Annotated in this window: 56 protein-coding genes (2 of these 56 running past the window's edge); 20 read left to right on the forward strand and 36 right to left on the reverse strand. The window is 71.7% G+C overall.

The window, feature by feature from the left end:
• A protein-coding gene (locus ABD268_RS00485) for an NAD(P)H-quinone dehydrogenase (RefSeq protein ID WP_344145931.1) crosses the window boundary here: on the reverse strand, positions 1-253 show its 5' portion. It extends 1142 nt beyond the left edge of the window; 253 of the gene's 1395 nt are visible here — the first part of the coding sequence; its start codon is at positions 251-253; the stop codon falls past the left edge of the window.
• 124 nt (positions 254-377) lie between these two features.
• Positions 378-1769, reverse strand: a complete 1392-nt coding sequence (lpdA, locus tag ABD268_RS00490) for a dihydrolipoyl dehydrogenase (protein WP_344145934.1) — start codon at positions 1767-1769, stop codon at positions 378-380.
• 59 nt (positions 1770-1828) lie between these two features.
• Between lpdA and ABD268_RS00495 the strand changes: the two genes are divergently transcribed.
• Entirely contained in the window at positions 1829-2281 is a 453-nt protein-coding gene (locus ABD268_RS00495; RefSeq protein WP_344145937.1) for a gamma-glutamylcyclotransferase, read from the forward strand.
• A gap of 4 nt (positions 2282-2285) precedes the next feature.
• On the opposite strand, the gene ABD268_RS00500 is transcribed toward ABD268_RS00495, so the two are convergent.
• Positions 2286-2675, reverse strand: coding sequence for a VOC family protein (locus ABD268_RS00500; protein WP_344145940.1), 390 nt, complete (start codon positions 2673-2675; stop codon positions 2286-2288).
• A 68-nt stretch (positions 2676-2743) separates the two neighbouring features.
• Between ABD268_RS00500 and ABD268_RS00505 the strand changes: the two genes are divergently transcribed.
• Together ABD268_RS00505 and ABD268_RS00510 are read left to right on the forward strand one after the other, a co-directional pair.
• Positions 2744-3559 carry a purine-nucleoside phosphorylase gene (locus ABD268_RS00505; RefSeq protein WP_344145943.1) on the forward strand — a complete coding sequence of 272 codons (816 nt, stop codon included), beginning with the start codon at positions 2744-2746 and terminating at the stop codon, positions 3557-3559.
• Complete coding sequence (locus tag ABD268_RS00510; RefSeq protein WP_344145946.1) at positions 3559-4356, forward strand: NAD-dependent epimerase/dehydratase family protein; 798 nt, start codon at positions 3559-3561, stop codon at positions 4354-4356. The genes ABD268_RS00505 and ABD268_RS00510 overlap by 1 nt, the downstream gene beginning before the upstream one ends.
• Positions 4357-4360: 4 nt before the next feature.
• On the opposite strand, the gene ABD268_RS00515 is transcribed toward ABD268_RS00510, so the two are convergent.
• Together ABD268_RS00515 and ABD268_RS00520 are read right to left on the reverse strand one after the other, a co-directional pair.
• Complete coding sequence (locus ABD268_RS00515; RefSeq protein WP_344145949.1) at positions 4361-4966, reverse strand: hypothetical protein; 606 nt, start codon at positions 4964-4966, stop codon at positions 4361-4363.
• Positions 4967-4973: 7 nt separating this feature from the next.
• Complete coding sequence (locus ABD268_RS00520) at positions 4974-5453, reverse strand: DUF7144 family membrane protein (protein ID WP_344145952.1); 480 nt, start codon at positions 5451-5453, stop codon at positions 4974-4976.
• Positions 5454-5630: 177 nt separating this feature from the next.
• On the opposite strand from ABD268_RS00520, the gene ABD268_RS00525 reads away from it, so the two are divergent.
• The 4 genes from ABD268_RS00525 (at position 5631) to ABD268_RS00540 (ending at position 8356) form a co-directional block, all read left to right on the forward strand.
• Positions 5631-6050: a MerR family transcriptional regulator gene (locus tag ABD268_RS00525; protein WP_344145955.1), complete on the forward strand. Its 420-nt coding sequence runs from the start codon at positions 5631-5633 to the stop codon at positions 6048-6050.
• A 9-nt stretch (positions 6051-6059) separates the two neighbouring features.
• On the forward strand, positions 6060-7055 hold the full coding sequence (locus ABD268_RS00530) for an aldo/keto reductase (protein WP_344145958.1): 996 nt from the start codon (positions 6060-6062) through the stop codon (positions 7053-7055).
• An 89-nt stretch (positions 7056-7144) separates the two neighbouring features.
• The gene (locus ABD268_RS00535) at positions 7145-7519 is read left to right on the forward strand and encodes a hypothetical protein (RefSeq protein ID WP_344145960.1); all 375 of its coding nucleotides are present in this window, start codon (positions 7145-7147) and stop codon (positions 7517-7519) included.
• Positions 7520-7534: 15 nt separating this feature from the next.
• Entirely contained in the window at positions 7535-8356 is an 822-nt protein-coding gene (locus tag ABD268_RS00540) for an alpha/beta fold hydrolase (RefSeq protein ID WP_344145963.1), read from the forward strand.
• A gap of 6 nt (positions 8357-8362) precedes the next feature.
• Here ABD268_RS00540 and ABD268_RS00545 read toward each other — a convergent pair whose 3' ends face one another.
• The 4 genes from ABD268_RS00545 to ABD268_RS00560 form a co-directional block, all read right to left on the reverse strand.
• Positions 8363-9907, reverse strand: a complete 1545-nt coding sequence (locus tag ABD268_RS00545; RefSeq protein WP_344145966.1) for a hypothetical protein — start codon at positions 9905-9907, stop codon at positions 8363-8365.
• Positions 9908-10216: 309 nt separating this feature from the next.
• Positions 10217-10954, reverse strand: a complete 738-nt coding sequence (locus ABD268_RS00550) for a nucleotidyltransferase domain-containing protein (protein ID WP_344145969.1) — start codon at positions 10952-10954, stop codon at positions 10217-10219.
• Positions 10951-11391 carry an SRPBCC family protein gene (locus ABD268_RS00555; protein ID WP_344145972.1) on the reverse strand — a complete coding sequence of 147 codons (441 nt, stop codon included), beginning with the start codon at positions 11389-11391 and terminating at the stop codon, positions 10951-10953. The genes ABD268_RS00550 and ABD268_RS00555 overlap by 4 nt, the downstream gene beginning before the upstream one ends.
• Positions 11388-11969 carry a HEAT repeat domain-containing protein gene (locus ABD268_RS00560; RefSeq protein WP_344145975.1) on the reverse strand — a complete coding sequence of 194 codons (582 nt, stop codon included), beginning with the start codon at positions 11967-11969 and terminating at the stop codon, positions 11388-11390. The genes ABD268_RS00555 and ABD268_RS00560 overlap by 4 nt, the downstream gene beginning before the upstream one ends.
• A gap of 54 nt (positions 11970-12023) precedes the next feature.
• Here ABD268_RS00560 and ABD268_RS00565 point away from each other — a divergent pair, with 54 nt between their 5' ends.
• Positions 12024-13679, forward strand: a complete 1656-nt coding sequence (locus ABD268_RS00565; protein WP_344145978.1) for a phospho-sugar mutase — start codon at positions 12024-12026, stop codon at positions 13677-13679.
• Between the two features lie 4 nt (positions 13680-13683).
• Here ABD268_RS00565 and ABD268_RS00570 read toward each other — a convergent pair whose 3' ends face one another.
• Positions 13684-14262, reverse strand: a complete 579-nt coding sequence (locus ABD268_RS00570) for a hypothetical protein (RefSeq protein ID WP_344145981.1) — start codon at positions 14260-14262, stop codon at positions 13684-13686.
• Positions 14263-14340: 78 nt separating this feature from the next.
• Between ABD268_RS00570 and deoC the strand changes: the two genes are divergently transcribed.
• Genes deoC through ABD268_RS00585 form a run of 3 tightly spaced genes read left to right on the forward strand, consistent with a single transcriptional unit; the run spans position 14341 to position 17644 of the window.
• Positions 14341-15345 (forward strand): deoxyribose-phosphate aldolase, encoded by a 1005-nt coding sequence (deoC, locus tag ABD268_RS00575; RefSeq protein WP_425573652.1) that lies wholly within the window; start codon positions 14341-14343, stop codon positions 15343-15345.
• Between the two features lie 5 nt (positions 15346-15350).
• Positions 15351-16778 carry an aldehyde dehydrogenase family protein gene (locus tag ABD268_RS00580; protein WP_344145984.1) on the forward strand — a complete coding sequence of 476 codons (1428 nt, stop codon included), beginning with the start codon at positions 15351-15353 and terminating at the stop codon, positions 16776-16778.
• A complete protein-coding gene (locus tag ABD268_RS00585) occupies positions 16775-17644 on the forward strand; it encodes an aldehyde dehydrogenase family protein (RefSeq protein WP_344145987.1) in 870 nt (289 codons plus the stop codon). The genes ABD268_RS00580 and ABD268_RS00585 overlap by 4 nt, the downstream gene beginning before the upstream one ends.
• Positions 17645-17724: 80 nt before the next feature.
• On the opposite strand, the gene ABD268_RS00590 is transcribed toward ABD268_RS00585, so the two are convergent.
• Positions 17725-19350, reverse strand: a complete 1626-nt coding sequence (locus ABD268_RS00590) for a substrate-binding and VWA domain-containing protein (RefSeq protein ID WP_344145990.1) — start codon at positions 19348-19350, stop codon at positions 17725-17727.
• 116 nt (positions 19351-19466) lie between these two features.
• Between ABD268_RS00590 and ABD268_RS00595 the strand changes: the two genes are divergently transcribed.
• Entirely contained in the window at positions 19467-20075 is a 609-nt protein-coding gene (locus ABD268_RS00595) for a uridine kinase family protein (protein ID WP_344145993.1), read from the forward strand.
• Between the two features lie 4 nt (positions 20076-20079).
• Complete coding sequence (locus ABD268_RS00600) at positions 20080-20643, forward strand: hypothetical protein (protein WP_344145996.1); 564 nt, start codon at positions 20080-20082, stop codon at positions 20641-20643.
• On the opposite strand, the gene ABD268_RS00605 is transcribed toward ABD268_RS00600, so the two are convergent.
• Positions 20612-21709 carry an adenosine deaminase gene (locus ABD268_RS00605; RefSeq protein WP_344145999.1) on the reverse strand — a complete coding sequence of 366 codons (1098 nt, stop codon included), beginning with the start codon at positions 21707-21709 and terminating at the stop codon, positions 20612-20614. The genes ABD268_RS00600 and ABD268_RS00605 overlap by 32 nt on opposite strands.
• 61 nt (positions 21710-21770) lie before the next feature.
• Here ABD268_RS00605 and ABD268_RS00610 point away from each other — a divergent pair, with 61 nt between their 5' ends.
• Positions 21771-22223 (forward strand): MaoC family dehydratase, encoded by a 453-nt coding sequence (locus ABD268_RS00610; RefSeq protein WP_344146002.1) that lies wholly within the window; start codon positions 21771-21773, stop codon positions 22221-22223.
• Positions 22224-22238: 15 nt separating this feature from the next.
• Here the strand turns inward: ABD268_RS00610 and ABD268_RS00615 are convergent, their stop codons facing one another.
• The 15 genes from ABD268_RS00615 to ABD268_RS00685 all read right to left on the reverse strand — a co-directional run bounded on the left by ABD268_RS00615 (position 22239) and on the right by ABD268_RS00685 (position 41156).
• Positions 22239-23525 carry a thymidine phosphorylase gene (locus ABD268_RS00615; protein ID WP_344146005.1) on the reverse strand — a complete coding sequence of 429 codons (1287 nt, stop codon included), beginning with the start codon at positions 23523-23525 and terminating at the stop codon, positions 22239-22241.
• 62 nt (positions 23526-23587) lie between these two features.
• The gene (locus tag ABD268_RS00620) at positions 23588-23986 is read right to left on the reverse strand and encodes a cytidine deaminase (RefSeq protein WP_344146008.1); all 399 of its coding nucleotides are present in this window, start codon (positions 23984-23986) and stop codon (positions 23588-23590) included.
• 2 nt (positions 23987-23988) lie between these two features.
• Complete coding sequence (locus ABD268_RS00625; protein ID WP_344146010.1) at positions 23989-25290, reverse strand: ABC transporter permease; 1302 nt, start codon at positions 25288-25290, stop codon at positions 23989-23991.
• The gene (locus ABD268_RS00630) at positions 25287-26510 is read right to left on the reverse strand and encodes an ABC transporter permease (RefSeq protein ID WP_344146012.1); all 1224 of its coding nucleotides are present in this window, start codon (positions 26508-26510) and stop codon (positions 25287-25289) included. The genes ABD268_RS00625 and ABD268_RS00630 overlap by 4 nt, the downstream gene beginning before the upstream one ends.
• The gene (locus tag ABD268_RS00635) at positions 26507-28033 is read right to left on the reverse strand and encodes an ABC transporter ATP-binding protein (protein ID WP_344146015.1); all 1527 of its coding nucleotides are present in this window, start codon (positions 28031-28033) and stop codon (positions 26507-26509) included. The genes ABD268_RS00630 and ABD268_RS00635 overlap by 4 nt, the downstream gene beginning before the upstream one ends.
• A 125-nt stretch (positions 28034-28158) precedes the next feature.
• Positions 28159-29208: a BMP family lipoprotein gene (locus tag ABD268_RS00640; protein ID WP_425573672.1), complete on the reverse strand. Its 1050-nt coding sequence runs from the start codon at positions 29206-29208 to the stop codon at positions 28159-28161.
• A 148-nt stretch (positions 29209-29356) separates the two neighbouring features.
• On the reverse strand, positions 29357-30559 hold the full coding sequence (locus ABD268_RS00645) for an amidohydrolase (protein WP_344146021.1): 1203 nt from the start codon (positions 30557-30559) through the stop codon (positions 29357-29359).
• Between the two features lie 59 nt (positions 30560-30618).
• Complete coding sequence (locus ABD268_RS00650; protein ID WP_344146024.1) at positions 30619-31686, reverse strand: ScyD/ScyE family protein; 1068 nt, start codon at positions 31684-31686, stop codon at positions 30619-30621.
• 134 nt (positions 31687-31820) lie between these two features.
• Positions 31821-32831, reverse strand: a complete 1011-nt coding sequence (meaB, locus tag ABD268_RS00655) for a methylmalonyl Co-A mutase-associated GTPase MeaB (protein WP_344146027.1) — start codon at positions 32829-32831, stop codon at positions 31821-31823.
• Positions 32831-35008: a methylmalonyl-CoA mutase gene (gene scpA / locus ABD268_RS00660; RefSeq protein ID WP_344146030.1), complete on the reverse strand. Its 2178-nt coding sequence runs from the start codon at positions 35006-35008 to the stop codon at positions 32831-32833. Before scpA ends, meaB begins: the two co-directional genes overlap by 1 nt.
• On the reverse strand, positions 35005-36729 hold the full coding sequence (locus ABD268_RS00665; RefSeq protein ID WP_344146033.1) for a methylmalonyl-CoA mutase family protein: 1725 nt from the start codon (positions 36727-36729) through the stop codon (positions 35005-35007). Before ABD268_RS00665 ends, scpA begins: the two co-directional genes overlap by 4 nt.
• 52 nt (positions 36730-36781) lie before the next feature.
• Positions 36782-37546: a ribbon-helix-helix domain-containing protein gene (locus ABD268_RS00670; protein ID WP_344146036.1), complete on the reverse strand. Its 765-nt coding sequence runs from the start codon at positions 37544-37546 to the stop codon at positions 36782-36784.
• Between the two features lie 78 nt (positions 37547-37624).
• The gene (locus tag ABD268_RS00675) at positions 37625-38401 is read right to left on the reverse strand and encodes a succinate dehydrogenase/fumarate reductase iron-sulfur subunit (RefSeq protein ID WP_344146039.1); all 777 of its coding nucleotides are present in this window, start codon (positions 38399-38401) and stop codon (positions 37625-37627) included.
• 2 nt (positions 38402-38403) lie between these two features.
• A complete protein-coding gene (locus ABD268_RS00680; protein WP_344146042.1) occupies positions 38404-40308 on the reverse strand; it encodes a fumarate reductase/succinate dehydrogenase flavoprotein subunit in 1905 nt (634 codons plus the stop codon).
• A 41-nt stretch (positions 40309-40349) separates the two neighbouring features.
• Complete coding sequence (locus tag ABD268_RS00685) at positions 40350-41156, reverse strand: hypothetical protein (RefSeq protein ID WP_344146045.1); 807 nt, start codon at positions 41154-41156, stop codon at positions 40350-40352.
• A gap of 196 nt (positions 41157-41352) precedes the next feature.
• Between ABD268_RS00685 and ABD268_RS00690 the strand changes: the two genes are divergently transcribed.
• The 4 genes from ABD268_RS00690 to ABD268_RS00705 all read left to right on the forward strand — a co-directional run bounded on the left by ABD268_RS00690 (position 41353) and on the right by ABD268_RS00705 (position 45996).
• Positions 41353-42423: a glycosyltransferase gene (locus tag ABD268_RS00690; RefSeq protein ID WP_344146048.1), complete on the forward strand. Its 1071-nt coding sequence runs from the start codon at positions 41353-41355 to the stop codon at positions 42421-42423.
• 79 nt (positions 42424-42502) lie between these two features.
• Positions 42503-43204, forward strand: a complete 702-nt coding sequence (locus tag ABD268_RS00695; protein WP_344146051.1) for a succinate dehydrogenase cytochrome b subunit — start codon at positions 42503-42505, stop codon at positions 43202-43204.
• Positions 43205-43213: 9 nt separating this feature from the next.
• Positions 43214-45256, forward strand: a complete 2043-nt coding sequence (locus ABD268_RS00700) for a fumarate reductase/succinate dehydrogenase flavoprotein subunit (RefSeq protein ID WP_344146054.1) — start codon at positions 43214-43216, stop codon at positions 45254-45256.
• Positions 45253-45996 carry a succinate dehydrogenase/fumarate reductase iron-sulfur subunit gene (locus ABD268_RS00705; RefSeq protein WP_344146057.1) on the forward strand — a complete coding sequence of 248 codons (744 nt, stop codon included), beginning with the start codon at positions 45253-45255 and terminating at the stop codon, positions 45994-45996. Before ABD268_RS00700 ends, ABD268_RS00705 begins: the two co-directional genes overlap by 4 nt.
• A gap of 59 nt (positions 45997-46055) precedes the next feature.
• Here the strand turns inward: ABD268_RS00705 and ABD268_RS00710 are convergent, their stop codons facing one another.
• The 6 genes from ABD268_RS00710 to ABD268_RS00735 form a co-directional block, all read right to left on the reverse strand.
• Entirely contained in the window at positions 46056-46289 is a 234-nt protein-coding gene (locus tag ABD268_RS00710) for an SCO4848 family membrane protein (RefSeq protein WP_344146060.1), read from the reverse strand.
• Complete coding sequence (locus ABD268_RS00715; RefSeq protein ID WP_344146063.1) at positions 46286-47299, reverse strand: YihY/virulence factor BrkB family protein; 1014 nt, start codon at positions 47297-47299, stop codon at positions 46286-46288. The genes ABD268_RS00710 and ABD268_RS00715 overlap by 4 nt, the downstream gene beginning before the upstream one ends.
• A gap of 33 nt (positions 47300-47332) precedes the next feature.
• Positions 47333-47848 carry a 2'-5' RNA ligase family protein gene (locus ABD268_RS00720; protein ID WP_344146066.1) on the reverse strand — a complete coding sequence of 172 codons (516 nt, stop codon included), beginning with the start codon at positions 47846-47848 and terminating at the stop codon, positions 47333-47335.
• Positions 47849-47888: 40 nt separating this feature from the next.
• A complete protein-coding gene (trpS, locus tag ABD268_RS00725; protein ID WP_344146069.1) occupies positions 47889-48947 on the reverse strand; it encodes a tryptophan--tRNA ligase in 1059 nt (352 codons plus the stop codon).
• 64 nt (positions 48948-49011) lie between these two features.
• Positions 49012-50418: an FAD-binding oxidoreductase gene (locus tag ABD268_RS00730; protein WP_344146072.1), complete on the reverse strand. Its 1407-nt coding sequence runs from the start codon at positions 50416-50418 to the stop codon at positions 49012-49014.
• Between the two features lie 98 nt (positions 50419-50516).
• The gene (locus tag ABD268_RS00735; RefSeq protein ID WP_344146075.1) at positions 50517-52037 is read right to left on the reverse strand and encodes a cellulase family glycosylhydrolase; all 1521 of its coding nucleotides are present in this window, start codon (positions 52035-52037) and stop codon (positions 50517-50519) included.
• Positions 52038-52110: 73 nt separating this feature from the next.
• On the opposite strand from ABD268_RS00735, the gene ABD268_RS00740 reads away from it, so the two are divergent.
• Positions 52111-53211 carry a GNAT family N-acetyltransferase gene (locus ABD268_RS00740; RefSeq protein WP_344146078.1) on the forward strand — a complete coding sequence of 367 codons (1101 nt, stop codon included), beginning with the start codon at positions 52111-52113 and terminating at the stop codon, positions 53209-53211.
• On the opposite strand, the gene ABD268_RS00745 is transcribed toward ABD268_RS00740, so the two are convergent.
• A complete protein-coding gene (locus ABD268_RS00745; protein ID WP_344146081.1) occupies positions 53172-54395 on the reverse strand; it encodes an MFS transporter in 1224 nt (407 codons plus the stop codon). The genes ABD268_RS00740 and ABD268_RS00745 overlap by 40 nt on opposite strands.
• 209 nt (positions 54396-54604) lie before the next feature.
• On the opposite strand from ABD268_RS00745, the gene ABD268_RS00750 reads away from it, so the two are divergent.
• Positions 54605-55096 (forward strand): hypothetical protein, encoded by a 492-nt coding sequence (locus ABD268_RS00750; RefSeq protein ID WP_344146084.1) that lies wholly within the window; start codon positions 54605-54607, stop codon positions 55094-55096.
• A 23-nt stretch (positions 55097-55119) separates the two neighbouring features.
• Here the strand turns inward: ABD268_RS00750 and ABD268_RS00755 are convergent, their stop codons facing one another.
• Positions 55120-55701: a hypothetical protein gene (locus ABD268_RS00755; RefSeq protein WP_344146087.1), complete on the reverse strand. Its 582-nt coding sequence runs from the start codon at positions 55699-55701 to the stop codon at positions 55120-55122.
• Positions 55698-55908: the 3' portion of a SigE family RNA polymerase sigma factor gene (locus ABD268_RS00760; RefSeq protein ID WP_344146090.1), read on the reverse strand. 290 nt of this gene lie beyond the right edge of the window; only the last 211 of its 501 coding nucleotides appear in the window; the start codon falls outside the window, past its right edge; it ends in the stop codon at positions 55698-55700. Before ABD268_RS00760 ends, ABD268_RS00755 begins: the two co-directional genes overlap by 4 nt.

A 55908-nucleotide genomic window follows, 5' to 3' on the forward strand; every position in this document is an offset into this window, starting at 1 on the left:
CCACGCGGAGCGTGGTGGCGGCGTCACCCTCCTGGTCCTGGAAGTTGACGCCGAGCTCGGCCGCACCGGCCACGTCGGTCATCAGCTCGGCGGTGGCGATCAGGGTCTTGCTCGGCACGCAGTCGGTGAGCACCGCCGAGCCACCCAGGCCGTCGGTGTCGACGACCGTGACGTCCGCGCCCAGCTGCGCGGCGACGAGGGCCGACTCGTAGCCGCCGGGCCCGCCGCCGATGATGACAACGCGCTCGCTCACAAGGAGATCCTCTCGTCTTGCCGGGTCTCGACACGTCGGACCGCAGCTTCGTTCCTCAGCCGCGCCGACTGCTCGACCTGGCCGAGCCCACGCCGCGCGCTCGTTCCTCGCGCCCGGCTGCTCGTCACAGGTTGATCATGTGGCCGGCGAGGCCCTCGACGGCCTCCTTCATCGCCTCCGACAGGGTCGGATGGGCGAAGATGTTGCGGGCCACCTCGTCCGCGGTGAGGTCCCACTGCTGGGCCAGCGTGAGCGCCGGCAGCAGCTCGGTGACCTCGGGGCCGATCAGGTGGGCGCCGACGATCTCGTTGTGCTCAGCGTCGGCCACGATCTTCACGAACCCGACGCCCTCGGCCATGCCGCGCGCCTTGCCGTTGGCCGAGAAGGGGAACATCGCGGTCTTGACGTCGTACCCCTTCTCCTTGGCCTGGGCCTCGGAGTAGCCGAACGACGCGATCTGCGGCTGGCAGAAGGTCGCGCGCGGGATCATGTCGAAGTTGATCTCGAGGGTCTCGGCGTCGGCGATCGTCTCGGCGGCGACGACCCCCATCGCCTCGGCCGTGTGGGCCAGCATCAGCTTGCCGGTCACGTCGCCGATCGCGTAGACGCCCTGGACGTTGGTGCGGCCGCGGGCGTCGATCGCGATGGCACCGCGCTCGGTCAGCTCGACACCGGCGGCGTCGAGGCCGTAGCCCTCGACGCGCGGCGCGAAGCCGATCGCCTGCAGCACCTTGTCGGCCTCGAGGGTCTCCTCCTTGCCGTCCTTGCTGACGGTGACCTTGACCTTGTCGCCGCTGTCGTCGATGCCCTCGACCTTGGTGGAGAGCAGCACCTTCACGCCGAGCTTCTTGTACTGCTTGAGCAGCTCCTTGGAGACGTCCGCGTCCTCCGTGGGGACCATCCGGTCGAGGAACTCCACGATCGTGACGTCCACGCCGAAGTTCTTCATCACGTAGGCGAACTCGACGCCGATCGCACCGGAGCCGGCGATGATGATCGATCCCGGGAGCTGGTCGGTGAGGATCTGCTCCTCGTAGGTCACGACGCGCTCGCTGAGCTTGGTGCCCGGGATCAGTCGGGTCTTGGCGCCGGTGGCGATGATCAGGTTGTCGCAGGTGTAGGACGTCGTACGACCGTCCTTGTCCTGGACGTCGACGGCCTTGGGGCCGGTGATGGTGCCCCAGCCGTCGATCTCGGTGATCTTGTTCTTCTTCATCAGGTAGTGCACGCCCTTGGCGCTCGCCTCGGCGACACCACGGCTGCGCTTGTGCGTCACGCCGAAGTCCATGGTGGCGTCCCCGGAGATGCCGAAGACGTCCTTCTCCTTGGTGATGATGTGCGCGATCTCCGCGTTGCGCAGCAGTGCCTTGGAGGGGATGCAACCCACGTTGAGGCAGACGCCGCCCCAGTACTTCTCCTCGATCACTGCCACGGACTGGCCGAGCTGGGCTGCGCGGATGGCCGCCACGTAACCACCGGGGCCGGCACCAAGGACGAGAACGTTGAAGTGGGTCACGGCGGTCAGCCTATGAGTTGCGCCCGCGCGTGACCAAGGCAGGGACTAATCTGCAGCCCGTGACGCTCTACGCCGCCTACGGGACCAACCTCGATCCCGCCCGGATGAGTGAGCGCTGTCCGCACTCCCCGCTGCGGACCACCGGCTGGCTCGAGGGCTGGCGGCTGACCTTCGGCGGCGAGGAGCACGGCTGGGACGGCGCGCTGTCCACGATCGTGCAGGACCCCTTCGACCAGGTCTTCGTGGCGGTCTACGACATCACCCGCGACGACGAGCAGTCGCTCGACGGCTGGGAGGCCGCGGACCTCGGGCTCTACCGCAAGACCAAGGTGCGGGTCTCGACGATGACCGGCGAGATCGTCGTGTGGACCTACGTGCTCGATGCCTACGAGGGCGGCCTGCCCTCGGCGTCGTACCTCGGGGTCCTGGCCGACGCGGCCGAGGCCGCCGACGCCCCGGCCGACTACGTGGCCGGGCTGCGCGGGCGGCCCTGCCGCTCGACGGGGCTGTAGCCGGTCAGTCCCCCGGCTGGGCGGTGTGGCAGACCGCCTCGACGTTGTTGCCGTCGGGATCGCGCACGAACGCGCCGAAGTAGTGCTCGTGGTACTCCGGCCACAGCCGGGGCTCGTGCAGCACCTCCGCGCCCAGGCCGGTGGCGGCGTCGAAGAACGCCCGCACCGTCGCGGCGTCGGGCGCCGTGAAGGCGATGTGCACCTCCCGGTTGGGGCCGGAGGCGGGCCCCTCCGAGGGCTGCTCGCTGATCCAGAAGGCGGGCCCGTCGGTGCCGTAGCCGATGGCCACCCCGAAGTCCATCAGCCGGGAGTGGCCGAGGACGCCGAGGACCTTGTCGTAGAACGCTGCCGACGCCTGCAGGTCGGCGCAGTTGATGCCGAAGTGATCGATCATGGGTCGATCCTGCACCCGTCCCCCGACATTTCGGTGCGATCCGGAACCCGCCACTAGAGTCGCCGCTTGTGACCGACCAGCAGACCATCTCGCAGACCCCCCAGCAGCAGGCGCAGGAGGCGGCCGACCGCCTCGCCGAGCTGACCGGCGTGCCCCGGCACGACGTCGCCCTGGTCCTGGGCTCCGGCTGGCTGCCGGCCGTCGACGCGCTCGGCGAGGCCACCGCCGAGATCTCCACCACCGACCTGCCCGGCTTCTCCGCGGCCGCGGTCGCCGGCCACTCCGGCAAGATCCGCTCGGTCCGCGCCGGGGACCGGAACCTCCTGGTCTTCCTCAGCCGCACCCACTACTACGAGGGCAAGGGCGTCCGCGCCGTCGTCCACGGTGTGCGTACGGCGGCCGCGGCGGGCTGCCGCACGATCGTGCTGACCAACGGCTGCGGCGGGCTCAAGGAGACCTGGACGCCCGGCACGCCGGTGCTCATCAGCGACCACATCAACCTCACCGGCAAGTCGCCGATCGAGGGTGCCCACTTCGTCGACCTGACCGACCTCTACTCGAGCCGGCTGCGCGGTCTGTGCCGCGAGGTCGACCCGTCGCTGGACGAGGGTGTCTACGTCCAGTTCCCCGGCCCCCACTACGAGACCCCCGCCGAGATCGGCATGGTCCGCGCGATCGGCGGGCAGCTGGTGGGCATGAGCACCACGCTCGAGGCCATCGCGGCCCGCGAGGCCGGCATGGAGGTCCTCGGCATCTCCCTGGTCACCAACCTGGCCGCCGGGATCAGCGGCGAGCCGTTGAACCACGAGGAGGTCCTCGAGGCCGGCCGCGCCGCCGCCTCCCGCATGGGAGACCTGCTCGGCCGGATCGTGCCGAGGATCTGATGCGCGTCCTGGTCACGGGCGCGGCCGGGAGCATCGGGCGGGTCCTCACCGTGGGCCTGGCCGACCGGGGCCACGAGGTGGTGGGGCTCGACCTCGTGCCCGCCACCGAGGGCTTCGAGGGTCGCTGGCACCTCATCGACTGCGCGGACCCGGACGCGGTCGCGGCGGTCTTCGCCGAGGAGCGCCTCGACGGGGTCGTCCACCTGGCCGGCCACCCCGACGAGGCCGGCCTGCGCGACTCGATGACCTCCCACGTCGTCACCACGGCCGCACTGCTGGACGCCATGGTCGAGCACGACGTGACCCGCCTGGTCTACGCCTCGTCCAACCACGCGGTCGGCCGGACCCCGCGGACCGACCTGCTGTCCACCGACGTCCGGCCACGTCCGGACACGTTCTACGGCGTCGGCAAGGTCGCCGCCGAGGCCGTGATGAGCCTGTACGCCGACCGGTACGGCCTCGACACCGTCGCCTGCCGGATCGGCTCCTTCCTCCCCGAGCCGGAGACGACCCGCCACCTCGCCACCTGGCTGTCCCACGACGACTGCGTGCGCATGGTCGAGGCGTCGCTGACGGCCCCCGCCCCCGGCTTCGCGGTGCTCTACGGCATCTCCGCCAACACGCGGGCCTGGTGGGACCTCGCACCCGGGCACGCCCTCGGGTACGACCCGCAGGACGACGCGGAGGAGTTCGCGGACCGGGTCCGCGCGCGCGTCGAGGACGAGTCCGACGCCACCCACGTCGGCGGACCGATGGTGACCGAGGAGCTCTACCGGCTGGCGCTCGACCGCGCCTGACCCCTCACCGCGAGGCGGCGGGACGTCGGCTCTGCCTGATCAGCAGCAACGCCCCGATCAGGAAGGCCAGGGCCCCGAGGGCTGTCGTCGCGTTGGCCACGCCCGCGTCCAGCGCCTCGGCCGTCGAGGGCACGACGTACGCCGCCGCGGCCGACACCCCGAAGGCGACGCACCCGGCGAGGTTCACCGACGCCATCCGGCCGTCCGCCGTTCGCGGCGGCAGCCGCCGCCAGGAGCCGCCCACCCCGACGTAGGCGAGGGCTCCGGAGACGAGGAAGCACACCGAGCCGAACGCGTCCGGTCGCCAGACGACCTGGTTGTAGTCGGCGGCGCCGACCGCCGTGTCGAGGGCCCGGAACGTGGTGACGTTGAAGAACAGGGTGCCCACCAGCTGCCACGCGCTGCTCCACCAGTCGGTGCCGCCGGGTGGCCGAGCCGGCAGCCACTGCAGCGTGGCCGCCGAGGTGAAGAACAGTGAGCCCACGAAGAACACGGCGGCGTCGGCACGAGCCCCGACCAGCTCGGCGAAGCCCGGGAAGGGGCCGACCAGGAAGCACGTCGATCCGACGACGAACAGCGACCCCGTCCACGTGTCCTTCGCGGAGGTCACGCGCCCGTCAGGTCCGGTTGGCCCGCATCTCCCGGCCGTGCACGGTGATCGCCCAGATCACCAGGATGTCGAGGGCGATCATGATCGTGGACCAGACGGGGTAGGCCGCCAGGAAGGCGACGTTGACGACAGCACTGGCCAGGGCCACCAGGACGCCCACGATCCGCGCCCACATCTGCGCCACGAGCAGCCCGGCTCCCGCGGCGGCCACGAGCACGCCCAGGACCAGGTGGACCCATCCCCAGGTCGTGTAGTCGACGTGCAGGGTGAGTCCGTTCTTGCCGACCAGGAAGTACTCGTCGCGGAACAGCGCGACGAGTCCCTGGATGGCATGGAAGATGCCCAGCATCAGCATCATCGTGGCCGCGAACAGGATCCAGCCCATCCAGCCGGTCTGCTCCGGCTGTCCCGGGACCCCGTTGGGGCTCGGCGTACCGGACGGAGTGGTCGCCCGGTGCGTGGCGGTGCCGGTGTTCGTCTCGGCCATGGCTGGCTCCTCGTCGTCGGTGATGGATCCAGCCTCATCCGCGCGCCCTCCGGCGTCCTCATCCGCAGCGGGCGATAACCTCCCTCGTCCCTCGCGCAGACCGTCCGGCGCGAAGCGCGTCCGCGCCCCGCTCCGCCGTCTTGACCTGGAGCGCACTCCAACCCTGACACTGGTGCCATGAACCCCACTGCCGGCCTGTCCATCGCCGACGCGTCCGAGCGCACCGGGCTGACGCCCGACACGCTGCGCTACTACGAGCGCGACGGGCTGATGCTGCACGCGGTAGGCCGCTCCAGCACGGGGCACCGGCGCTACACCGAGACGGACCTGCGCTGGATCCGGCTGATCACCCGGCTCCGGGCCACGGGCATGCCGATCCGCGCCGTCCGCCGGTACGCCGACCTGGTCCGGCAGGGCGACGGCAACGAGCAGGAGCGGCTGGACCTGCTGCGTGCGCACCGCCAGCAGGTGCTCGCCCAGCTGGCCGAGGTGCAGGACCACCTCGGTGCCATCGACGCCAAGATCGGGATCTACGTCGAGAAGCTCGAGAACACGTTGCAGCCCACACTTGACCTGGAGCGCACTCCAACCGTTTGAGTGGGGCGCATGACTGTTCAGCAGCGCACCCTCGGAACCACGTCCCCGCTCACCGTCTCGGCCCTCGGCCTCGGCTGCATGGGCATGTCGGAGTTCTACGGCACCGGCGACGAGCGGCAGGGCATCGAGACCATCAACCGGGCCCTCGACCTCGGCGTGACCTTCCTCGACACCGCCGACATGTACGGCCCCTTCACCAACGAGCAGCTCGTCGGCAAGGCGATCGCCGGCCGCCGCGGCGAGGTCCAGCTCGCCACGAAGTTCGGCAACGAGCGCGAGCCCGACGGGACCCGGGTCGGCATCAACGGCCGCCCGGAGTACGTCCGCTCCGCCTGCGACGCCTCCCTGCGGCGACTCGGCGTCGACCACATCGACCTGTACTACCAGCACCGCGTCGACCGCAGCGTGCCGATCGAGGAGACGGTGGGCGCGATGGCCGAGCTCGTCGACGCAGGCAAGGTGCGGCACCTCGGGCTCTCCGAGGCCTCGGCCGCCAACATCCGCAAGGCGCACGCCACGCACCCGATCACCGCGCTCCAGACGGAGTACTCGCTCTTCACCCGCGACCTCGAGGACGAGATCCTGCCGACGATCCGCGAGCTCGGGATCGGCCTGGTGCCCTACTCCCCGCTGGGTCGCGGCATCCTCACCGGCGCGATCACCGACAGCGCGTCGCTCGACGACAACGACTCGCGGCGCACTGCGTACTTCCCCCGGTTCGCCGGCGAGAACCTGGACACCAACCTCGCGCTCGTGGCCAAGGTCCGCGAGATCGCCGAGCAGAAGGGGTGCACGCCGGGCCAGCTCGCCCTCGCCTGGGTGCTCGCCCAGGGCGACGACGTGGCGCCCATCCCCGGCACCAAGCGCGTGAAGTACCTCGAGGAGAACGTCGCCGCAGCCGACGTCGAGCTCAGCGACGTCGATCTCAAGGCACTCGAGGACGCGGTCCCGCGTGGCGCCGTCGCCGGCGACCGGTACGGCGACATGAGCCACATCGACTCCTGACCCGCGCCGCCGCCCCGCTCACCCCTCGGGGGGTCGACGGGGCGGCCGCCTCTTGACAGGGTGGGCGCGACCCTACGAGGGAGGTCACGGTGGGCGAGACACGCCACGAGGACGAATCCGACCAGAGGCTCCAGGCGCCTTCTCAGTCCGAGATCGAGGAGATCGAGGCCGAGCGCGAGCGCCGGCTCGACCCCGAGAACCGCCCGGAGAACGCCGAGATCGACAACTCCGACAAGGAGCTGCCCACGGTCAAGGAGTTCGAGGAGCTCAACTCCGGCGGCGAGCAGGAGGGCAGCGCCGGCAGCGCCGACCCGAGCGAGATCTTCCGCGAGATGAAGCCGTCGGAGGAGGAGGTCGCCGAGATCGAGGAGGAGCGGGCGCGTCGCCTCGCCCCCGAGAACCGCCCCGAGAACGCCGAGATCGACAACACCGGCGACAACATGCCGGACGTGGCCAAGGACTGAGGGCTCGCGGCCGCCGTGCTGACCGAAGGGTTCTCGTGGCGGGGCCGCGACGTCCGCTGGGGACGTGTCGGCTCCGGCCCCGATGTCGTGTTCTGCCACGGCACGCCGTGGTCGTCGGAGCTGTGGCGGCCGTGCGCGGAGGCACTTGCCCCGTACTTCACGGTGCACCTCTGGGACATGCCCGGATACGGCCGGTCGTCGAAGCACCCCCAGCACCGGGTCTCGTTGGATGTCCAGGGTGAGCTGTTCGCCGATCTGCTCGACCACTGGGGCGTGCGGTCGCCCCACGTGGTTGCCCACGACTACGGCGGGGCCGTCGCTCTGAGAGCGCACCTGCTGCACGGGGCGTCCTACACGTCGATGGCCCTGGTGGACGTCGTCGCGCTGGCGCCGTGGGGATCGGACTTCTTCCGCCTGGTGCGGGAGCACCCTGACGTCTTCGGCGCCCTTCCGAGTGCCGTCCACGAGGGCGCCCTCCGCGCCTACATCGCCGGCGCCAGCCATGCCGGCATCGCGTCGGCCGCGATGGACACGCTGGTTTCGCCGTGGCTCGGCGGGCCGGGACAGGCTGCCTTCTACCGGCAGATCGCTCAGGCCGACGAGGCGTACACGGACGAGATCGAGCACCTGTACCCCGAGATCGACCTGCCGGTCCTGATCGCCTGGGGGCGCGAGGACACCTGGATCCCCGTGGACCGGGCTCACCGGCTGAGCGAGCTCATCCCCGGGGCGCAGCTCCGGCTGGTGGACGGCGCAGGCCACCTGATCCAGCTCGACCAGCCGACGGCGCTGGCGACGACACTCACCCGGTGGCTCGATTCCCGTCGAACAGCGTGAACCCGCTCAGCCGGCCTTGCTGGCGCAGTGTTCCCACCAGATGCGGGCGAGGCTGCGTTCGAGGGGGTCGTCGCTGGTGACGGCGGCGACGACTTTCTGGTCGACCAGGTGGGTGCCGTTGGCGTCCACGATGCGCAGCCGCCCGTGCGGGGTGCGCCAGGCCCAGGCGGTGGTGCCGACCTGGGCGACGGTGTAGCCGAGGTGGGTCTTGGCCCGGTGGCTGGTCCGGGTGATGGGGGCGGCGTTGTGGTCGCCGGTCTGTTTCGGGGGTCCGGTGGGGTCGTAGGGGGTGGGGTGGTCCAGGTCGATGCGTTGTCGCATCCCGGTGACCCGGCCCGAGTGCGGGATCGCTTCGGCGGGCATCCGCAACCGCGTGCGGTGCCGGACCGCCTGGGGGAACTCGTAGCCGTCCACGGCGTGCCGGTCGGCCAGGTCGATCACCGGCGTGACGGTGACCCGGGTGTGAGCCACCAGACCCACGACTTGTTCGAGCAGGTGCGGGCCGATCCCCTCCACGCGGGCGACGCCGGGGGTGCCGTCCAGCACCTCCTGGTGCAGGTGCACGAACAGCTGCACGGCCGGGGCGAGCTTGGTCAGGTCGGCGGTGCGGAACAGCTCCAGGGCCCGCTGCGACAGCGCCGTGGAGCGGGACTCCGCCAGCGGGTCACCAGTCTGGACCTCCGGCTCGGGCTCCAGTTCCGGGGCCTGATCGATGTCGGCCTCGGGCTTTTCGACTTCGACGGACTCGGCGACCTCGAGGAGTAGCTGGAGGAGCTCGGCGGGGCGGGCCAGCCACCCGAACGCGAGCGCGCGGAGCTCGTCGCGGGTCAGGTCGGCCCCGGGCGCCTCGGGGCGCAGGTCCGGGCGGGCGGCGAGGATGTCGGCGACCCGGTCCACGGTGGCGTCGATCCAGACCGCGTCCCCGGCGGCGACCCGGGCGATCACCGTGCGCAGCCCGTGCTCGTCGGTCCGGGACAGCCCCACGTACCGGCGCCGCCGCTCCGCCGCCAGCTTCTCGGCGTGCCCGGCGACGTCGGCCTCGATGATCGCGGCCTCCGCGATCGCCAGCACCCGGCCCGCGGACAGCCGGCCGAGGACCGTCGCGACCGCGACGTCGACCAGCCCCACCAGCCCCAGCGGCAGGTCCCGGGTCTTGGCGGCGACCTTGCGGGCCACGAACGCGTCCCCGGCCAGCGCCTCCAGCCGGGCCCAGGTCAACGGCAGCCGGTGCCGCAGGTCCAGCACGTCGGCCACCAGCGCCCGCGCGGCCTGGGCGTGCACCTGCCGCGCGATCCCCAGCTCGTGGAAGCACAGCTCCCGCACCTTCGGGGTGCCCTCCCCGGCCACCGCGACCAGCCGGTCCGCGCCCGGCCGGCCCCGCACGAACCCCGGATCCTCCCGCGGGTCACTCCCGTGCAGCGCGGCCCAGTGCGCCGCGACCCGCAGGTCCTCCAGCTCCACCTCGCGGCGCCGGACCACCAGCCGCTCGGCCAACGCCAACGTCTCCACGGCGTCCGCCGGCAGCGCGTCGAGTTCCGGAGCCGGGTCCATACCTGATTTTATCGAACATACGTTCGAGCTGACAAGACCTCCGTCAGCATCTGTGGATGTCATGTCTCAAGACATCGGTGACAGTTCCGCGTCAGGACAGCGGTGACACATCCCGGGTGCTTCGTGGTGACACTCCTGGCGCTCTTCGAGCGGTGCCGACTGCCAATGCACCCGTTGCCCGGAGCCCTGAGCCCGGACCGAGCCGGAGACTCATCCACCGCGATGGGCAAGCCCCGCGTCATGCGCCGCGCGCCCCCACGCCCGGGTGAGCGGCGTGTCACCTACCGAGCCGAACCCGCAGGCCCGCACCTAGCCGAGGACCGGCGGGTGTCCGCCCAGGGCGCCGATGGTTCGGCGCGCGTCCCTCCAGGCGATCCAGCCCGTCCGAAGCCGTGGGGAGGCGACCCGATCCCCCCGGCGGCGGGCGCGGAGCTGGTCGACCAGCCAGTCGGGTGCGTGCGCCTGCTCGATCGCCTCGGTCTTGGTGAGGAGCCGCCCAGTTCGCATCGTGTACCGACCCCGGGCCATGGCTGTCAGCCCGAGATCAGCGATGACTGGGTCCAGCCACATCCATGGACGACGCGAGGCCCACGCCCAGTAGCCCGCCAGCTCTGCGCGGGCAGCGGCGCGCACCTGGTCGTCGGTCATGGGTGGCAACACCGCGCCCGGTGGGCGTCCGCAGACGGCGAAACCATGGTGCACGAGCTCGGCCCGGGCGATGCCCGAGAGACGGCGATGAACGAACTGGGCGTGCGTCCAGGTGGGGTGCACAGCATCCAGCAGTGGAATCGTGCTCTCGGCGACGTAGGCGCAGCCGAGCTGCGCCCCGGCCGCCGGCCCGCTGTCCAAGCCTTGGTGCAGGTCGACCAGAGCCGCTTCACGCACAGCGTCCACGGGCCCGTCGACAATGGCGACGAGGTCGAGGTCGCTGACACCCGGCACGTAGTCGCCGGTGGCCAGGGAGCCGGCCACCAGCAGGTCCTTCACCCAGCCCAGCTCGTCGAGCCGGGACCGCAGCGACGTGACAGCCGGCGGCAACGCAGTCACGCCCCGACCACCCCCAGCTGCCCACGCAGCCCGGAGAGGCAGCCGGCCATCATCCGGTCGTGGTTCCAGGTCAGCAGCGGCCGGGCGACGTACGAGGCCAGGCCGAGCAACCGCCCCTGGGCCGTGACGTCCTGCTCGAAGTCCAGGCGCGTGCCGGCGAGGGTCGGCGACAGGCGCCAGCGGACCGAGCCCGACAGGTGGCCGGCGACCGACACCTCGAGCAGCGGCGCCTCCCGCGACACCGAGTGCAGGACCAGGTCGAGCGTGTAGGGCAGCTCCGAGCGGCACAGCACCCGCGCGTCGTCCGGGCCGAGGGAAGCGACGGCGACGACCTGCGGCCACCACTGCGGGTAGTACTCGAGGTCGACGAGCACGTCCCTGACCGCCGCGACCGGCGCCGGGACCTCCCAGGAGTCGCGGAACCTGTAGGACCTCACCACGGCGTCTCCAGGTCGAGCCGGGCGGACATCCGCTCGAGGGCGCGCGCGGCGTGGCGGCGTACGTCGGGGTGCGCGTCGTCGAGCGCCCGCCGCACGGCGGCGACGTGCTCGGTGTCGCCGGCCGCGCCGAGCGTGCGCAAGGCCTGGCCGCGCACCCGCGGCAACGGATGGTCGAGCAGCGCGCACGCACCGGGCCCGGCTGGCCCCAGCTCGCGGCGCGTGGAGACCTTGAGGCACATCTCGGCCGGACGCCAGTGCTCGTCGGCGAGTCCGGCGACCACCGGACCCGCCGCGTCCTCGGACCAGACGTAGAGCAGGCCGCGGGCACCCCAGGTCCGGACCCAGTGGTCCAGCCAGCGCTGCGGGTCCAGCCGCGGCGAGCCGGGCTCGAACCTCAGGCCCGTGAGGTACGGCAGCTCGGCGAGGTGGTCGCGCCGGTCGGCGCCGGCGAGCAGGTCGAGGCACAGCCCGATGGTGGCGTCCACCCCCCGCACGGCGGACAGCTCCCCGACCAGCACCCCCACCGGGAGGTCGAGGTCGCGGGGCGGCGGGAGGTCGCGGTCGGTCCTGCTCATCCCGTCATGATGCCGAATCGCACCGACGTCGCGTGCCGCAGTAGCGTGCCGCCCATGACGACTTCCGACGTGGCCGCCCTGCTCGACCGCGCTCGCGCGTGGGCCGCGGAGGACCCCGACGAGCAGACCCGCGCCGAGCTGGAGCAGCTCGTCGAGGCCGTGGCCGGCGGCGCCGACGCCACCGACCTCGCCGACCGCTTCGACGGCACCCTGGAGTTCGGCACCGCCGGCCTGCGCGGCGCGCTGGGCGCGGGCTCGAACCGGATGAACCGCGTCGTCGTCACCCGCGCCGCCGCCGGCCTCGCGGCGTACCTGAAGGACCACGGCGCCGCCCGCGGCGGCAGCGTCGTGATCGGGTACGACGCCCGCCACAACTCCGACGTCTTCGCGCGCGACACGGCCGAGGTCATGACCGGCGCCGGGCTGAAGGCCTACGTCCTGCCGCGCCCCCTGCCCACGCCCCTGCTGGCCTTCGCGATCCGCGAGCTCGGCTGCGCGGCCGGCGTGATGGTGACCGCCAGCCACAACCCGCCGCAGGACAACGGCTACAAGGTCTACCTCGGCGACGGCAGCCAGATCGTGCCCCCGGCCGACGCCGAGATCGCCGAACGGATCGCCGCCGTCGGCGCGCTGGCCGACGTGCCCCGCGGCGACGCCGGCACCACGCTGCGCGAGGACATCATCGACCGCTATCTCGACACTGTGGCGGGCCTGGCGGCCGACGGACCCCGCGACCTCGACATCGTCTACACGCCGCTGCACGGCGTCGGCGGTACGTCGGTCGCGCAGGTCCTGGAGACCGCGGGCTTCGCGGCGCCGCGCATCGTCGCCGAGCAGGAGCAGCCGGACCCCGACTTCCCGACCGTGTCGTTCCCGAACCCCGAGGAGCCGGGCGCGATGGACCTCGCGATGGCCCTCGCCGAGAAGGTCGGCGCCGACCTCGTCGTGGCCAACGACCCCGACGCCGACCGGTGCGCCGCCGCGGTCCCCGGCCCGCACGGGTGGCAGATGCTGCGCGGTGACGAGGTCGGTGCGCTGCTGGCCTCCCGCCTGCTCGCGTCGGGCAAGGAGGGCACCTACGCGACGTCGATCGTGTCGTCGTCGCTGCTCGGCCGGATGGCCGCGGCCGCCGGCCGGCCGTACGCCGAGACCCTCACCGGCTTCAAGTGGATCGGCCGGGTCGACGGCCTGGCGTTCGGCTACGAGGAGGCCCTCGGCTACTGCGTGGACCCCGAGCACGTGAAGGACAAGGACGGCGTCTCGGCGCTGCTGCTGCTGTGCGAGCTCGCCGCCTCCGCCAAGGCCGACGGCCGGTCCCTCACCGACCTGCTCGACGACATCGCCGCGCAGCACGGGTTGCACGCCACCGACCAGCTCTCCGTCCGGGTCACCGACCTCGCGGAGATCGCGGCCGCGATGGACCGGCTCCGGCAGACGCCGCCCACCAGCCTGGGCGGGCTCGCCGTGGTCCGGGTCGACGACCTCGCCGAGGGCTCGGCCGACCTGCCGCCCACCGAGGGGCTGCGCTACCACCTCGCCGAGGGGGGCCGGGTGATCGTCCGTCCCAGCGGCACCGAGCCCAAGCTCAAGTGCTACCTCGAGGTGGTCGTCCCGGTGAACATCGAGGACGGGGTCGAGGCCGCGCGCATCTCCGCCGCCGGACGTCTCGACGCGCTGCGCAACGACATCAAGGCCGCCGCGGGCATCTGAGCCGTCAGAAGAACAGCGACACCACGAACGCGACCCCGAAGAACGCCAGGCCCGCGATCTCGGGCCAGGCCCAGGTCTTGTGCACGTCGGCGGCCAGGGCGACCTGCTCGTCGGAGAAGCGGCGTACGCCGCGCTGGGCACGGGCGTCCTCGGCGAGCCGGCTGATCCGCTCCTCCACGAAGACGGGGTAGGACTCCGTCGCCGACTGCTCGGTCTTCCGGTTGCTCTTCACCGTCTGGCGGAAGCTCCGGCCGATCGCCGGCGAGACGAACCGCTGCTCGCCCGCGCTCACGGCCAGCACCTGGCGCACCGCGACCTGCTCGATGGCGGCGAGCGGGATGCGGGCGGTGTGCAGCATGTTGCGCATGACCAGGTGCTCCGGGGTCGCCCAGACCCGGGGGCGGAGCATGGCCGCCCACACCAGGATCCCGAAGACGACGGCGCCGAGCACGACCGACAAGGGGTAGCCGTGGTCGCGGTCGACGATGCCGATGACCACCACCGCGACCGCGATGACCAGGGCGATCGTGCCCATCACCCGGCCACTGGTCGGCTGGAACCGCTCGACCTTCGGGTCGGTCACGTCGTGCTCCTGTCCGGGGGCGCTGTCGTCCCACTCCTCGATTGCCGCTCACCGGCTCGACAACTCTATGCTGGGCCGGTGACAAGCTCCCCCACCACTGCCATGCCCACGGGCCAGGGGTCGAGTGCAGCCGGCGCCCCGGTGGTGTCCGCGGACTTCTCCGACATCACGAGAACGGACGCGTCGCTGCGAGGGTTCCTGCACGGACTCCCCGGCGTCGACCAGGTCGGCGCGGAGGCCCGCGCCGCCGCCCTCGGCACCCGCTCGATCAAGACCACCGCCAAGGAGTTCGCGATCGACCTCGCGATCCGGATGGTCGACCTCACCACGCTCGAGGGCCAGGACACCCCCGGCAAGGTCCGCGCGCTCGCCGCCAAGGCGATGCACCCCGACCCGGCCGACCCGTCCTGCCCGATGACCGCCGCCGTCTGCGTCTACCCCGACATGGTGGCCACGGCCAAGGAGGTCCTCGGCGACAGCGGCGTCAACGTCGCGGCGGTCGCCACGGCTTTCCCGAGCGGCCGCGCGGCCCTCGACATCAAGCTGGCCGACACGCGTGACGCCGTCGAGGCAGGTGCCGACGAGATCGACATGGTCATCGACCGTGGCGCGTTCCTCGCCGGCCACTACAAGCAGGTCTTCGACGAGATCGTCGCCGTCCGCGAGGCCTGCGGGAGCGCCCACCTCAAGGTCATCTTCGAGACCGGCGAGCTGCAGACCTACGACAACGTACGCCGGGCCAGCTGGCTGGCGATGATGGCCGGCGGCCACTTCATCAAGACGTCCACCGGCAAGGTCCAGCCGGCCGCGACGCTCCCGGTCACCATGATCATGCTCGAGGCCGTCCGCGACTTCCGCGAGCAGACCGGTCAGATGGTCGGCGTTAAGCCCGCCGGCGGCATCCGCACCACCAAGGACGCCATCAAGTACCTCGTGATGGTCAACGAGGTGGCGGGCCAGGACTGGCTCGACCCCGACTGGTTCCGGTTCGGCGCCTCCACGCTGCTCAACGACCTGCTGATGCAGCGCACCAAGATGACGACCGGCCGCTACTCCGGTCCCGACTACTTCACGTTGGACTGATCGCGATGACGAGCCCTTTCCAGTACGCCCCTGCCCCCGAGTCGCGCAGCATCGTCGACATCAAGCCGTCGTACGGCCTGTTCATCAACGGTGAGTTCGTCGACGGCCACGGCAAGGCCTTCAAGACCATCAGCCCCGCGACCGAGGAGGTGCTGGCCGAGGTCGCCGAGGCCAGCGACGCCGACGTCGAGACGGCGGTGAAGGCCGCCCGCAAGGCCTACGACAAGGTCTGGGGCCGGATGCCCGGCCGCGAGCGCGCCAAGTACCTCTACCGCATCGCGCGGATCATCCAGGAGCGCGGCCGCGAGCTCGCCGTGCTGGAGTCCCTCGACAACGGCAAGCCGATCAAGGAGTCGCGCGACGTCGACATCCCGACGGTCGCCGCGCACTTCTTCTACTACGCCGGCTGGGCCGACAAGCTGGAGTACTCCGGCTTCGGCAGCACCCCGCTCGGCGTGGCCGGCCAGGTCATCCCGTGGAACTTCCCGCTGCTGATGCTGGCGTGGAAGATCGCGCCCGCCCTGGCCTGCGGCAACACCGTGGTGCTGAAGCCGGCGGAGACCACGCCGCTGACCGCGCTGCTGTTCGCCGAGATCTGCCAGCAGGCCGACCTGCCGCCGGGTGTCGTCAACATCGTCACCGGCGCCGGCGACACCGGCCGCGCGCTCGTGTCGCACCCGGACGTCGACAAGGTCGCCTTCACCGGCTCGACCGACGTCGGCCGCGCGATCGCCAAGGCCGTCGCCGGCACCGACAAGAAGGTCACTCTCGAGCTGGGCGGCAAGGCGGCCAACATCGTCTTCGACGACGCCCCGATCGACCAGGCCGTCGAGGGCATCGTCAACGGCATCTTCTTCAACCAGGGCCACGTCTGCTGCGCGGGCTCCCGGCTGCTGGTCCAGGAGTCGGTGGCCGAGGAGGTCCTCGACCGCCTCAAGCGCCGCATGGCGACCCTGCGCGTGGGTGACCCGCTGGACAAGAACACCGACATCGGCGCGATCAACTCCGCCGAGCAGCTGGCCCGGATCAAGGAGCTCAGCGACATCGGCGAGGCCGAGGGCGCCGGGCGCTGGTCGCCGGCCTGCGACCTGCCGAGCACCGGCTTCTGGTTCCCGCCGACGATCTTCACCGGCGTCTCCCAGGCGCACCGGATCGCGCGCGAGGAGATCTTCGGCCCGGTCCTGTCGGTGCTCACCTTCCGCACGCCCTCCGAGGCGGTCGAGAAGGCCAACAACACGCCGTACGGCCTGTCCGCCGGCGTGTGGACCGACAAGGGCTCCCGCATCCTGCACATGGCCAACCAGCTGCGCGCGGGCGTGGTCTGGGCCAACACGTTCAACAAGTTCGACCCGACCAGCCCCTTCGGTGGCTACAAGGAGTCGGGCTACGGCCGCGAGGGCGGCCGCCACGGTCTGGAGGCCTACCTGCGATGAGCCGCATCGACGTGCGCAAGACCTACAAGCTCTACATCGGTGGCGCCTTCCCCCGCTCGGAGTCGGGCCACTCCTACGTCGTCAACGACACGAAGGGGACGTTCGTGGCCAACGCCGCCCTCGCCTCGCGCAAGGACGCCCGCGACGCCGTGACCGCCGCCCGCAAGGCCTTCCCGGGCTGGTCCGGGAGGACGGCGTACAACCGCGCGCAGATCCTCTACCGCGTCGCGGAGATCATGGAGGACCGCCGCCCGCAGTTCGTGCAGGCCACTCAGCAGTCCGAGGGGCTCTCGGCATCGAAGGCGGAGCGGGTCCTCGACGAGGCGATCGACCGCCTGGTCTGGTACGCCGGCTGGGCCGACAAGATCACCCAGGTCGTCGGCGGCGCCAACCCGGTGGCCGGGCCGTTCTTCAACATCTCCACCCCCGAGCCCACCGGCGTCGTCGCGGTCCTCGCGCCGCAGGAGTCGTCGCTGCTCGGGCTGGTGAGCGTGGTCGCCCCCGCGATCGTCACCGGCAACACGGTGGTCGTGGTGTCGTCCTACGACCGCCCGCTGCCCGCCGTGACGTTCTCCGAGGTCCTCGCGACCTCCGACGTCCCCGGCGGCGTGGTCAACATCCTGACCGGCTCCGCGGCGGCCATCGGCCCCTGGCTGGCCTCGCACATGGACGTCAACGCCATCGACCTCACCGGCGTCGCCGGCGAGACGACGCTGGCCACCGACCTCGAGGTCGCCGCCGCGGACAACCTCAAGCGGGTACGCCGGGCCCCGGCCGCCGAGCCGGACTGGACCCAGGACCCGGGCACCGGTGCGATGACCGCGTTCCTGGAGACCAAGACCGTCTGGCACCCCATCGGGGTCTGACCCCGCCTCCACGATGACCCGGCACAACCTGTGCCGGGTCATCGTGATTTCGGGGCGCATTTCGGGGCGCACCCCCGGCGTCAGCGGCCGAGGAGGGCCTTGCTCATCACCTCGAGGATGTCGCGGGGGTCCTCGGCGGCGTACGCCGCGCCCTGGGTGGCGGCGGCGATCTTCCTCAGCGCGGCCATGTCCGCGTCCTCGCTGACACCGATCGCGATGATCCGCACCGGACGTCCGGGGCCCCGCTCCTTCTCCAGCGCCTCGAGCAGCCCGTTGAGCTTCAGCGAGCCCGGGTCGTCGTTGGCGCCGTCGGAGATGATCACGACCGAGTTGAAGTAGCCGTCGTCGAAGCGCTTCACCGCCTCGCGGTACGCCGCGAGGGTGGTGTCGTAGAGCCCGGTGCCGCCCTCGGTCTCGTCGACCGCGCCGCTGATCGCGGCGTCCAGCGCCTGGCGCTGGGTGCCGCCTCCGACCGTCGCGCCGAGGGGCCGCAGCGGCTCCAGCTCCCGGTAGTCCTGCCCGGGACCGCCCTGGTCGATCGAGAACAGCCAGGCGCCGACCCTGGCCTGGTCCGGGAGGACACCCAGCGCCGTCCGGGCAGCGTTCACCGCGACCTCCATCCGTGTGCCCGCGCCGGTCTCGAAGTCCATCGAGCCGGACGCGTCGAGGACGGCCAGGATGCTGGACGGCACGGTCAGCACCTGCCAGAGGCGTTCGCCGTCCACGACCTGCTGGTCCTGCGGCCGCGCCATCGTGGGTACGTCGCCCACGCCCACGCCGTCGAGCGGGGTGCCGGCCGCGTCCCGGAAGCCCTCGTCGGCAGCCAGCTCCCGGCCGGGGCCGGCGAGATACGCCACCAGCCGTTTCGCGACCGTTCGCGCGGCCGGCGACGCCTCGCGCGTCGCGAGCACCGGAACCTCCTCGACCAGGCCGCCGGTGACCGGGACCACCGAGGTCAGGCGAGGATGGTCGACGATGACCCCGACCAGCTGCTGCTCGGTCACCGGGACCAGCCCCCGACCGACGGCCGCCCGGCGCAGTCGGGCCTCGAAGGCCGCCTCCGGATCCCCTGGGACGTCGTCGGAGAGCTCGCTGTAGGCCTGGGCGACCGTGGTCATCTGCGCGCGCACGTCAGCGACGCCGACCTTGCCGGCGGCGGCCTCGGCGCTCGGGGTGAGCAGCGCCAGCGCCGAGGCGACGTCCTGACGGGGATCGCCGAGCAGCACGTCACCCGAGCCCAGTGCCTCGAGCCAGGTGGCCGGCGCGTCGCTCGACGCCGAACCGGCGAGCACCACCGGCGACGAGACCACGGAGCCGGCCAGCTCCTCGGTGACCACACCGGCTGCCGTGGCCCGCGCCGCCCAGACGTCCGAGTCCGGCACCCACAGGTCCGGGGGCGCGACGTCGGCGGAGAGCAGCCCGGAGAGCACCTGGCCCGGCTCGGTCGCCGCGACCTCGACCCGGCCGCACCAGCCCCCGGCACGCAGGTCCGCCGCGGCCCTGGTGAGCAGCGGGGCGACGGACGGGGCCGCGGCGACGGTCGCGGTCGGGTGGGCGGGGCAGGGGTCGGAGACCGCCGGGACGGAGAAGCGCAGGACCCAGGTCGCGGCTCCGGCGCCGGCCAGCGCGAGCACGCAGAACCCGACCAGCAGCCTCCGCCCGGTGCGCCTACGCCTCCGGTTCAGGGCATGCGAACCTCGACTCACCGACGCCTCCCAACGTCCGTCCTGCTACTCCCTCGACGGGCGCCCCCTCGCCTGCGTCGGTGGCAGGGTAGGCCACCCGCTGTCGGAACGGGGAAACCGCGCGGCAGAATGTGCGAGTGCAGAGCCGCGTGATCGTCCTGGCCGGCCCCTCGGGGGCCGGCAAGTCCCGGCTCGCCGAGCGCCTCGGCCTACCGGTGCTGCGGCTGGACGACTTCTACAAGAGCGGCGACGACCCCTCGCTCCCCCGGATCACCTCCGGGGCGAACGCGGGGCTCGTCGACTGGGACCACCCGGACTCCTGGCTCCTCGACGACGCCATGGCCGCCCTCGACCGGCTCTGCCGGGACGGCCGGGCCGAGGTCCCCGTCTACGAGATCGCCCGTGACGGCCGCAGCGGGTGGAGCACCCTCGACCTCGAGGGCCACGACTTGTTCGTGGCCGAGGGGATCTTCGCCCAGCACGTCGTGCCGTCCTGCCGGGAGGCCGACCTCCTCGCCGCGGCGTACTGCGTGCGCCAGCACCCGCTGGTGACCTTCTGGCGCCGGCTGACCCGTGACCTGCGCGAGCGCCGCAAGCCGCCGCTGGTGCTGGTCCGCCGCGGGCTGGCGCTGATGCGCGACCAGCAGCGGGTCGTGGCCCGCGCGGTCGCCCACGGCTGCCTGCCGGTCACCCCGGAGCAGGCGCGCATGGCCATCGAACGGATCCGGGCGCTCGACGCCCGCTGAGACCGTGGAGCTGCGCCAGCCGGACCCCACCACGTGCGGCTCCTGCTGCGCGGTGCGGACGCGGATGCTGCTCGACCAGGGGTACGACGCGTGGGTGCGCGCCGACCCGAGCGGCGCCCGGTTCCGCTCCGAGGCCCTCGCGGCTCATCGGCGCACCAACCGGGCGGTGGCGGCCGGCGGGGCACTGCTGCCCTGGCCGGCTGCGCTGGGGACGCAGCCGTGGGCCCTGGCCCGCGAGCTGGCCGGGGTCTCCGGGACTCGCCACGAGGTGCGGTGGGTGCTGCCGTGGCGCCGCGACACGGCGTACGACCTGGTCCGCGGCGTCGTCGGAGCCGGCCAACCGGTCCCGGTCTACGTGGGCAGCGCCCTGCTCCCCCGGCACGTGGTGCTCGCGCTGCGAGCCGACGCCTACGCCGACGCGCTGACCGTCTACGACCCCGCCGCCGGCTCGGACGTCCGTGCTGCCCGGGCGGACTGGCTGGGCGGACGGCTCGGGCTCTCCGGCTGGCAGCTGCCGTGGGCCGTGGTGGTCCCGGTCAGCCCCGCAGCGCGGCGTACCCCGGCTTGACCACCTCGTCGATGAGCGCGAGCCGCTCGTCGAAGGGCAGGAACGCCGACTTCATCGCGTTGATCGTGAACCAGCGCAGGTCCTCGAGGGTGTAGCCGAAGGCCTGCACCAGCGACCACATCTCGTCGGTCATCGACGTCTGGCTCATCAGCCGGTTGTCGGTGTTGACGGTGACCCGGAAGCGCAGCCTCGTGAGCAGCCCGATCGGGTGCTCGGCGATCGACGCCGCGGCGCCGGTCTGCACGTTGGACGCCGGGCACATCTCCAGCGGGATCCGCTTGTCGCGGACGTACGCCGCCAGCCGGCCGAGCTCCACGCTGCCGTCGTCGGCGACCTTGATGTCGTCGATGATGCGGACGCCGTGCCCGAGCCGGTCGGCCCCGCACCACTGGATCGCCTGCCAGATCGACGGCAGCCCGAAGGCCTCACCGGCGTGGATGGTGAAGTGGGAGTTCTCGCGTTGGAGGTACTCGAACGCGTCGAGGTGCCGGGTGGGCGGGTAGCCCGCCTCGGCGCCGGCGATGTCGAAGCCGGCCACCCCGCGGTCGCGCCAGGCGACGGCCAGCTCGGCGATCTCCATGGACCGAGCCTGGTGCCGCATGGCCGTCAGCAGCTGGCGCACCACGATCCGGCCCCCGGCGGCCGCGGTCGCCTCGTCGAAGCCCTCCTGGACGGCGGCGACGACCTCGTCGAGGGTGAGGCCCTGGGACACGTGCTGCTCGGGGGCGTAGCGGATCTCGGCGTAGACCACGCCGTCGGCGGCGAGGTCCTCCACGCACTCCCGGGCCACACGGGTGATCGCCGGGCCGTTCTGCATCACCGCGACCGTGTGGTCGAACGTCTCCAGGTAGCGCTCCAGCGAGCCCGAGTCGGCCGCATCGGCGAACCAGGCGCCCAGCGCCCCGGCGTCGTCGGCCGGCAGCTCGTGGCCGATCTCGCGCGCCAGCTCCAGCACCGTCGCCGGACGCAGGCCGCCGTCGAGGTGGTCGTGGAGCAGGACCTTGGGCGCCCGCAGCACGTGGTCGCGGGACAGGGCGGTAGGTTCCGTGGCAGCGGCGGCGGTCATGCGCCAATCCAACCATCCGAGCAGCCCTCCCCCAGGGCGACCCGACGACGGAGGCACCCACATGCGCGTGTTCACCACCCTGGACGAGGTCGAGGCCGCGGCCGGCGAGGAGATCGGCACCAGCGACTGGCTGACGATCGACCAGGAGCGGGTGGACAAGTTCGCCGAGGCCACCGACGACTTCCAGTGGATCCACATCGACGTCGAGCGCGCCAAGGACGGCCCGTTCGGCGGCACCATCGCGCACGGCTACCTGACGCTGTCGCTGCTCCCGTTCCTGGGCAGCAAGATCTACGACCTGCAGACCCCCGGCGCGAAGCTCAACTACGGCCTGAACAAGGTGCGCTTCCCCAACCCGGTCAAGGTGGGCGCGCGCATCCGCGCGACCTGCACCTTCACCCAGGTCACCGACGTGCCCGCCGGCAAGCAGCTCACGATGAGCTACGTCATCGAGATCGAGGGCGAGTCGAAGCCGGCCTGCATCGCAGAGTTCCTGGTGCTGCTGCTCCCTTAGACGGAGCCGGCCGGATCAGGAGATCCGGTCGATGACCAGTGGCGAGGGCTCGTACGCCGTGCCGGGGTCGGCGATGTCGTAGCCACCCGCGAGCGAGCCCAGGGCGCGCTCGAAGCGCTCCGGCTCGTCGGTGAGCAGGGTGAACAGGGGCTCGCCCGAGGCGATCTCGTCGCCCGGGCGGGCGTGCCACACGACGCCGGCACCGTCCTGCACGGCGTCCCCAGCCTTGGCGCGTCCGGCCCCGAGCCGCCACGCCGCCATCCCGACGGCCATCGCGTCGAGGCGGGTGAGCACGCCCGACGACGGGGCCGCGACGACGTGCTTCTCGCGGGCCTCGCGCATCGGCGCGTCCGGGTCGCCGTCCTGGGCCCGGACCATCCGCTTCCACACGTCCATCGCGGAGCCGTCCGCGAGCTTGTCGGCCGGGTCCACGTCGGTGACCCCCGCCCCGGCGAGCATCTCCCGGGCCAGCGCCAGGGTCAGCTCGACCACGTCGGCGGGGCCGCCGCCGGCCAGCACCTCCACCGACTCGGCGACCTCGATCGCGTTGCCCGCGGTGTTGCCCAGTGGTGTCGACATGTCGGTGAGCAGCGCCACCGTGCGCACCCCGGCGTCGGTGCCGAGCCCGACCATCGTGGTGGCCAGCTCGCGCGCCCGCTCGACGTCCTTCATGAACGCCCCGGTGCCGACCTTGACGTCGAGGACCAGCGAGCCGGTGCCCTCGGCGATCTTCTTCGACATGATCGAGGAGGCGATCAGCGGGATCGCCTCGACGGTGCCGGTGACGTCGCGCAGGGCGTAGAGCTTCTTGTCCGCCGGCGCGAGCCCGTCCCCGGCGGCGCAGATGACGGCACCGACCGACTCGAGCTGGGCGAACATCTCCTCGTTCGACAGCGCCGCCCGCCAGCCCGGGATCGACTCCAGCTTGTCGAGGGTGCCGCCGGTGTGCCCGAGGCCGCGGCCGGACAGCTGCGGCACCGCGACACCGCACGCCGCCACCAGCGGCGCCAGCGGCAGCGTGATCTTGTCGCCCACCCCGCCGGTGGAGTGCTTGTCGGCGGTCGGCCGGGACAGCGTCGAGAAGTCCATCCGCTCCCCCGACGCGATCATCGCGGCGGTCCAGCGCGAGATCTCGCGACGGTCCATGCCGTTGAGCAGGATCGCCATCGCCAGCGCCGACATCTGGGCGTCGTCCACGGCGCCCCGCGTGTAGGCGTCGATCACCCAGTCGATCTGGCTGTCGGTCAGCTCGGCCCGGTCCCGCTTGGCCGAGATCACCTCGACGGCGTCGTGCTGCGGCATGTCTCCCTCTCGTTCGCCCGTGCAGGGCAGGTCAGCCCGTGCAGGGCAGGTTCAAGGCAGGTTCAGCTCAGGTCGTCGGGCCCGAAGGCGTCCGGCAGGACCTCGTCCATCCGGCGCACGCCGGACACGGTCAGCAGCAGCAGGTCGCGCCCACCCTGCTCGAACAGCAGCTGGCGGCACCGGCCGCAGGGCATGATCACCTCGCCGTCGCCGTTCACGCACACGAAGTGCGTCAGCCGGCCACCGCCGGTGGCGTGCAGCTGCGACACCACGCCGCACTCGGCGCACAGCACCACGCCGTACGCCGCGTTCTCGACGTTGCAGCCGACCAGCATCCGGCCGTCGTCGGCAAGCGCCGCGGCACCCACCTGGAAGCGGCTGTAGGGCGCGTAGGCGTGCGCGGCCACCTCGACGGCGGCGTCCCGCAGCGCCTGCCAGTCGACGTCGTACCCCGTGGCCACGATCAGGCCTTCGTGTACGGCTCGCCGTCGGCGGCCGGCGGGCGGACCCGACCGACGAAGCCGGCGACCGCGATGATCGTGGCGAGGTACGGCGAGGCGCGCAGCAGCTCCGGCGGGATCTTGCCGAGGAACGCGAGCTGGCTCTGCAGCGTCCACATGAAGCCGAAGAACAGCGCCGACAGCGAGGCCCACACGGGGTGCCAGCGGCCCATGATGACCGCCGCCAGCGCGATGAAGCCGTTGCCGGCCGAGGCGCCCTGGTCGAAGGAGCCGGTCGAGCCGACGGTGAAGTACGCACCACCGAGGCCGGCGAACACGCCGCCGAGCAGGACGGCCTGCCAGCGCACCCGGTTCACCTTGATGCCGACCGTGTCGGCGGCCTTGGGGTGCTCGCCCACCGAGCGGACCCGCAGGCCCCACCGGGTCTGGAAGAGCAGCACGGTGACCAGCGCGACCGAGAGGTACATCAGGTAGACCAGCAGCGTCTGGTCGAACAGCGTGGGGCCGAGGACCGGGATGTCGGACAGGCCCGGGATGGCGATCGGCGCCAGGATCAGCGGCTCGTTCAGGTAGCCCTTGATCGAGGGGTCGTCGGGGATCTGGCTGAGCAGGAAGCTCGTCAGGCCGGTCGCCAGCGCGATCAGCACGACGCCGAGGACGACCTGGTTGACCTGGTAGCGCAGCGCGAAGACCGCCAGCAGCGAGGCGATCGCGACGCCGGCGAGGATGCCGCCGACCAGGCCCATCTCGGCGCTGTAGAAGGCGCTCGAGGCGACGGAGGCGAAGAAGGCGCCGGTGAGGAACTGGCCCTCGATCGCGATGTTGATGACGCCCGCGCGCTCGCACAGGCAGCCGGCCAGGGCACCGAACACCAGCGGGGTGGCCAGCTTGACCGTGCCCGGGAGCGGGTTGGCGATGACCAGGGACGTCGTCGCCTGGTCGGCGTAGGACCAGACGATGAAGCCGGTGAAGAAGGCGACCCCGACCAGGATCGAGGCGACCGTCCCGGCGAGCCCGCGCGGGATCCGGTTCACGGCGGCGAGCACGAGACCCACCATGGCGACCGCGAAGCAGCCCCAGACGAGGTTGAGCCCGTTGATCTCGGTGCCACGGTCTTCGCGGGTGACCCGCGCGCCGGTGATGTACTTGACCGTCGGGCTGTCGATGTCCAGCGCGAACCACAGCAGCAGCAGCGCCACCAGCGCGAAGACGACGACGAGCTTGACCTGCCGGCGTACGTCGGCCCGGTCCCGGACCTCGACCAGGTCGGCCTGGTCGGCCTCGGTCACGACTGCGGCGCTCATCCGCCCCATCCCTTCGCCATCACGGTCTTGTTCTCGTCGGTCGACTTCATCCGCAACATCCCCTGGATCAGCGCGGGCGCGGCCACGAAGAGCACGATCAGCGCCTGGAGCACCTCGGTCAGCTCCTTGGGGGTCGAGGCGGCGCTCGCCTGCATGGCCACGCCGCCCACGCTCAGCGCGCCGAACAGCAGGCCGGCCAGGACGGTGCCCAGCGGGGTGGCCCGGCCCAGCAGCGCCACGGTGATGGCGTCGAAGCCGATGCTGCCGGCCATGGTCGGGCTCAGGGAGTCGTGGTGGCCCAGGATGCCCATGGTCGCGGCCAGGCCGGCCAGGCCACCCGCGACCACCATCGCGGTCGTGTAGACGGCCGGAACGTTCATGCCGGCGGTGCGGGACGCGTCGGGGTTGGCGCCCACCGCGCGCAGCTCGAAGCCCAGCGTCGACCGGTTGAGGATCCACCAGACCAGGCCCGCCGCGAGGAAGGCCACGACCACACCGAGGTGCAGGTTGCCGATGGTCGGGAAGGTCGCGGAGTCGAAGACCGGCGGGGACTGGGTGTTGTCGCTGCCGGGGCGCTGGAAGGCGTTCTTGCCCAGCGCGTAGATGAGCACCGCCGCGGCGAGGTAGTTGAGCATGATCGTCGTGATCACCTCGTGGGCGCCGGTGCGGGCCTTCAGCACGCCCGCGATGCCGCCCCACAGCGCGCCACCGAGGATGCCGGCCACGAGGGCCACCAGCAGGTGCAGGCCCGGGGGCAGGTCCCAGGTGAAGCCGACGTAGCCGGCCGCCAGCGCGCCGAGGACCAGCTGGCCCTGGGCGCCGATGTTGAACAGGCCGGCGCGGAAGGCGAGCGTGACGCCCAGGCCGGCGCAGATCAGCGGTGCGGACCGCACCAGCGTCGTGCCGACCGCGTGGGCGGAGCCCACCGAGCCGGTGATCAGCGCCCAGTACGACGTGCCGATCGCGTCGCCGGCCCGGGAGAAGAAGTCCCACGGGTAGGAGAAGAAGTAGGGCAGCGACTCGATCACGTCGCGGCTGGAGAGCGCGATCAGCACGGCGCCGATCAGCAGGGCCAGGACGATCGCGGCCAGGGTGGTCTTGACGGTGGGCAGCCAGTCCGCCGCAGCCATCGGGCGCCGCGCCGGCTGCGCCTTCCCGGTCGGCGCCGGCTGCTCCTGCTCCGGCTCGGGCGTGACCTGGGTCTTGGGTTCGGTGCTCATGCGGTTGCCTCTGCTGCCTCGGCCGGCCCGTGGGCGCCGGCCATCATCAGTCCGATGTCCTCGCGGGCGATGTCGGGGGTCACGGTGCCCACGATCCGGCCGTCGTACATGACGGCGATCCGGTCGGACAGCGCGAAGATCTCGTCGAGCTCGGTCGACACGATCACGACCGCCGTGCCCTTGTCGCGCTCGGCGATGATCCGCTTGTGGATGAACTCGATCGACCCCACGTCGACGCCCCGCGTCGGCTGGGAGGCGATCAGGACCTTGAGCTGCCGCGAGAACTCCCGGGCCACCACGACCTTCTGCTGGTTGCCACCGGACAGCGCGCTGACCGCGCTCTCCATCGACTCGGTGCGGATGTCGAACTCCTCGATCCGCTGGGCGGCGTTCTGCTCCAGCGCGTCCAGCCTCAGGGCCAGGCCGCGGGAGAACTCCTCGTTGCGGTAGAGGTCCAGGACGAGGTTCTCGCGGACGGAGAACGCGCCGACGTACCCGTCGTGGGAGCGGTCCTCGGGGATGTAGCCGATGCCCTCGGCGAGGCTCTCGCGCGGGCCGTGCTTGCGGATGTCCTTGCCCTCGATCGTGATCTCTCCGGCGTCGGGCTTCACCAGGCCGAGCAGGGACTTGATCAGCTCGGTCTGGCCGTTGCCCTGCACGCCCGCGATGCCGAGGACCTCCCCGGCACGCGCCTCGAACGAGACGTCCTTGACGACCTGCACGCCGCGCGGGTCGACGACGGTGACGTTCTTGACCTCCAGCACGGGGGCACCCACCGTCGGGGCCTGCTTGTCGACGGTCAGCTTCACCGAGCGGCCCACCATCATCTCGGCGAGCTCGGCCTCGGAGGCACTGGGGTCGGCGGTGCCGACGACCTTGCCACGCCGGATCACGCTGATCCGGTCACCGATCGCCTTCACCTCGCGGAGCTTGTGGGTGATGAAGATGATCGAGGTGCCCTGCTTCTTCAGCTCCCGCATGATCCCCATGAGCTCGTCGATCTCCTGCGGGGTCAGCACCGCGGTCGGCTCGTCGAGGATCAGCACCTTCGCGTGGTTGGCCAGCGCCTTGATGATCTCCACGCGCTGCTGCACGCCGACGGGGATCTCCTCGACCAGGGCGTTCGGGTCGACGGCGAGGCGGTAGGTGGTCGACAGCTCCCGGACCAGCTTCGCCGCGGCTGCGCGGTTGAGGAAGCCCAGGCCACGGGTCTGCTCGCGGCCGAGCATCACGTTCTCCGCGACGGTGAAGACCGGGATCAGCATGAAGTGCTGGTGGACCATGCCGATGCCGGCGGCGATGGCGTCGCCCGGGGACTCGAACGTCACCGGCTCGCCGTCGATCAGCAGCTCGCCCTCGGTGGGCTCGAGCAGCCCGTAGAGCATGTTCATCAGCGTGGACTTGCCGGCACCGTTCTCCCCGAGGAGGCAGTGGATCTCGCCCGGCTCGATCGTGAGGTCGATCTGGTCGTTCGCGGTGAAGGACCCGAACCTCTTCGTCAGCCCCCGGATCTCCAGCTTCATCGTTCTCCCTTGAACGTGTGACTTGCGGCCTCCCGCCGCACGGGAACCTGTTGAGCGTAAGACGCGGGGAAGCCGGGTCGGTAACTTACCGACCCGGCTCCCCGTGTGTTCGATCGGGTTGGCGGTCAGCCGACCTTCAGCGACCCGTCGATGATCTGCTGCTTGAGCTCCTCGACCTTGTCCTTGACGTCCTGGTCGATGGCGGAGTCGGCGTCGTGGTACGGCGCGAGACCGACACCACCGTTGGCGAGCGTGCCGACGAAGACGTCGTTGGAGAACTTGTCGTCCACCGAGTCCTTGATGGCGGACTCCACGGCGACGTCCATGCCCTTCATGACCGAGGTCAGCAGCACGTCGCAGTACTCGGCGGCCGAGACGCAGCCGTCGGTGTCGACCCAGATCGCGTGGATGTCCGCGTCCTTGGCGGCCTGCAGGCCACCGAGGCCGGCGGGGCCGGCGACCGGGAAGATGATGTCGGCGCCCTGCTGGATCATGCCCTCGGCGACCGACTGGCCCTTGGACTTGTCGTCGAAGGTGTTGAGGAACGAGCCGTCCTTGCCGTCCCAGCCCAGGAGCTTGACGTCGGCGCCGTTGTCCTTGTTGTACTGGTCGATGCCCTGGCGGAAGCCCTCCATGAAGATGGAGACCGTCGGGATGTTGAGGCCACCGAAGGTGCCCACGATGCCGGACTCCGACTCGGCGGCGGCGAGGTAGCCGGCGAGGAAGGAGGGCTCGGCGGTGTTGAAGGTGAGGCCCTTGAGGTTCTTGGTGGGCTTCGCGTAGCCGAAGTCGACGATGGAGAAGTCGACCTTCGGGTTCGCCTTGGCGGCAGCCTCGGTGGCGTCACCGAGCAGGAAGCCGACCGTGGTGATCGAGTTGCAGCCCTGCTTGACCAGCGCGTCGATGTTGTCGGCGTACTCCGCGTCGGAGTTCGACTCGACCTGCGCGGTCTGGATGCCGAGGTCGGCCTTCGCGTCGGTGAGGCCCTTGAGCGAGGTCTGGTTGAACGACTTGTCGTCGAAGCCGCCGGAGTCCGACACCTCGCACGCCTTGAAGTCCGGGTGGCTCTCCGCCGGGGCCGAGCTGGTCGGCGTCTCGCTCGGCGAGTCGCTGGCGGTCTCGTCCGACGGGCGGCTGCCACAACCGGCAAGAACAAGTGCGGCGATGCCAACCATCGTCGCGGTGCGTGCCGTCTTCTTCACGGCGCCCTCCTGGGAATGTGTGGGGTGGTTCGGTGCGCCAACCGTTCGCGGCGCACGTCGGGTCACCCTAGACCGCCGCGAGCCGCTCTCGGGGACAAGCGCCGCAGAATTTCTTACGTTGTTATCGGTCGGTGACCAAAGAACCCACGGCGGCGTTGGCCATGACCCGCGCACCGATGCCTGTGGCCCGCTCGTCCACCCGCAGGTTGCCCTGGTGGAGGTCGTACGTCGGCCCGCCGGGCGTGCGGGTACCGAGCCGCGCCATCGCCCCGGGCACCTGGTCGAGCATCCACCCGAAGTCCTCGCCCCCGAGGCTCTGGTGCGCGGTGACCCGACCGTGCTCACCGAGCGCGCGGTGCACCGCGCCGGACATCACCCGGTGGGCGACCAGCTCGTTGACGACCGGCGGCACGCCCTGCTGGTAGACGACGTGGGCGTTCACGCCGTACGGGCGGACGATGTCGTGGACCAGCTCGCGGACCAGCTGCTCGCAGTCGGCCCAGGCCACGGCGTCGAGGATGCGCACCGTGCCCGCGGCCAGGCCGCGGTCCGGGATCACGTTGGCGGCGGCCCCGGCGTTCACGATCCCCCACACCAGGCTGACGCCCGAGCGCGGGTCGAGCCGCCGGGAGAGCATCGCCGGCAGCTCGGTGGTGACCTTGGCGAGCGCGAAGGTCAGGTCGCCGGTCAGGTGCGGGCGCGAGGTGTGGCCGCCGGTGCCCTCGAGCCGCACCTCGAGCCGGTCCGCGGCGCTGGTCAGCGGGCCCAGCCGGAGCCCGACCTGGCCCAGGTCGACGCCGGGGTCGCAGTGCAGCGCGAAGACCCGCTCCACGTCGTCGAGCGCACCCAGGCTGACCAGGTGCAGCGCGCCGCCGGGCATGACCTCCTCGGCGGGCTGGAACAGCAGCCGGACCCGCCCCGCCAGCAGCCCACGGGCGTGGACCTCGGCGAGGGCCTGCGCGGACCCGACGAGCGCCGCGGTGTGGACGTCGTGTCCGCAGGCGTGCGCGACGCCGGGGACCTTGCTGGTCCACGGGTCGGTGGTGGCGTCCTGCACCGGCAGCGCGTCGAGGTCCGCCCGCAGCGCGACCATCGGACCGTCGTCACCCAGCTCGGCGAGCAGTCCCGTCTGCGGCAGCCGGGTGACCCGCCAGCCCGCCTTCTCCACCGCCGCGGCGACCAGGTCGCTGGTCCGGGTCTCGGCCCAGGACAGCTCGGGGTGGGCGTGCAGGTCGCGGCGCAGCTCGACCAGCTCGTCCTCGTTGGTCGTGACGACCGAGTCGATGACGGAGGCGGCTGTGTCGAGAGGGGTGTCGGCGGGCATCGGGACGAGGTTAGTTCACCGCCTCGTCCCGATGCCCACCAGATCAGATCCTGCCCCGGTCAGCTGCCGAACCTGACCAGCTGGCCGCCGACCTTCTGGTTGAGCGCGTTGGTCGTCGCGTAGAGCCCGCTGCGCGACCACTCGATGGCTGCCGGCTGCACCGCCTTGCGGAACATCTCCGGGGTGCCGCTGCCGTCCCGGAGCCGGACGATGCGGTTGCCGAAGAGCTCGGTGGCGAAGACGTCACCCTTGGGAGTGACCGCGACGCCGACCGCGCCGGCGAGGCCCTTGGCGAGCAGCGTGGGCTCACCGTTGACCGGGCTGATCGTGTAGAGCCGCCCCTGGGGGCCGAAGCTGCCGTCCTCCGGTCCGCCGGTCAGCGCGGAGACGTAGAGCTGCCCGTGCCAGGCCTCGACGTCCGTCGGCACCGGCTCGAACCAGTACTTCAGGCCCGCGGCGCAGGCGGGGATGTGGTTGGCCTTCGCGGCCTTGGCCGAGATCTTGATTGGCACGGCGGGGAGCACGGCGACGGTGCTGACCCGCCCGTTGTCGACCTTGAGGATCGCGTTGGCGGCGGCATCGGCCACCCACAGCGAGCCGAAGCCGCTGTCTGTCGCGTACGGGTGCGTGTCGACGATCCCCGTGTACTTCGTCGGGAAGTTCTTCGGGAACTTCGCCGCACACTTCGCGGTGATGTCGCGGAAGCCGTAGGTGATGCCGGCGTCGGGGTTGTGCTTCTTCTCGTAGGCCCCGAGGTTCGCCACCGTCGTCACCTTGCCGGCCCTGGTGCGCTGCTTGAGCAGGGACTTCGAGTGGCTGATGCTGAGGCTGAAGGTGACGGTCCCCTTGCGCAGCGACACCGCGCCGAGCTCCACGCCCTTGGGGGCCTGGTAGAGCGTCTTGGGCTTGTGGCCGGGGATCACCTTGACGAGCTTGCCGGCCATGTTCTCGCTCACGTATCCCACGCCGGTCGTCGAGATCGCGGCGGTGAGGGGGGTCACCAGTCCGCTGGCGACGGTGGTGCGCGGCGCGACGGCGGCCGAGGCGCCCGTCGTGGCGGCGGCGATCCCGGCCGCGACGAGCCCGAGGGCTGCGCAGGCGGCGGTCATTCGAGTGGTGCGATGCATCGAGTTTCCTCCCCTAGTGATTGGTCACTACTAGGGATCTTGGAAGCCCGGCACCCCCTCTGACGGGGTTCGGCGCCGGATTTACCCGGGACCGGGGATGTCAGCGGCGGCTCCCGGACGCATCGTGCACACCCTCACTCGCGGGCGTCGTACGCCGCGAGGATGCGGTCGGCGGCGGTGGTCGCGGGCAGCTCGCCCGCGAGCACGGCGTCCCGCACCTGGTCGCGGATCGCCGCGACGCCGGCCGAGTGCCGCAGCCGCTCGGCGAGCTCGTCGCGCACCAGTGCCCACATGAAGTCCAGCTGCTGGCCGGCGCGCTTGTCGGCGAGCCCCTGCTCGCCGAGGTGCTCGCGGTGGGCGAGGACCCGCTCCCAGAGGTCGTCGACGCCGATGCCCTCGAGGGCCGAGCAGGTGACGACCGGCGGCGCCCACTCCTTCTTGCCGCGGACCATCCGCAGCGCACCGGCGAGCTCCCGCGCCGCCGACCGGGCCTCCTGCTCGCGGTCGCCGTCGGCCTTGTTCACCGCGATCACGTCGGCGATCTCGAGGATGCCCTTCTTGATGCCCTGGAGCTGGTCGCCGGTGCGGGCCAGGGTCAGGAACAGGAACGTGTCGACCATGCCCGCGACCGTGACCTCGGACTGCCCGACGCCGACCGTCTCGACCAGCACCACGTCGTACGACGCCGCCTCGAGCACGGCCATCGCCTGCACGGTCGCGCGGGCGACGCCGCCGAGCGTGCCGGCGGACGGCGAGGGGCGGATGTAGGCGTGCGGGTCGTGCGCGAGCCGCGCCATCCGGGTCTTGTCACCGAGCACGGAACCGCCGGTGCGCACCGAGCTGGGGTCCACGGCCAGGACGCCGACCCGGTGGCCCTCCGCGGTGAGCCGGGTCCCGAGCGCCTCGATGAACGTGGACTTGCCGACCCCGGGGACCCCGGAGATGCCGACCCGGACCACGGGTGCGCGCGCGCCGGTGACCTCGGGGTCGCTGAGCTCGGCCAGCAGCTCCCGGGCCGCCGCCCGGTGGGCGGGCTTCGACGACTCGACCAGCGTGATCGCCCGCGACACGGCGGCCCGCTGCTGTCCGCGGACGCCCTCGACGAGCTCCGACACCCGTGCCTCGGTCGGGCCTGTCGAGACCATCAGTGACCGAGCTGGTCCCGCAGCTTCGCGAGCAGGTCGAGGGCGGACTCGGCGATCACGGTCCCCGGCAGGAAGACCGCGGCCGCACCCATCTCCTGGAGCGTGGGGACGTCGTCGGGCGGGATCACGCCACCGATCACGATCATGATGTCGGGACGGCCGTGCTCGGCCAGCGCCTGCTTCAGCGCGGGCAGCAGCGCGAGGTGGCCGGCCGCGAGCGAGGACACCCCGACGATGTGCACGTCGGCATCCACGGCCTGCTGGGCGACCTCCTCGGGCGTGGAGAACAGCGGCCCCACGTCGACGTCGAAGCCCATGTCGGCGAAGGCGCTCACCACGACCTTCTGGCCGCGGTCGTGGCCGTCCTGGCCCATCTTGGCGACCAGGATGCGGGGCCGGCGGCCCTCGGCCTCCTCGAACTCCTCGGTGGCGGCGACGACCTGCTGCACCAGCTGGCTGCCGGAGGAGCCGGACTCGTCCCTGAACACGCCTGAGATCGTACGGATCACGGCCTGGTGGCGGCCGTAGACCTTCTCCAGCGCGTCGGAGATCTCTCCGACGGTGGCCTTGGCCCGGGCCGCGTCGACCGCGAGCGCGAGCAGGTTGCCGTCGAGGCTGCCACCGGAGACCGGCCCGCGCTCGGCCGAGCTCGTCAGTGCCTCCAGGGTCCGGCGGACCTCGTCGTCGTCCCGCTCGGCGCGCAGCCGCTCGAGCTTGGCCATCTGCTGGCGGTAGACGTCGTCGTTGTCGACCCTGAGCACGTCGAGCCGGTCCTCGGCGTCGAGGCGGTAGGTGTTGACGCCGATCACCTTCTGCACGCCGGAGTCGATGCGGGCCTGGGTGCGCGCCGCGGCCTCCTCGATGCGCATCTTGGGGATGCCCTGCTCGATGGCCTTGGCCATGCCGCCCGCCCGCTCGGCCTCGAGGATGTGGGCCCAGGCGCGCTCGGCGAGGTCGTGGGTGAGCCGCTCGACGTAGTGCGACCCGCCCCACGGGTCGATCGTGCCCGTCGTACCGCTCTCCTGCTGGAGCAGCAGCTGGGTGTTGCGCGCGATCCGCGCGGAGAAGTCGGTCGGCAGCGCGATCGCCTCGTCGAGGGCGTTGGTGTGCAGCGACTGGGTGTGCCCCTGGGTCGCGGCCATCGCCTCGATGCAGGTGCGCTGGACGTTGTTGAAGACGTCCTGCGCGGTCAGCGACCAGCCGCTGGTCTGCGAGTGGGTCCGCAGGCTGAGCGACTTGGGGTTCTGCGGGTCGAACTGCCGCACCAGGCGCGCCCACAGCGCGCGGGCGGCGCGCATCTTGGCGACCTCCATGAAGAAGTTCATGCCGATCGCCCAGAAGAACGACAGCCGGGGCGCGAACCGGTCGATGTCCAGCCCCGCGTCGAGCCCGGCCCGGATGTACTCCACGCCGTCGGCCAGCGTGTAGGCCAGCTCGAGGTCGGCGGTCGCCCCCGCCTCCTGGATGTGGTAGCCGGAGATGGAGATGGAGTTGAAGCGCGGCATCCGCTCGGCGGTGTAGCTGAAGATGTCCGAGATGATCCGCATGCTCGGCGCCGGCGGGTAGATGTAGGTGTTGCGGACCATGAACTCCTTGAGGATGTCGTTCTGGATGGTCCCCGCGAGCTGCTCCGGCTTCACCCCCTGCTCCTCCGCGGCGGCGATGTAGAGCGCCATGACCGGCAGCACCGCGCCGTTCATCGTCATGCTGACGCTCATCTGGTCCAGCGGGATGCCGTCGAAGAGCGTGCGCGCGTCGTAGATCGAGTCGATCGCCACGCCCGCCATGCCGACGTCGCCGCGCACCCGCGGGTGGTCGGAGTCGTAGCCGCGGTGGGTCGCCAGGTCGAAGGCGACGCTGAGCCCCTTCTGGCCGGCGGCCAGGTTGCGGCGGTAGAACGCGTTGGACTCCTCCGCGGTCGAGAAGCCGGCGTACTGCCGGATCGTCCACGGCTGCGTCGTGTACATCGTCGGGTAGGGACCGCGCAGGAACGGGCTCAGCCCCGGCAGGGTGTCCAGCGCGTCGAGGCCCTCGACGTCGGCGCCGGTGTAGAGGGGCTTGATCTCGATGCCCTCGGGGGACATCCACGGCTCGGCCGCGGCGGCGGCGCCTGCCCCGTCGGTGGTCGAGCCTGTCGAGACCAGGGGCAGGCCCGCGAAGGACTTCGGAACGCTCATGCCAGCTTCTCCCTCGTGCGGGTCAGGAACGCGAGGGCGTCCACGCCCATCGCGCAGGAGTCATCGGCGGCGTCGGTGGCCTTGCCCGCGATGATCACCCAGCGCGCGCCGGCCTCGCGGAGCGCGGTGGCCGCCTGCGCCGCCCACTCGGCGTACGTCGGATCGCTGCCGGCCAGGCAGACGACCTGCTGGCCGTCGTAGGCCGCCACCAGGTCGTCGGCGCCCTTGGTCGGACCGGCGACGTCGACGGCGATGCCGCCGGCCGCCAGCAGGTTGCTGGCGAAGGTGGCCCGGGCGGTGTGCTCCGCGACCGGGCCCATCGTGGCCAGGAAGACGTGGCCGGGGACGGGCTCGTCGCGCAGCGACTCGAAGCTGGCGCCGTAGCGGCGGACCGGGCGCGCGGACTCGTCTGCGGGTCGCTCCGGCAGCTCCTCCGCGAGGTTGGGGAACTCCGAGAGCCCGGTGATCGGCCGCTTCCGGCGCCCGATCTCGGCCTCCCGTCGGTCGACGGTCGCCGCGATGGCGTCGTCCAGGGACTCACCGCCCTCGAGCCGGCCGAACACGTCCCAGCCGGCGCGCGCGAGGTCGTCGGTCAGCTTCTCGACCGCGTAGGCGCCGCCGGCGGGGTCCGTCACCCGCGCGACGTGCGACTCGGAGATCAGCAGGGCCGAGGTGTTGCGGGCGATCCGGCGACCGAAGGCGTCCGGGCGCCCGAGCGGGCTGTCGAACGGCAGCACCGTCACCGCGTCGGCTCCCCCGACGCCCGCCGCGAAGGCGGCGACGGTGGTGCGCAGCATGTTGACCCAGGGGTCGTACCTGCTCATCATCGGCCGGCTGGTGACCGCGTGCTGGCGCTGCTCGCGGGTCCCGGCCTCGCTGATCTCGAGCACCCGCGCCCACAGCCGTCGGGCGGCGCGCAGCTTGGCGATCGTGGGGAACTGCTCGTCGGTGGCGGCGTACCGGAACTCGACGAGGTCGGCGGCCTCGTCCAGCGGGATGCCGGCCTCGGTCAGCGTGCGGAGCACCCGCGCACCGACCGCCATCGAGTGGCCGAGCTCCTGGGCGTCGGAGGCGCCCCGGTCGTGCACGGCCGTCGCATCGACCACCACCCCGAGGGTGCCGGCCTTGCGTGCCAGCCCGGCGACGGCGACCAGGTCCTCCGCGGATGCCTCCCCACTGACCCCGAGGTTCGTCCCGGGCGCGAGCTCGCGACCCTCGGCGTACGCGAGGAACGCCTCGGCGACGGCGACCGGGGCGGACGGCGCGTCCAGCACCACCGGAGCCAGGTCCAGCAGGACCCCGTCGAGCAGCGTGGCGAGGTCGGTCCCGGCCGTGGCCTCGAGCCACAGCGAGGTGACCCCGCCGGCCAGGTCCACCAGGGCCGACTCGTGGGCGGCGCTCGCGTCGTCGCCCCGGAGGTGCGCCCGGACGTCCCAGGCACCGGCCCGCGTCGGACGGCCCCCGGTCTCGAGGTCCTCGAGGTGGGAGGCGGTGCCGAGCGGGGTGATCCCGATGTCGTCGAGCGTGGTCCGGGTCAGCTTCGCCCAGACCAGCTCGTCGGGGTCGTCCTCACCGAGACGACGGGACTTGCGCAGCACCGCGGCGGCCGCGTGCTCCCAGTCCGCAACGGCCCAGCGGTCCCCGGCGTCGGCGAGGGCCAGCGTCCCCTGCTCCGGCTCGAGCTCCGCGGGCTCTTCCAGTCCGCCCTCGACCTCTGTCATGGTGCGAACCATAGGAGCACTCGCGGAACGTGTTCCAGCCAGTGTGATGTTTTCAATGCGCGCGGGCGCCGGGCTCGTTCTCGTCGGCGGCCGGGAGCTCGGCCGCCGCCAGGTAGCGTTCCACCGCCTCGCCCACCACGTCCTCGGGGTGCCGCCCGGTGCGTTCGGCGAGCGCGACCACGCGGCCGGTGAGACCGAACGGGACGGCCAGGACGGTCGGGGCCTGCGGCCGCGGGGAGACCCCGAACCTCGTCAGCGCGGCCACGACGACGGTGCCGAGGACGTCGAGGATCGCCACCACGCCGAGGAACCGCAGGTAGCCGCTGCCCGGGTCGTCGTAGCCGAGCACCATCGCAGAGACCAGGCCGGCGAGGACCCCGGCGAGCGCGATCGTGGCGACGAGGATGCGCCGCACCGCCGGCCGGGCGCGTGCCCCCAGTGCCAGCAGCAGGCAGACCTGCGCGAGCGTGGCCGCCACGACGGTGCCGACCCCGAAGGTCTTGGACTCGAGCTCCGAGGGCGTCGTGTCGAAGTCGTGCCAGATCATCACCAGCGCGGTGAGCACCGGCGCCACCAGGACCACGCCGCCGAGCACGCCGACCCACTGGTACGGCGTACCGGCCGTGGCGAGGTAGCAGAGCACCGCCACGCTCGAGACGCCGACGAGCAGCGTGGTCAGCAGGATCCGTCCCTCGGTCGCCCCGAAGGCCCCGCCGCCGATCAGGGCGATCACGCCCATCAGCGCCGCCAGCGAGAACGCACCGATGGTGATCCGGACGATCACGGTGCGGATCGGGGCGGTGGACAGGTCGGCCATGGCTCATGGTGGCACCCGGAGCCCCCTCGCGCAGCGGACCGAGAGACCCCGGGGCCCGGACCTTCGACCCGACTCCGGTCAGACCTCGGCGCGGCCCTCGTCGTCCTTGTTGCGCAGGCCGATCTTGTTGCCGAGCCACACCAGCGGGTCGTACTTCCGGTCCACGACGCGCTCCTTCATCGGGATGATCGCGTTGTCGGTGATCTTGATGCCCTCGGGGCAGACCTCGGTGCAGCACTTGGTGATGTTGCACATCCCGATGCCCGCGGCGCCCTGGGCCAGGGACCGCCGGTCATGGGTGTCGAGCGGGTGCATGTCGAGCTCGGCGTACCGGAGGAAGAAGCGCGGCCCGGCGAAGGCGGGCTTGTTCTCCTCGTGGTCGCGCACCACGTGGCAGGTGTTCTGGCACAGGAAGCACTCGATGCACTTGCGGAACTCCTGGCCGCGCTCGACGTCGATCTGGGCCATCCGCCGCTTGCCGTCGGCGTCGCGCGGCGGTGGCGCGAACGACGGCAGCTCGCGCGCCTTCTCGTAGTTGAAGGACACGTCGGTGACCAGGTCGCGGATGACCGGGAAGGTGCGCATCGGGGTGACCGTGATCGTCTCGGACTCGTCGAAGTCCGACAGCCGGGTCATGCACATGAGCGCCGGCCGGCCGTTGACCTCGGCGCTGCACGACCCGCACTTGCCGGCCTTGCAGTTCCAGCGCACCGCGAGGTCCCCGGCCTGGGTCGCCTGGACCCGGTGGATCGCGTCGAGCACGACCTCGCCCTCGGACACCTCGACGGTGTAGTCGCCGAGCTCGCCGCCGTCCTGGTCACCGCGCCAGATGCGCATCTTCAGCTCGTAGCCCATGTCTACTTGCCGCCTTCCTTGGTCTCGACAGGCTCGACCGGTGCCGGGTCGAAGAAGGTCTTGAGGTCGTCGGGCATGACGGGCAGCGGCTGGTGCGCCAGGTCGACGCCGGTGCCGGCGTGGTTCAGCCGGAGCACGAGGTTCTTGCTCCCCCACTCCTCGCTCGGGCCCGGGAAGTCGTCGCGGGTGTGGCCACCCCGGGACTCCTGCCGCTCCAGCGCCGCCTTCGCGATGCACTCGGAGACCACCAGCATGTTGCGCAGGTCCAGCGCCAGGTGCCAGCCGGGGTTGTACTGCCGGTGCCCCTCGACGACGAGGTGCTGGGCGCGCTCCTTGAGCCGCTCGATCTCCTCGAGCGACCGCTCGAGCTCGGGGGCCGTGCGGATGATGCCGACCAGGTCGTTCATCGTCTGCTGGAGGTCCTGCTGGATCGTGTACGGGTTCTCGCTGCCGCCCTCGTGCTCGAACGGCGAGAGCGCGGTGGCCTGGGCCGTCCTCACGTCCTCCTCCACCACCGTGGGCCGCTCCGTGCCGGGACCGCCCGCGCCGAAGCTCATCGAATGCACAGCCGCGCTCTCGCCCGCCCGTCGGCCGAAGACGAGCAGGTCGGACAGCGAGTTGCCGCCCAGCCGGTTGGACCCGTGCATGCCGCCGGAGCACTCGCCCACGGCGTACAGGCCCTCGACCGCGCTCAGCTCGGTGTCGGCGTCGACCTCGACGCCGCCCATCACGTAGTGGCAGGTCGGCCCGATCTCCATCGGCTCCGCGGTGATGTCGACGTCGGCCAGCTCCTTGAACTGGTGGTACATCGACGGCAGCCGCTTGCGGATGAACTCGGGGCTGCGCCGAGAGGCGATGTCGAGGTAGATCCCGCCGTGCGGTGATCCGCGGCCGGCCTTGATCTCGGAGTTGATCGCCCGCGCGACCTCGTCACGCGGCAGGAGCTCGGGAGGCCGACGGTTGTTCTTCTTGTCGTCGTACCACCGGTCGGCCTCCTCCACGCTGTCCGCGGTCTCGGCCTTGAAGTACTCCGGGATGTAGTCGAACATGAACCGCTTGCCTTCGGAGTTCTTCAGGATGCCGCCGTCGCCGCGGACCGACTCCGTGACCAGCAACCCCTTCACCGAGGGCGGCCACACCATGCCCGTCGGGTGGAACTGGACGAACTCCATGTTGATCAGGCTCGCGCCCGCGCGCAGCGCGAGGGCGTGGCCGTCGCCGGTGTACTCCCAGGAGTTCGAGGTGACCTTGAAGGACTTGCCGATGCCCCCGGTCGCCAGGATCACGCTCGGCGCCTCGAAGACGACGAAGCGGCCGGTCTCGCGCCAGTAGCCGAAGGCCCCCGAGATCCGTCCGGTCGAGCCCGCCGAGCCCCCGTCCTTGAGCAGCTCGGTGACCGTGCACTCCATGAAGACGTCGATGCCGAGCGCGACGGCCCGCTGCTGGAGGGTCCGGATCATCTCCAGCCCGGTGCGGTCGCCGACGTGGGCCAGCCGGGCGTAGCGGTGGCCGCCGAAGTCGCGTTGGGAGATCAGGCCGTCGTCGGTGCGGTCGAACAGCGCGCCCCAGTCCTCGAGCTCCATCACCCGCTCGGGCGCCTCCTGGGCGTGCAGCTGGGCCATCCGCCAGTTGTTGAGCATCTTTCCGCCACGCATCGTGTCGCGGAAGTGCACCTCCCAGTTGTCCTCGGGCCACCGGTTGCCCATGGCGGCGGCGATGCCGCCCTCGGCCATCACCGTGTGGGCCTTGCCCAGCAGGGACTTGCAGACGATCGCGGTCCGCGCGCCGGCGTCGTGGGCCGCGATGGCGGCGCGCAGGCCGGCCCCGCCGGCCCCGATCACCACCACGTCGTAGGTGTGCCGCTCCAGGCCGCCGGACTCGCTGCCGGACATCTGGTTGCCGGTCATGGGGTGACGGGATTCGTTGGTCGAGCTTGTCGAGACCATTGTCAGAAGAACCTCGGGTCGTCGATGGCGTTGGTCGCCAGCAGGTAGATGTAGAAGTCCACGACGGCGACGGAGAACAGGGAGTACCAGGCGTAGGCCGCGTGGTTGGCGTTCAGCCTCGAGACGAAGGTCCACATCTTGTAGCGGACCGGGTGCTTCGAGAAGTGGCGGAGCCGACCGCCGGTGATGTGCCGGCACGAGTGGCACGACAGCGTGTAGAGCCAGATCAGCACGACGTTGGCGACCATCAGCACCGTGCCGAGGCCCATGTGGATCCCGTCGGACTCGCCCTCGGCCGGCCCGAACGCGAGCAGGGCGTCCCAGGTCAGGATCAGCGCGACCACGACCGCGGCGTACCAGAAGTAGCGGTGGATGTTCTGCAGGATCAGCGGGAACCTCGTCTCGCCCGTGTACGCCTGGTGCGGCTCGGCGACGGCGCACGCGGGCGGGGAGAGCCAGAACGCCCGGTAGTAGGCCTTGCGGTAGTAGTAGCAGCTCATCCGGAAGCCGAGCGGGAAGATCAGGATGAGCAGCGCCGGGGACAGGCTCCACCAGCCGAACGGCGTCCCGAAGTCCGCGGCTCCGGCCGTCCGGCACGCGTCGGTCAGGCACGGCGAGTAGAACGGCGAGAGGTAGGGCTCGGAGTAGAAGTTGTCGCCCTGGAAGGCCCGCCAGGTCGCGAAGACCACGAACCCCGAGAACACCACGAAGGTGGCCAGCGGATAGAGCCACCACCGGTCGCCGCGCAGGGTCTTGTCGGGGATGCGCGCCCTGGCCGGGCCGGTCACTCCACTGTCGGTCGATGCCACGTGGTTCCTCCGCGGGTCAGACAACGCGACCGACTATGGCGTCTCGACGCCGCTTGTGAAAGAGGCCACACCGTCGAATCTCGGTGAACCTGCGTCGGAGAGCCGCCGCCCGACGCCGGGAACCGGCCCCAAGAGTTCACCGGCGGGGACGGGCGCCGTACGCCACCGGTTCACCTCGGTCGCGGAGCGTGGTGGCATGCGGATCGCGCTCGTCACCGAGGCCTTCTACCCCGCCGTCGACGGCACCACGAGGACCGTCAAGGCCGTGGCCGACCGGCTGGTCGACACCGGGCACGAGGTCGGCATCGTCGCCCCCGGACCCGGGCTCGAGACCTACCGCCGCAGCCGCGTCGTCCGCGTCTCGGGGCGGGAGCGACTCGGCAGCCGGGTCCGCGAGGTCCTCACCGACCTGCGCCCGGACCTCGTGCACGTCACCTCCCCCGGGGCCCTCGGGCGCAAGGCGCTCAAGCACGCCGTCCGGCTCGGCATCCCGACCGTGGTGGTCGAGCAGTCCCCGGTGCTGGACCCGGGCGCCGACCACTGGCGCGCCAAGGTCGCCGACCGCGCCGACACCCTTCTGGTCACCGCCCCCTGGATGCTCGACCGGGCCCGCGAGCTCGGCGCCGACCCGGTGCTCTGGAGCCCGGGGGTCGACACCGTCGCCTTCAACCCGGCCCTGCGCGACCGGTGGCTGCACGGCAGCTGGTCACGCAGCGCCAGTGCCCGGGAGCCCCTGGTGACGGTCGGCTTCGTGGGCAGCCTGGAGGCGTGCCAAGGCGTACGCCGTCTGGCCGAGCTGGCCGCGGTCCCCGGCATCCGGCCGGTCGTCATCGGCGAGGGATCGATGCGTCGCTGGCTGACCTCCCGGCTGCCCGCTGCCCGGTTCACCGGGACGTTGGAGACCGGAGCCCTGACCGTCGCCCTCGCCTCCCTCGACCTGCTCGTGCACCCGGGCGAGCAGGAGACCTGCTGCCACGCCCTGCGCGAGGCCGCGGCCAGCGGCACCCCGGTGGTGGCCCCGCGGTCGGGCGGCGCCACCGACGTGGTCCGCAGCCTCGAGACCGGGCTGCTCTACGACCCCGCCGAAGCCCGGGGACTGCGGCAGGCGGTCGCCGCGGTGGCGGCCGACCCGCACCGGGCGCTGCTCGGGGCCCGCGCCCGGGAGCTGGCGCTCGGGCGGGGCTGGCAGGAGGCGGTCGACGAGCTGGTGGAGCGGCACCACCGGCCGCTGGTGCGTCGCGGCAGCCGCATCCCCGCCGCGGCCTGAAGCGACGGACCGGTAACCGGAGGTATCTCACACTCCCCGTGGTCATCGGGGGGAACTCCGGGCGGTACCGTGACGTCTCGTGGCAACGACGACCTTGGTCAAGGGGGCGCGCTCGACGCGCTCCACCATCGCACTGAAGATGCTGATGGCAGTCAGCGGCATCATCTTCATCCTCTTCGTGCTGCTGCACATGTACGGCAACCTCAAGGCCTTCGCCGGCCACGACGCCTACAACGAGTACGCCGAGCACCTGCGCACCATCGGTGAGCCGATGCTGCCGCACGCCGGCCTGCTCTGGGTGATCCGCACGGTGCTGGTCGTGTCGCTGGTCGTGCACGTGTGGGCCGCGGTGACGCTGTGGCACCGTGCCGGCAAGGCGCGCACCGTGAAGTACCAGGTGAAGAAGAACGCGGCCTCCTCGTTCTCCTCGCGCTTCATGCGCTGGGGCGGCCTGACGCTGCTGGTCTTCATCGTCTGGCACCTGCTGAACTTCACCATCGGCAAGGTCAACGTGTCCGGCGGCGCCACCAACGACCCGTACAACCTGCTCGTCGACTCGTTCGACGTGTGGTGGCTGACCCTGATCTACCTGGTCGCCATGGCCGCGCTCGGGCTGCACCTGCACCACGGTGTGTGGAGCTCCGCGCAGACGCTCGGCCTCACCAACAACGCCAAGGCGCGCCGCAACGCGAAGACCCTGGGCTGGATCGTCGCGGTGGTCATCGCCGGCGGCTTCTCCCTCGTCCCGGTCTTCGTCCTCGCCGGCGTCATCTCCAAGTAAGGGGCCCCCATGACCGAGTTCCCGGACACCACCACCACGTCCGATCCCTCCCACGACGCACCCGGCGAGCACGGCGACGACGCCGCCGGCTACTACACGCCCGGCGAGCCCATCGCCGACACCAAGGCCCCCGGCGGCCCGATCGACGATCGCTGGAGCACCCGCAAGTTCGAGGCGCGCCTGGTCAACCCGGCCAACCGCCGCAAGCTGTCCGTGATCATCGTCGGCACCGGCCTGGCCGGCGCCTCCGCGGCCGCCACCCTGGGCGAGGCCGGCTACGTGGTGAAGTCCTTCTGCTACCAGGACTCCCCGCGTCGCGCGCACTCGATCGCGGCGCAGGGCGGCATCAACGCGGCCAAGAACTACAAGGAGGACGGCGACTCGGTCCACCGTCTCTTCTACGACACGGTCAAGGGCGGTGACTACCGCTCGCGCGAGTCGAACGTCTACCGCCTGGCCGAGGTCAGCGTGAACATCATCGACCAGTGCGTGGCGCAGGGCGTGCCGTTCGCCCGGGAGTACGGCGGCCTGCTCGACAACCGCTCCTTCGGCGGCGTGCAGGTCTCCCGCACCTTCTACGCCCGCGGCCAGACGGGCCAGCAGCTGCTGCTCGGCGCCTACCAGGCGCTGGAGCGCCAGGTCGCGGCCGGAACGGTCACGACGTACACCCGGCACGAGATGCTCGAGGTGATCGTGGTAGACGGCAAGGCCCGCGGCATCATCGCCCGCGACATGGTCACCGGCGAGATCGAGACCCACCTCGCCGACGTGGTGGTCCTGGCCAGCGGCGGCTACGGCAACGTCTTCTACCTGTCGACCAACGCGATGGGCTGCAACGTCACCGCCAGCTGGCGTGCGCACCGCAAGGGCGCCTACATGGCCAACCCCTGCTACACCCAGATCCACCCGACCTGCATCCCGGTGTCCGGCTCGCACCAGTCGAAGCTGACGCTGATGTCGGAGTCGCTGCGCAACGACGGCCGCATCTGGGTCCCCAAGAACCAGGCGGACTGCACCAAGGACCCGCGCGACATCCCCGAGGAGGACCGCGACTACTACCTGGAGCGGATCTACCCGTCGTTCGGCAACCTGGTCCCCCGCGACATCGCGTCACGTGCGGCCAAGAACGTCTGCGACGAGGGCCGCGGCGTCGGCCCGGAGGTCGAGGGTGTCCGCCGGGGTGTCTACCTCGACTTCAGCGCCGCGATCGCGCGCCTCGGCAAGGAAGGCATCGAGGAGAAGTACGACAACCTCTTCGACATGTACGAGCGGATCACGGGCGAGAACCCCTACGAGGTGCCGATGCGCATCTACCCCGCCGTGCACTACGTCATGGGCGGCCTGTGGGTCGACTACGACCTGCAGTCCTCCATCCCGGGCCTGTTCGTGACCGGCGAGGCGAACTTCTCCGACCACGGTGCGAACCGCCTCGGCGCCTCGGCGCTGATGCAGGGCCTCGCCGACGGCTACTTCGTCCTCCCGCACACCATCCGCGACTACCTCGCGGACGGGCCGTTCGAGAAGGTCGCGGACGACCACCCGGCGGTCGTCGAGGCCCAGCAGTCGGTCCGGTCCCGGATCGACCACTTCCTGAACAACAACGGCACCCGCAGCGTCGACTCCTACCACCGCGAGCTCGGCAACATCATGTGGGAGTACTGCGGCATGGAGCGGACCGAGGACGGGCTGAAGAAGGCCATCGACCTGATCCGCACGCTCAAGGACGACTTCTGGCGCAACGTGAAGGTCCTCGGCACCAACGAGAGCCTGAACCAGTCGCTGGAGAAGGCCGGCCGGGTGGCCGACTTCTTCGAGCTCGGTGAGCTGATGTGCATCGACGCCCTGAACCGTCGCGAGTCCTGCGGCGGCCACTTCCGCGCGGAGTCGCAGACCGAGGACGGCGAGGCGCTGCGTCACGACGAGACCTTCGCCTACGTCGCGGCCTGGGAGTTCGCCGGCGACCCGGAGTCGAACGGCATGGGCACCCCGGTCCTGCACAAGGAAGACCTCGTCTACACGGCCATCGAGATGAAGCAGCGGAGCTACAAGTGAGACTGACCCTCAAGATCTGGCGCCAGCCCAACGCTGAGGCCGCCGGCGCCATGCACACCTACGAGATCGACGGGGTCTCCGAGGACATGTCGTTCCTCGAGATGCTCGACGTGCTCAACGAGGACCTCATCGCCAAGGGCGAGGACCCGGTGGCCTTCGACTCCGACTGCCGCGAGGGCATCTGCGGCATGTGCGGCCTGATGATCAACGGCCAGGCGCACGGGCCCGAGGTCACCACGACCTGCCAGCTGCACATGCGCTCGTTCAAGGACGGCGACGAGATCGTCATCGAGCCCTGGCGCGCCGACGCGTTCCCGGTGATGAAGGACCTCGTCGTCGACCGCGGAGCCTTCGACCGGATCATCCAGGCCGGCGGCTACATCTCGGTGAACACCGGCTCGGCGCCCGAGGCGCACTCGGTCCCGGTCCCCCGTGACGACGCGATGCGCGCCTTCAACGTGGCGACCTGCATCGGCTGCGGCGCCTGCGTCGCGGCCTGCCCCAACGGGTCGGCGTCGCTGTTCATGGGCGCCAAGATCACCCACCTCGGCGAGCTCCCGCAGGGCCAGCCCGAGCGTGACTCCCGCGTGGTCGACATGGTCGCCCAGCACGACCACGAGGGCTTCGGTGGCTGCACCAACATCGGCGAGTGCACCGCCGCCTGCCCCAAGGAGATCCCGCTCGACGTGATCTCCCGCCTCAACTGGGACCTGCACGCCGCGATGCGGCACGGTCACTGAGCAGCGGGGCGCGAGGAACGAGCGCCCCGCGTGGGCTCAGGTGGGGCGGTGACCAGTGGTCACCGCCCTGCTGCGTCTCCCGCCTTCAGGAACTTCCACCCGAGGCGGGCGAGCACGACCGCGATCACGAGGTCCACGACGATCAGGACGGTGTGCGCCACCCAGTAGCCGGTGGGGTGGTCCTCCCCCGAGGCGTGGGCGGCGGAGAGGTTCTTGGCGAACGTCAGCCAGATGATGACGTTCCAGACGGCGACGGCGAGCAGCAGCCAGCCGTGCTTGCGTTCGAGCTTCACGGGTCTTCCTTCGAGAGTCGGCTACGGACGACGGCGACCGCGGCGAGCGCCGTTGCTCCCCCGGCCACGAACGGCGCGACCCAGGCCGGGCGCGCCGACCCGGCCCCGTCCCCCACGCTCAGTGCGGGCGTCTGCGGTCCCTGCACCGGCGCGGCGGACTCGGCGAGCCGCTGCTCACGCGCGGCCGGCGACGTGTGCGCCCAGGCGGCGGCGTACAGCACCACCCGCGAGAAGTAGTTGATCCAGACCAGGAGGATCAGCGCGATCCCGAACGCCTGGAAGGCGGGGCTGCCCTGGGTGGCCGCGAACAACCGGTTCGAGAGCTGCTTGAGGACCTCGAAGGCGACGGCTCCGAGCATCGCCCCGGACCACAGCGAGCGCCGCGGCGTGTGCGGCTCGGCCAGCAGCACGAACATCGAGAAGAAGAGCACGACGTTCGCGGCGAACCCGAGCAGCAGCGTCAGGACCTGCACCAGCCAGCCGAGCTGGCTGTCGAGCTCGGCCCAGGTCAGCAGCTCCTGGGAGAAGCCGCCGACCAGGCCGGCCACGGCCACCGACACGAGCAGCACGAAACCGATCAGGGTCAGGGTGAGCAGGTCGCGCAGCTTGCCGAGGACGAAGCTCGGCTGCTCCCGGGACGGCAGCTCGAACACCACGATGAGTGCGTCGCGCATCGCCGAGAGCCAGCCGAGACCGGAGTACACCAGGGTCGCCAGTCCGATCAGGCCGACGGCGGCGGCCGCTGACTGGATGTCCTGGATCTTGATCTGCCCGTCGTCGGGACCCACGAGGTGCGGCAGCAGCCCGTTGATGGCGTGGCGCAGGTCCGCCTTCGCCCCGGGGTAGACCCGGGCGATCCAGCCGACCACGAAGAACGACAGCGCCAGGATCGGGAAGATCGACAGGAAGGCGAAGTAGGTGACCGCCCCGGCCTGCTGGGACGCCTTGACCGCGCCGTAGTGCTCCTGCATCCGGACCGCATGGTCCACCAGCGGCCGCCGGGTGCGCACCTCGGCGACGCGTCTCCTCAGGGACGGCACGGGTCAGGTGGCGGCCAGGCGGAACTCGCGGGTGGGCTGCCAGCCCGCCTGCTCGTCGTGGACGTAGAGATGGAAGTCGTGGACCTCGAAGTGGCACTCGAAGTCCGCCAGCTCCTCGAACGCCCGGTCGAGTAGGTCGTCGGCGAGGTGATGGGCGATGGTGACGTGCGGGTGGTAGGGGAAGGCGATCTCGACGGCCAGCGGCCCGCGGCGTACGGCGCCTGCGAGCTGCTCGCAGCTGGAGATCCCCTCGGCCACGGTCACGAACACCACGGGAGAGACCGGCCGGAACGTGCCGGTGCCGCGCAGGTGCACCCCGAAGCGTCCGAAGTCCGCGGCGACCTCGGCGAGGTGCTTCTCGATCTCGACCAGGTCCTCGTGGGCCACCTCGGTCGGCGGCACCAGGGTGATGTGGGTCGGGATCATGGTCGCCGTCGTGTCACCGATGCCGGTGCGGTAGTCCTGGAGCTGGCTCGCCCAGGGTTCCGGGATCGCGAGCGCGACTCCGATGGTTGGCATCTCCGACGTCCCTCCCTGCTCGGTGAGCTGTCCTTGGACCCTACTGGCCCGCCGCCACGAAACCGACCCGCTGGTAGACGTCGCGCAGGGTCGCGTCCGCCACCGCGTGGGCCTGCTCGGCGCCGCGGCGGAGCACGTCGCTGAGGTAGGCCTGGTCGTCGAGCAGCTCGAGCGTCCGCTCCCGGAACGGGGTGACGAAGTCGACGACGACCTCGGCGAGCTCCTTCTTCAGGTCGCCGTAGCCGCGGCCCGCGAAGGCCTCCTCGAGCTCGGTGACCGGGCTGCCGGTCAGGGCCGAGTAGATCGTGAGCAGGTTGCTGACACCGGGCTTCTCCTCGGTGTCGAACCTGATCTCCGACCCGGAGTCGGTCACCGCGGAGCGGATCTTCTTCGCGCTGGCCCTCGGGTCGTCCAGCATCTCGACGATCCCGGCCGGCGAGGACGCCGACTTCGACATCTTCGAGGTCGGGTCCTGGAGGTCGGCGATCTTCGCGGTCGCCTTGAGGATGTAGGGCTCGGGCAGCCGGAAGGTCTTCTTGTACCGGTGGTTGAACCGCTGCGCGAGGTCCCGGGTGAGCTCGAGGTGCTGGCGCTGGTCCTCGCCCACGGGGACGAAGTGGGGGCGGTAGAGCAGGATGTCGGCCGCCTGGAGGACCGGGTAGGTGAACAGCCCGACGCTCGCGGCGCCCTCGCCGTTCTTGGCGGACTTGTCCTTGAACTGGGTCATCCGGCGGGCCTCGCCGAAGCCGGTCAGGCACTGCAGCACCCATCCGAGCTGCGCGTGGGCGGGCACCTGGCTCTGGATGAAGATCGCCGAGCGGGCGGGGTCGATGCCCATGGCGAGGAGCTGCGCGGCCGCCCGCAGGCACCGCTCGCGCAGCACCTTCGGGTCCTGCTCGACGGTGATCGCGTGCAGGTCGGCGATGAAGAAGAAGGGCTGGTAGTCCTCCTGCAGGTCCACCCACTGGCGCAGCGCCCCGAGGTAGTTGCCGAAGTGGAACGAGTCGGCCGTGGGCTGGATGCCCGAGAGCACGCGCGGCCGGGACGTCCCCGACGCCAGCGCGGACGTGGCGGCCTGGGGTGCGGTCGTGGTGGACATGCGGCCATTCTCCCCGATCACACCCTCGCTCGCCCAACGGGGGAGGCCGGCCTGACGGCCGCGGTCAGGTGGCGGCGACCGGGGTCGGCGTCACCGGCTGCCGACCCGTCTCCCGGGTCGGTGGGATGTTCTGGTTGTGGCGGAAGACGTTCTCGGGGTCCCACCGGTCCTTGATGGCCTGCAGGCGGGCGAACTTCTCCCGCCCGAACGCCGCCTCCACCCGGGTCAGGCCCTCGTCACCGATGAAGTTGAGGTAGGCGTTGCCGCTCGCCCACGGCTTCATCGCCGCGACCAGCGCACGGGTGTAGTCGATGTTGCGCTGGTCCTCGGCGTGGTCCGGCGGCCACATGGTCAGGTAGTGCACGTTGAACGGGGCCTGCCGCTGGCCGAACGCCGTCTCCTCCTCGCCGACCCGGGCCAGCGCCCCACCCAGGTGGATGACGATCGTCTGGCTCAGCGGGGACGGCGCCGGCTGTGCGTGCGACACCAGGGCGTCGACCGCCTCGCCGGGCAGCCCGGTCAGGAAGTCGGCGCTCCAGTAGTTGTGCATGCCCGGGGGGTTGCCAGCGTCGATGAGCTGCTGGACCTCGGTGTAGGGCATCGGCCCGACGAGGTCCACGGCCGGCGGACCGAAGGCGCGCAACGGCTCCAGCGCCCGGGTGCCCTCGTCGAGGCTGCCGGACCAGCAGACGATGATGCCGACGGCCGGCTTGCCGCGAGCCGGCTCCGGCACGAAGTCGGCCGGTGGAGCGGTCACGAGCGCGACGCCGGACCCCAGCTCGTCCGGGGCGTCGGCGACGAACTCGCTCCAGAACGTGATGACCTCGCGGGCGAGATGGCCGGGGTAGAGCAGCATCCCGCCGAGCACCGTGGGCCCGATCTCATGCAGGTGGAACGCGAACTCGGTGACGATCCCGAAGCTGCCGCCGCCTCCGCGCAGCGCCCAGAACAGGTCGGCGTTCTCGTCTTTCGACGCGGTGACCACCCGCCCGTCGGCGGTGACCACCCGCGCCTCGAGCAGGTTGTCGCAGGTCAGGCCGCAGTGGCGCTCGAGCCAGCCGCTGCCCGAGCCGAGCGCCAGCCCGGCGACGCCGGTGGTCGACATCCGCCCGCCGGTCACGGCCAGGCCGTGTTGCTGGGTCGCGGCGTCCACCTTGCCCCAGGTGGCACCGCCGCCGACCCGGAGCAGCCGCTCGTCCGGGTCGACCTCGACGCGATCCATCTCCCGCAGGTCGATGCAGACGCCGCCGTCCACCACGGCCGCACCCGTGACGCCGTGACCGCCCCCGTAGACCGACACCAGGGACCCCGCGTCGACGGCCGAGAGCACCGCGGCTGCCACCTCCTCGTCGGTCGTGGGCCGCAGGATGCGTTCGGGACGCCGGTCGATGAGCCCGTTGAAGACCCGGCGGGCGTCGTCGTAGCCGGGCTCGCCCGGCCGCAGGGTGGTTCCGGTGTAGGGCTGGGTCATGACGACCCCCTTGTCTCCCCCGCGCACTGGCTCGGACCTCCATTGCAGGCCCGTCCGCGCGAGCCCGGCAATGACCCGTTCGGGCCAGTGCCGGGACCTCAGTGGGGACGGACCACCACACGCACCTCACGCGTTCCCGCGGCCTGGGACACGACCAGGGTCCGGGCGTCCGGCCCGGACACCACCCGGCCGCCGGTGACCCGGACGTCGTACCCGCGGGGGTAGACGAGGCGGGGCACCGCGATCCGGGTGCGGCTGGCGGCGGCGAAGCGTCCGGGGCCGCCCGCCCGCGCCGTCGACCAGGCCGCCTCGAAGACCCGGTTGTCGCGGTCGAAGTGGTACGACGCGGGGGTGCCGGCCACCGCGAGCGGGTGCGGCACCACGATCGCGCGCATCTTGGAGTGGTCCACGTTGGCCCCGCGCGGCGGCTTCGCCGGGTCGAGCACCAACGCCTGGGTCGCGCCGGGCCCGGTGGTGGTGGGGTCGTCGCAGCCGCAGTAGGCCCAGTACTGCCACCCGGTGCGGTGCTCCGCGGCCCGATCGACCATCGCGGTCAGGGTCGCCGACTGGTCGGTCGCGCCGAACTCGGTCAGCAGCGGAGCGTCACCGGAGGCGTCCACGTGGGCGGCGGCGTTCGACCAGACCAGGTCGTCGGCCTGGCCGCAGGCCTGCTGCACCCCGGACTCGCCTGCCCCCGCGTCGGCGGTCAGGCAGTAGTCATGGAAGGAGAAGCCCAGCCGCCTCCCTCGGGGCCGGACGTAGGTCGGCGACCCGCTGTTGAACAGCACCTGCGGCTCGTAGAACACCGCGGTCCGCCGGTCGACGGCCCGGACCGCGTCGATGACCCGTTGGGTGAACGACTCGAGGGTGGCGTCGAAGACCGGGCAGCCGGCCGGGTTCGTGCACTGCTCCCACTGGCTGCCCGGCCAGGGCTCGTTGAAGACGTCGAGGCCGAGCACCCGCGGGGTCCCGGCGAAGTAGGACGCGACGTGCGCCCACGCGGCGGCGTACCGGTCCTGGAGGCCGACCCCGCCGGGCCCCGGGTCGTCGGCCCAGAAGTGGTCGAAGGCGCGGTTGAGCGCCGGCATCCCGAAGTAGTTGGCGGGGAAGCCGGCCCGCGGCGCGGCGGGCAGGGCGTCGTCCTGCACCGCCCAGTCGGGAGCACCCTCCCCCTGGAAGCGCTCGTTGAACAGGTCCTGGTGGAAGTCCAGCAGGGTCCAGATGCCCTCGTGGGCCAGGTGCTGCGTCGTCCTCCGGATCCGCGCGAGGTAGGCGTCGTCGTACTCCCCCGGGCCGGGCTCCACCGCCTTCCAGACCAGCCCGAGCCGGACGGTGGTGAACCCGTTGCGGGCCAGGAAGCGCGCGTCGTCGCGGCCGAAGCCCTCGGCGTCGGGGGCGTAGGGCGCCCGCTTGTAGACCATGTTGAGCCCGTGCAGCACCAGCACCCGGCCCCGCGGGTCGAGCAGCCACCGCCCGTGCGGGCGCGCCCGGGGCGCGTCGACGGCTCGGGACGTGGTGCCCGCGCTCGCCGCGGTCGGCCTCGCCGTGGCCGCCGGGGGCGGTGCCGCGAGCAGGCCGGTGCCGAGGACCGCGGTGAGCAGCAGGGTGGTCAGGCGCATGTGGACGCAACGACCCAGGCGCGGCCCGGGTTATCGGATTGCCCGATCGGGCCGCTGTTGGCAGGGTTCGGCCATGACGCAGGCACCGACGCTCACCGACGGCACCGTGACCATCCGCGCCCACCGGGAGAGCGACGCCCAGGGTTCGTACGAGCAGTGCCAGGACCCGCTGTCGCAGCAGTGGACGACCGTGCCGATCCCCTACTCGATGGACGATGCGCGGAGCTTCGTCGGCGAGTTCATGCCGAAGGGCTGGGCGGACGACTCCGAGTGGGGCTTCGCGGTCGAGGTCGACGGCCGGTACGCCGGCACCATCTCGCTGCGCAGCGAGGGCAACGGCCGCGCCGAGATCGCCTTCGGTTCGCACCCCTGGGTCCGCGGCACCGGCGCGATGGAACGCGCGCTGCGGCTGCTGCTGGAGTGGGGTTTCGCCGAGCAGGGGCTGCAGACGGTGATCTGGCGGGCCAACGTCGGCAACTGGGCCTCGCGCAAGCTGGCGCACCGGGTCGGGTTCTCCTTCGACGGGACCATCCGGGGCTGGCTGCCGCACCGCGGCGAGCTGATCGACGCCTGGGTCGGCACTCTGCTGCACGACGACCCGCGGGAGCCGCGCTCGCAGTGGCTGACCGTGCCCGTGCTCGAGGCGGACGGGCTGCGGCTGCGCCCGTGGCGCGACTCGGACGTCCCGCGCATCGTCGAGGGCTGCTCGGACCCGGAGACCCAGCGGTGGCTCGGCCAGATCCCCGCGCCGTACGGCGAGGCCGACGCGCGGGACTGGCTGGAGCAGAGCACGGAGCGGCTGGCCCGCGGCGAGGCGATGAACTGGGCCGTGGTCGACCCGGCCGACGAGGACACCGCGCTCGGCTCGGTCGGGTGGTTCAACCACACCCTCGGGGTCGAGTGCGAGGTGGGTTACTGGACCCACCCCGACGCCCGCCGCCGCGGCGTCACCACCCGTGCGGTCGCCGCCGTCGTCGGCTACGCGGTGGAGGTGCTGGAGGTGCAGCGGGTGACGGCGTTCGCGGCGGTCGACAACGTCGCGTCCTGCCGGGTCATCGAGGCCTGCGGCCTCAGCCGGTACGGCGTGGAACGGCTCGGCGCGTGGGTGCGCGCCGGCCGTGCGGACATGGCGCTCTACGACGTGCTGGCCGCCGAGGTCCGCAGCTCGCGCTGATGCGCGGTGGCCGACCAGAGCAGCACCCCGATGCCGGCCACCGACAGCACCGCCCCGACCAGGGCGGGTGAGCGGTATCCGTAGCCCGCGGCGATCACCAGGCCGCCGAGCCAGGCGCCGAGGGCGTTGGCGACGTTGAGGGAGGCGTGGTTCATGGCCGCGCCCAGCGTCTGCGCCTCGCCGGCGACGTCCATCAGCCGCAGCTGCAGGTTGACCACCAGCACCGAGCCCAGCGCGGTGATCATGAAGACGACCGGCAGCGCCCACCATCCGTGCGGGGCGGCGAGGAAGAACAGCAGCATGACCAGCGCCGAGCCGAGCGCGGAGCCGAGCAGCGACTTGAACACCGACCAGTCCGCGAGCTCGCCCGCGAGCCAGGTGCCCGCCACCATCCCGAGCCCGAAGGAGAGGAGGAAGACCGGCACCGCGCCCTGGGAGAGGCCGCCGACCTCGGTGAGCGTCGGCGCGATGTAGGAGTAGACCGCGAACATCCCACCGAAGCCGATCGCCCCGGCCAGCAGGGTGAGCCAGACCTGCAGGCTCGAGAACGCCTTGATCTCACGCACGCCGGTCGCCTCCGGGTCTCCCGGGCAGGCCGGGACGTAGGCCAGGACCAGGGCCACGGTGACCAGCGCGAGCACCGCGACCGCCAGGTAGGCCGACCGCCACCCGACGTGCTGGCCCAGCCAGGTCGCGGCGGGGACCCCGACCACGTTGGCGACCGAGAGCCCGAGCATCACCATGGCGACCGCGCGGCCCTTGCGCCCGGGGCTGGCCATGCTCGCGGCGACCAGCGACGCGACGCCGAAGTAGGCGCCGTGGGGAAGCCCGTCGAGGAACCTGGCGAGCATCAGCAGGTGGTAGCTGGTCGCCGCCGCGCTGAGCGCGTTGAACACGGCGTACGCCGTCATCAGCGCCAGCAGCAGGCCACGCCGCGGCCACTTCGCGCCGAAGAAGGCCAGCACCGGGGCGCCCACCACCACGCCGAGCGCGTAGGCGGAGATGAGGTGGCCGGCGGCCGGGATGGACACCCCGACCCCGTCGGCGACCTGCGGCAGCAGGCCCATGGTCACGAACTCGGTGGTGCCGATGGCGAAGCCGCCCATGGCGAGGGCGAGCACGGCCAGCGCGAAGTGGCTCGCGCGGGTGCTGGTTTCGGCGGGAGAGGGTGCGGTCGTCGTCATGACGGAAGGTGAGTCTTCCTGGTCGGGTGCGGTGAGATCGGCTGACGGCGTACGCAGCACTCGCATCCTCCAACCGCCGCGCGCGGGTGACCTATTCCGCGGCCGTGGACGCAACGACCACAACCCGCCGAGTCGGCGGTGGTCCGGACCGGTGCTGCCGCCGTCCAGAAAACCGCCCGCCGCTCCCCGAAGACGGGCACCCTCGCCCCATGAACTGGCTGACACGACTACTGGGCGGCGCGGGCGCGGGTGCGGGCGGAGCCGGCCAACCCGACGTGGACGAGGTCGCCCTCGACGACGTCCGGCACCTCCCCCGCGTCGCGGCCGAGATCGCCGCGGCCCCCAGCGAGTGGCTCGGCACGACGTGGTCGTACGGCGAGGACGACCCCGTCGACGCGTCGATGCCGCTGGAGCAGCTGCTGGCCTGGATGTGGGTCGGGGCCGACGGCGGGGTGTGGAGCTTCTCGGTCGGCGAGGAGCTCAAGCCGTTGCTCGACCTCGACGCCGACGAGGAGGTCGACCCGGTCCTGGCCACCCTGCGCGAGGAGCCCCGCGTGAGCCGCGCGTACCACGAGGACCGTGAGCTGTACTGCGCCGAGGTCTCCGCCGCGCTGGGCCTGGAGGACGCCGCGGCGCTCTTCCTGCGCGCGCTGGCTCGCGGGCACGCGGCCGTGGCCGCCAACCCCCGTCCTCTGCCGTGACCCATCGCTGACGGCAAGCCGGACTAGGGACCGACGACCTCGGGTCGCGCCTGCACCATGAAGACCTTCCGGTCGTCGGGGATGCACCGTTCGTCACCGGACCAGCTGGCCGGCTCCAACCAGCCCCCGGTGAGCCGCACCGTGTCGCCGACCTCGGCGACGGGGCTGCCTTGCTCATCGAGGAGCGAGAAGCTCCCGTCGCCGTGGGTCTCCCCCTCGTAGCCGTGCGGCCAGAAGACCGGGGTCTGGTCGTCGCCGACGACCAGGCAGCGGTCGTCCTGGGTCGCGACCAGCTCGCCACTCACGGACGCGTGGTCCTCCTGCTTGTCGACGCCCACGTCGAACGCCGACTCGGGCAGGAACACCGGCACGTCGTCGGGTGCGTAGTGGCGCGTCGGCGCGGCCGGTCCTGCCTCGTGGTCGCCGGCCAGGCCCGGAACGGCCGCGGCCGCCGTACCGCCGAGGACGACCACCGCGGCCGCGACCAGCGCCACCGCACGGGTACGCCGGCGGCGGCCGGCTCGCGTGATCGCCGCGATCGGCGCCACGGACGTCGGGATCGCGTCGGCGCTGTCGCGCATCAGGTCGTGCAGGATGTCGTTCATCGTCCACCTCCGTTCGCCAGCTCCCCCAGGGACGGGTCCGCCTCCAGGACGGCCAGGCCGCGTGCGGCCCGGCTCTTGACCGTGCCCACCGCGACGCCGAGGGCCGAGGCGATCTGCGCCTCGGTGAGGTCGGCGTAGTAGCGCAGCACCAGAACCTGGCGCTGCTCGAGCGTCAGCCGGAGGAGGGCGCGGCGCAGGGCGTCGTCA

The organism is Nocardioides koreensis, assembly GCF_039531775.1.
Taxonomy (GTDB): Bacteria; Actinomycetota; Actinomycetes; order Propionibacteriales; family Nocardioidaceae; genus Nocardioides; species Nocardioides koreensis.

What these genes read in the sequence shown, in the direction of transcription:
- ABD268_RS00500 (WP_344145940.1), bottom strand. Translation starts at nt 2,675, where the DNA reads ATGATCGATCACTTCGGCATCAACTGCGCCGACCTGCAGGCGTCGGCA.
- ABD268_RS00510 (WP_344145946.1), top strand. Translation starts at nt 3,559, where the DNA reads ATGCGCGTCCTGGTCACGGGCGCGGCCGGGAGCATCGGGCGGGTCCTC.
- ABD268_RS00520 (WP_344145952.1), bottom strand. Translation starts at nt 5,453, where the DNA reads ATGGCCGAGACGAACACCGGCACCGCCACGCACCGGGCGACCACTCCG.
- ABD268_RS00525 (WP_344145955.1), top strand. Translation starts at nt 5,631, where the DNA reads ATGAACCCCACTGCCGGCCTGTCCATCGCCGACGCGTCCGAGCGCACC.
- ABD268_RS00530 (WP_344145958.1), top strand. Translation starts at nt 6,060, where the DNA reads ATGACTGTTCAGCAGCGCACCCTCGGAACCACGTCCCCGCTCACCGTC.
- ABD268_RS00545 (WP_344145966.1), bottom strand. Translation starts at nt 9,907, where the DNA reads ATGGACCCGGCTCCGGAACTCGACGCGCTGCCGGCGGACGCCGTGGAG.
- ABD268_RS00560 (WP_344145975.1), bottom strand. Translation starts at nt 11,969, where the DNA reads ATGAGCAGGACCGACCGCGACCTCCCGCCGCCCCGCGACCTCGACCTC.
- ABD268_RS00565 (WP_344145978.1), top strand. Translation starts at nt 12,024, where the DNA reads ATGACGACTTCCGACGTGGCCGCCCTGCTCGACCGCGCTCGCGCGTGG.
- ABD268_RS00580 (WP_344145984.1), top strand. Translation starts at nt 15,351, where the DNA reads ATGACGAGCCCTTTCCAGTACGCCCCTGCCCCCGAGTCGCGCAGCATC.
- ABD268_RS00585 (WP_344145987.1), top strand. Translation starts at nt 16,775, where the DNA reads ATGAGCCGCATCGACGTGCGCAAGACCTACAAGCTCTACATCGGTGGC.
- ABD268_RS00605 (WP_344145999.1), bottom strand. Translation starts at nt 21,709, where the DNA reads ATGACCGCCGCCGCTGCCACGGAACCTACCGCCCTGTCCCGCGACCAC.
- ABD268_RS00610 (WP_344146002.1), top strand. Translation starts at nt 21,771, where the DNA reads ATGCGCGTGTTCACCACCCTGGACGAGGTCGAGGCCGCGGCCGGCGAG.
- ABD268_RS00615 (WP_344146005.1), bottom strand. Translation starts at nt 23,525, where the DNA reads ATGCCGCAGCACGACGCCGTCGAGGTGATCTCGGCCAAGCGGGACCGG.
- ABD268_RS00625 (WP_344146010.1), bottom strand. Translation starts at nt 25,290, where the DNA reads ATGAGCGCCGCAGTCGTGACCGAGGCCGACCAGGCCGACCTGGTCGAG.
- ABD268_RS00630 (WP_344146012.1), bottom strand. Translation starts at nt 26,510, where the DNA reads ATGAGCACCGAACCCAAGACCCAGGTCACGCCCGAGCCGGAGCAGGAG.
- ABD268_RS00635 (WP_344146015.1), bottom strand. Translation starts at nt 28,033, where the DNA reads ATGAAGCTGGAGATCCGGGGGCTGACGAAGAGGTTCGGGTCCTTCACC.
- ABD268_RS00640 (WP_425573672.1), bottom strand. Translation starts at nt 29,208, where the DNA reads ATGGTTGGCATCGCCGCACTTGTTCTTGCCGGTTGTGGCAGCCGCCCG.
- ABD268_RS00645 (WP_344146021.1), bottom strand. Translation starts at nt 30,559, where the DNA reads ATGCCCGCCGACACCCCTCTCGACACAGCCGCCTCCGTCATCGACTCG.
- ABD268_RS00650 (WP_344146024.1), bottom strand. Translation starts at nt 31,686, where the DNA reads ATGCATCGCACCACTCGAATGACCGCCGCCTGCGCAGCCCTCGGGCTC.
- meaB (WP_344146027.1), bottom strand. Translation starts at nt 32,831, where the DNA reads ATGGTCTCGACAGGCCCGACCGAGGCACGGGTGTCGGAGCTCGTCGAG.
- scpA (WP_344146030.1), bottom strand. Translation starts at nt 35,008, where the DNA reads ATGAGCGTTCCGAAGTCCTTCGCGGGCCTGCCCCTGGTCTCGACAGGC.
- ABD268_RS00665 (WP_344146033.1), bottom strand. Translation starts at nt 36,729, where the DNA reads ATGACAGAGGTCGAGGGCGGACTGGAAGAGCCCGCGGAGCTCGAGCCG.
- ABD268_RS00670 (WP_344146036.1), bottom strand. Translation starts at nt 37,546, where the DNA reads ATGGCCGACCTGTCCACCGCCCCGATCCGCACCGTGATCGTCCGGATC.
- ABD268_RS00675 (WP_344146039.1), bottom strand. Translation starts at nt 38,401, where the DNA reads ATGGGCTACGAGCTGAAGATGCGCATCTGGCGCGGTGACCAGGACGGC.
- ABD268_RS00680 (WP_344146042.1), bottom strand. Translation starts at nt 40,308, where the DNA reads ATGACCGGCAACCAGATGTCCGGCAGCGAGTCCGGCGGCCTGGAGCGG.
- ABD268_RS00690 (WP_344146048.1), top strand. Translation starts at nt 41,353, where the DNA reads ATGCGGATCGCGCTCGTCACCGAGGCCTTCTACCCCGCCGTCGACGGC.
- ABD268_RS00700 (WP_344146054.1), top strand. Translation starts at nt 43,214, where the DNA reads ATGACCGAGTTCCCGGACACCACCACCACGTCCGATCCCTCCCACGAC.
- ABD268_RS00720 (WP_344146066.1), bottom strand. Translation starts at nt 47,848, where the DNA reads ATGCCAACCATCGGAGTCGCGCTCGCGATCCCGGAACCCTGGGCGAGC.
- trpS (WP_344146069.1), bottom strand. Translation starts at nt 48,947, where the DNA reads ATGTCCACCACGACCGCACCCCAGGCCGCCACGTCCGCGCTGGCGTCG.
- ABD268_RS00730 (WP_344146072.1), bottom strand. Translation starts at nt 50,418, where the DNA reads ATGACCCAGCCCTACACCGGAACCACCCTGCGGCCGGGCGAGCCCGGC.
- ABD268_RS00735 (WP_344146075.1), bottom strand. Translation starts at nt 52,037, where the DNA reads ATGCGCCTGACCACCCTGCTGCTCACCGCGGTCCTCGGCACCGGCCTG.
- ABD268_RS00740 (WP_344146078.1), top strand. Translation starts at nt 52,111, where the DNA reads ATGACGCAGGCACCGACGCTCACCGACGGCACCGTGACCATCCGCGCC.
- ABD268_RS00745 (WP_344146081.1), bottom strand. Translation starts at nt 54,395, where the DNA reads ATGACGACGACCGCACCCTCTCCCGCCGAAACCAGCACCCGCGCGAGC.
- ABD268_RS00750 (WP_344146084.1), top strand. Translation starts at nt 54,605, where the DNA reads ATGAACTGGCTGACACGACTACTGGGCGGCGCGGGCGCGGGTGCGGGC.
- ABD268_RS00755 (WP_344146087.1), bottom strand. Translation starts at nt 55,701, where the DNA reads ATGAACGACATCCTGCACGACCTGATGCGCGACAGCGCCGACGCGATC.